Annotated in this window: 55 protein-coding genes (2 of these 55 only partly in view); 34 read left to right on the top strand and 21 right to left on the bottom strand. The window is 69.6% G+C overall.

The features are described from left to right. The 3 genes from ABN273_RS20305 to ABN273_RS20295 form a co-directional block, all read left to right on the top strand. Positions 1–132, top strand: partial view of an ABC transporter permease gene (locus tag ABN273_RS20305; RefSeq protein WP_349450495.1) — the 3' portion only. It extends 978 nt beyond the left edge of the window; 132 of the gene's 1,110 nt are visible here — the last part of the coding sequence; its start codon lies beyond the left edge, outside the window; it ends in the stop codon at positions 130–132. Then, a complete protein-coding gene (locus tag ABN273_RS20300) occupies positions 133–1,302 on the top strand; it encodes a sensor histidine kinase (RefSeq protein WP_349450494.1) in 1,170 nt (389 codons plus the stop codon). A gap of 79 nt (positions 1,303–1,381) precedes the next feature. Continuing rightward, positions 1,382–1,699 (top strand): STAS domain-containing protein, encoded by a 318-nt coding sequence (locus tag ABN273_RS20295; protein WP_344987077.1) that lies wholly within the window; start codon positions 1,382–1,384, stop codon positions 1,697–1,699. Positions 1,700–1,799: 100 nt separating this feature from the next. Here the strand turns inward: ABN273_RS20295 and ABN273_RS20290 are convergent, their stop codons facing one another. The 3 genes from ABN273_RS20290 to nucS all read right to left on the bottom strand — a co-directional run bounded on the left by ABN273_RS20290 (position 1,800) and on the right by nucS (position 4,684). Next, positions 1,800–2,342, bottom strand: coding sequence for a TetR/AcrR family transcriptional regulator (locus ABN273_RS20290; RefSeq protein WP_349450493.1), 543 nt, complete (start codon positions 2,340–2,342; stop codon positions 1,800–1,802). Between the two features lie 144 nt (positions 2,343–2,486). Beyond that, positions 2,487–3,959, bottom strand: a complete 1,473-nt coding sequence (locus ABN273_RS20285; protein ID WP_349450492.1) for an aldehyde dehydrogenase family protein — start codon at positions 3,957–3,959, stop codon at positions 2,487–2,489. Between the two features lie 62 nt (positions 3,960–4,021). After that, the gene (gene nucS, locus ABN273_RS20280; RefSeq protein ID WP_349450491.1) at positions 4,022–4,684 is read right to left on the bottom strand and encodes an endonuclease NucS; all 663 of its coding nucleotides are present in this window, start codon (positions 4,682–4,684) and stop codon (positions 4,022–4,024) included. Between the two features lie 36 nt (positions 4,685–4,720). Between nucS and ABN273_RS20275 the strand changes: the two genes are divergently transcribed. The 7 genes from ABN273_RS20275 to ABN273_RS20245 all read left to right on the top strand — a co-directional run bounded on the left by ABN273_RS20275 (position 4,721) and on the right by ABN273_RS20245 (position 18,793). After that, complete coding sequence (locus ABN273_RS20275) at positions 4,721–6,166, top strand: 3-hydroxyacyl-CoA dehydrogenase family protein (protein WP_349450490.1); 1,446 nt, start codon at positions 4,721–4,723, stop codon at positions 6,164–6,166. Then, a complete protein-coding gene (locus ABN273_RS20270; protein WP_344987072.1) occupies positions 6,163–6,453 on the top strand; it encodes an Rv1322 family protein in 291 nt (96 codons plus the stop codon). The genes ABN273_RS20275 and ABN273_RS20270 overlap by 4 nt, the downstream gene beginning before the upstream one ends. Before the next feature lie 11 nt (positions 6,454–6,464). Next, positions 6,465–7,169 (top strand): alpha/beta hydrolase, encoded by a 705-nt coding sequence (locus ABN273_RS20265; RefSeq protein ID WP_349450665.1) that lies wholly within the window; start codon positions 6,465–6,467, stop codon positions 7,167–7,169. Positions 7,170–7,401: 232 nt separating this feature from the next. Next, complete coding sequence (locus tag ABN273_RS20260; RefSeq protein WP_349450488.1) at positions 7,402–10,626, top strand: LamG-like jellyroll fold domain-containing protein; 3,225 nt, start codon at positions 7,402–7,404, stop codon at positions 10,624–10,626. 63 nt (positions 10,627–10,689) lie between these two features. Next, positions 10,690–16,959, top strand: a complete 6,270-nt coding sequence (locus ABN273_RS20255; protein WP_349450487.1) for an RHS repeat domain-containing protein — start codon at positions 10,690–10,692, stop codon at positions 16,957–16,959. Between the two features lie 132 nt (positions 16,960–17,091). Beyond that, the gene (locus ABN273_RS20250; protein ID WP_349450486.1) at positions 17,092–17,850 is read left to right on the top strand and encodes an SDR family NAD(P)-dependent oxidoreductase; all 759 of its coding nucleotides are present in this window, start codon (positions 17,092–17,094) and stop codon (positions 17,848–17,850) included. 157 nt (positions 17,851–18,007) lie between these two features. Beyond that, positions 18,008–18,793: an alpha/beta fold hydrolase gene (locus ABN273_RS20245; protein WP_349450485.1), complete on the top strand. Its 786-nt coding sequence runs from the start codon at positions 18,008–18,010 to the stop codon at positions 18,791–18,793. A 102-nt stretch (positions 18,794–18,895) separates the two neighbouring features. Here ABN273_RS20245 and ABN273_RS20240 read toward each other — a convergent pair whose 3' ends face one another. The 3 genes from ABN273_RS20240 to mce all read right to left on the bottom strand — a co-directional run bounded on the left by ABN273_RS20240 (position 18,896) and on the right by mce (position 22,090). Further along, on the bottom strand, positions 18,896–20,050 hold the full coding sequence (locus tag ABN273_RS20240; protein ID WP_349450484.1) for an AI-2E family transporter: 1,155 nt from the start codon (positions 20,048–20,050) through the stop codon (positions 18,896–18,898). 137 nt (positions 20,051–20,187) lie between these two features. Continuing rightward, positions 20,188–21,474, bottom strand: a complete 1,287-nt coding sequence (locus ABN273_RS20235) for a DivIVA domain-containing protein (RefSeq protein WP_349450483.1) — start codon at positions 21,472–21,474, stop codon at positions 20,188–20,190. Between the two features lie 193 nt (positions 21,475–21,667). Continuing rightward, a complete protein-coding gene (mce, locus tag ABN273_RS20230; RefSeq protein ID WP_349450482.1) occupies positions 21,668–22,090 on the bottom strand; it encodes a methylmalonyl-CoA epimerase in 423 nt (140 codons plus the stop codon). An 84-nt stretch (positions 22,091–22,174) separates the two neighbouring features. Between mce and ABN273_RS20225 the strand changes: the two genes are divergently transcribed. The 4 genes from ABN273_RS20225 to ABN273_RS20210 all read left to right on the top strand — a co-directional run bounded on the left by ABN273_RS20225 (position 22,175) and on the right by ABN273_RS20210 (position 25,085). Further along, positions 22,175–23,362 (top strand): acetyl-CoA C-acetyltransferase, encoded by a 1,188-nt coding sequence (locus ABN273_RS20225; RefSeq protein ID WP_349450481.1) that lies wholly within the window; start codon positions 22,175–22,177, stop codon positions 23,360–23,362. Positions 23,363–23,458: 96 nt separating this feature from the next. Continuing rightward, positions 23,459–23,887, top strand: a complete 429-nt coding sequence (locus tag ABN273_RS20220) for a hypothetical protein (RefSeq protein WP_349450480.1) — start codon at positions 23,459–23,461, stop codon at positions 23,885–23,887. Continuing rightward, the gene (locus tag ABN273_RS20215) at positions 23,881–24,108 is read left to right on the top strand and encodes a helix-turn-helix transcriptional regulator (protein WP_349450479.1); all 228 of its coding nucleotides are present in this window, start codon (positions 23,881–23,883) and stop codon (positions 24,106–24,108) included. Before ABN273_RS20220 ends, ABN273_RS20215 begins: the two co-directional genes overlap by 7 nt. Next, entirely contained in the window at positions 24,105–25,085 is a 981-nt protein-coding gene (locus ABN273_RS20210) for an NAD(P)-dependent alcohol dehydrogenase (RefSeq protein ID WP_349450478.1), read from the top strand. Before ABN273_RS20215 ends, ABN273_RS20210 begins: the two co-directional genes overlap by 4 nt. 182 nt (positions 25,086–25,267) lie before the next feature. Here ABN273_RS20210 and ABN273_RS20205 read toward each other — a convergent pair whose 3' ends face one another. From ABN273_RS20205 to ABN273_RS20195, 3 genes are all read right to left on the bottom strand, one after another. Beyond that, positions 25,268–25,420 (bottom strand): hypothetical protein, encoded by a 153-nt coding sequence (locus ABN273_RS20205; RefSeq protein WP_349450477.1) that lies wholly within the window; start codon positions 25,418–25,420, stop codon positions 25,268–25,270. 160 nt (positions 25,421–25,580) lie between these two features. Then, complete coding sequence (locus ABN273_RS20200; protein ID WP_349450476.1) at positions 25,581–26,249, bottom strand: DUF4230 domain-containing protein; 669 nt, start codon at positions 26,247–26,249, stop codon at positions 25,581–25,583. A gap of 66 nt (positions 26,250–26,315) precedes the next feature. Further along, positions 26,316–27,686, bottom strand: a complete 1,371-nt coding sequence (locus tag ABN273_RS20195; RefSeq protein WP_349450475.1) for a hypothetical protein — start codon at positions 27,684–27,686, stop codon at positions 26,316–26,318. A gap of 229 nt (positions 27,687–27,915) precedes the next feature. Between ABN273_RS20195 and ABN273_RS20190 the strand changes: the two genes are divergently transcribed. From ABN273_RS20190 to ABN273_RS20175, 4 genes are read left to right on the top strand one after another with little or no spacing between them, the layout of a single operon-like run. Then, on the top strand, positions 27,916–28,467 hold the full coding sequence (locus ABN273_RS20190) for a MarR family winged helix-turn-helix transcriptional regulator (RefSeq protein ID WP_349450474.1): 552 nt from the start codon (positions 27,916–27,918) through the stop codon (positions 28,465–28,467). Then, positions 28,451–29,386 (top strand): tetratricopeptide repeat protein, encoded by a 936-nt coding sequence (locus ABN273_RS20185; RefSeq protein WP_349450473.1) that lies wholly within the window; start codon positions 28,451–28,453, stop codon positions 29,384–29,386. The genes ABN273_RS20190 and ABN273_RS20185 overlap by 17 nt, the downstream gene beginning before the upstream one ends. Before the next feature lie 9 nt (positions 29,387–29,395). After that, positions 29,396–30,025 carry a cytidylate kinase-like family protein gene (locus tag ABN273_RS20180; protein WP_349450472.1) on the top strand — a complete coding sequence of 210 codons (630 nt, stop codon included), beginning with the start codon at positions 29,396–29,398 and terminating at the stop codon, positions 30,023–30,025. Between the two features lie 56 nt (positions 30,026–30,081). Further along, positions 30,082–31,491 (top strand): NAD-dependent malic enzyme, encoded by a 1,410-nt coding sequence (locus tag ABN273_RS20175; RefSeq protein ID WP_349450471.1) that lies wholly within the window; start codon positions 30,082–30,084, stop codon positions 31,489–31,491. 155 nt (positions 31,492–31,646) lie between these two features. On the opposite strand, the gene ABN273_RS20170 is transcribed toward ABN273_RS20175, so the two are convergent. The 4 genes from ABN273_RS20170 to ABN273_RS20155 are packed head-to-tail and all read right to left on the bottom strand — an operon-like array spanning position 31,647 to position 36,018. Next, entirely contained in the window at positions 31,647–32,126 is a 480-nt protein-coding gene (locus ABN273_RS20170) for a hypothetical protein (protein ID WP_349450470.1), read from the bottom strand. A 36-nt stretch (positions 32,127–32,162) separates the two neighbouring features. Then, on the bottom strand, positions 32,163–33,725 hold the full coding sequence (locus ABN273_RS20165) for a glycerol-3-phosphate dehydrogenase/oxidase (RefSeq protein WP_349450469.1): 1,563 nt from the start codon (positions 33,723–33,725) through the stop codon (positions 32,163–32,165). An 11-nt stretch (positions 33,726–33,736) separates the two neighbouring features. Next, positions 33,737–35,209 (bottom strand): glycerol kinase GlpK, encoded by a 1,473-nt coding sequence (glpK, locus tag ABN273_RS20160; RefSeq protein WP_349450468.1) that lies wholly within the window; start codon positions 35,207–35,209, stop codon positions 33,737–33,739. 56 nt (positions 35,210–35,265) lie between these two features. Continuing rightward, positions 35,266–36,018, bottom strand: a complete 753-nt coding sequence (locus tag ABN273_RS20155) for an IclR family transcriptional regulator (RefSeq protein ID WP_349450467.1) — start codon at positions 36,016–36,018, stop codon at positions 35,266–35,268. A 159-nt stretch (positions 36,019–36,177) separates the two neighbouring features. Between ABN273_RS20155 and ABN273_RS20150 the strand changes: the two genes are divergently transcribed. Then, on the top strand, positions 36,178–36,810 hold the full coding sequence (locus ABN273_RS20150; RefSeq protein WP_349450466.1) for a TetR/AcrR family transcriptional regulator: 633 nt from the start codon (positions 36,178–36,180) through the stop codon (positions 36,808–36,810). Here the strand turns inward: ABN273_RS20150 and ABN273_RS20145 are convergent. Next, positions 36,807–37,316, bottom strand: a complete 510-nt coding sequence (locus tag ABN273_RS20145; RefSeq protein WP_349450465.1) for a hypothetical protein — start codon at positions 37,314–37,316, stop codon at positions 36,807–36,809. The genes ABN273_RS20150 and ABN273_RS20145 overlap by 4 nt on opposite strands. 112 nt (positions 37,317–37,428) lie before the next feature. Here ABN273_RS20145 and ABN273_RS20140 point away from each other — a divergent pair, with 112 nt between their 5' ends. Continuing rightward, the gene (locus tag ABN273_RS20140; RefSeq protein WP_349450464.1) at positions 37,429–38,007 is read left to right on the top strand and encodes a YqgE/AlgH family protein; all 579 of its coding nucleotides are present in this window, start codon (positions 37,429–37,431) and stop codon (positions 38,005–38,007) included. Positions 38,008–38,009: 2 nt separating this feature from the next. On the opposite strand, the gene ABN273_RS20135 is transcribed toward ABN273_RS20140, so the two are convergent. After that, a complete protein-coding gene (locus tag ABN273_RS20135; RefSeq protein ID WP_349450463.1) occupies positions 38,010–38,618 on the bottom strand; it encodes a TetR family transcriptional regulator in 609 nt (202 codons plus the stop codon). A gap of 151 nt (positions 38,619–38,769) precedes the next feature. Between ABN273_RS20135 and ABN273_RS20130 the strand changes: the two genes are divergently transcribed. From ABN273_RS20130 to ABN273_RS20100, 7 genes are all read left to right on the top strand, one after another. Then, on the top strand, positions 38,770–40,365 hold the full coding sequence (locus ABN273_RS20130) for a DHA2 family efflux MFS transporter permease subunit (protein WP_349450462.1): 1,596 nt from the start codon (positions 38,770–38,772) through the stop codon (positions 40,363–40,365). 90 nt (positions 40,366–40,455) lie between these two features. Further along, entirely contained in the window at positions 40,456–40,719 is a 264-nt protein-coding gene (locus ABN273_RS20125) for a DUF3039 domain-containing protein (RefSeq protein WP_349450461.1), read from the top strand. Between the two features lie 77 nt (positions 40,720–40,796). Further along, positions 40,797–41,672, top strand: a complete 876-nt coding sequence (locus ABN273_RS20120; RefSeq protein ID WP_349450460.1) for a zinc metalloprotease — start codon at positions 40,797–40,799, stop codon at positions 41,670–41,672. 25 nt (positions 41,673–41,697) lie between these two features. Next, positions 41,698–43,083, top strand: coding sequence for an MFS transporter (locus tag ABN273_RS20115; protein ID WP_349450459.1), 1,386 nt, complete (start codon positions 41,698–41,700; stop codon positions 43,081–43,083). A gap of 83 nt (positions 43,084–43,166) precedes the next feature. Beyond that, a complete protein-coding gene (locus ABN273_RS20110) occupies positions 43,167–44,075 on the top strand; it encodes a hypothetical protein (protein ID WP_349450458.1) in 909 nt (302 codons plus the stop codon). 207 nt (positions 44,076–44,282) lie between these two features. Continuing rightward, a complete protein-coding gene (locus ABN273_RS20105) occupies positions 44,283–46,034 on the top strand; it encodes a DEAD/DEAH box helicase (protein ID WP_349450457.1) in 1,752 nt (583 codons plus the stop codon). 205 nt (positions 46,035–46,239) lie between these two features. After that, on the top strand, positions 46,240–46,617 hold the full coding sequence (locus tag ABN273_RS20100) for an STAS domain-containing protein (RefSeq protein WP_349450456.1): 378 nt from the start codon (positions 46,240–46,242) through the stop codon (positions 46,615–46,617). 2 nt (positions 46,618–46,619) lie between these two features. On the opposite strand, the gene ABN273_RS20095 is transcribed toward ABN273_RS20100, so the two are convergent. The 4 genes from ABN273_RS20095 to ABN273_RS20080 all read right to left on the bottom strand — a co-directional run bounded on the left by ABN273_RS20095 (position 46,620) and on the right by ABN273_RS20080 (position 49,837). After that, complete coding sequence (locus ABN273_RS20095) at positions 46,620–47,270, bottom strand: class I SAM-dependent DNA methyltransferase (RefSeq protein WP_349450455.1); 651 nt, start codon at positions 47,268–47,270, stop codon at positions 46,620–46,622. A gap of 48 nt (positions 47,271–47,318) precedes the next feature. Then, complete coding sequence (locus ABN273_RS20090) at positions 47,319–47,843, bottom strand: hypothetical protein (RefSeq protein WP_349450454.1); 525 nt, start codon at positions 47,841–47,843, stop codon at positions 47,319–47,321. 125 nt (positions 47,844–47,968) lie between these two features. Beyond that, positions 47,969–48,538, bottom strand: a complete 570-nt coding sequence (locus ABN273_RS20085) for a nicotinamidase (protein WP_349450453.1) — start codon at positions 48,536–48,538, stop codon at positions 47,969–47,971. A gap of 15 nt (positions 48,539–48,553) precedes the next feature. Then, the gene (locus ABN273_RS20080) at positions 48,554–49,837 is read right to left on the bottom strand and encodes a nicotinate phosphoribosyltransferase (RefSeq protein ID WP_349450664.1); all 1,284 of its coding nucleotides are present in this window, start codon (positions 49,835–49,837) and stop codon (positions 48,554–48,556) included. Positions 49,838–49,883: 46 nt separating this feature from the next. On the opposite strand from ABN273_RS20080, the gene clpS reads away from it, so the two are divergent. The 5 genes from clpS to ABN273_RS20055 all read left to right on the top strand — a co-directional run bounded on the left by clpS (position 49,884) and on the right by ABN273_RS20055 (position 52,491). Next, positions 49,884–50,177: an ATP-dependent Clp protease adapter ClpS gene (clpS, locus tag ABN273_RS20075; RefSeq protein WP_090935661.1), complete on the top strand. Its 294-nt coding sequence runs from the start codon at positions 49,884–49,886 to the stop codon at positions 50,175–50,177. Positions 50,178–50,187: 10 nt separating this feature from the next. Next, positions 50,188–50,712, top strand: a complete 525-nt coding sequence (locus ABN273_RS20070) for a DUF2017 domain-containing protein (protein ID WP_344987029.1) — start codon at positions 50,188–50,190, stop codon at positions 50,710–50,712. A 9-nt stretch (positions 50,713–50,721) separates the two neighbouring features. After that, complete coding sequence (locus ABN273_RS20065) at positions 50,722–51,123, top strand: M67 family metallopeptidase (protein ID WP_349450452.1); 402 nt, start codon at positions 50,722–50,724, stop codon at positions 51,121–51,123. Positions 51,124–51,269: 146 nt separating this feature from the next. Beyond that, complete coding sequence (locus tag ABN273_RS20060; RefSeq protein WP_349450451.1) at positions 51,270–51,542, top strand: MoaD/ThiS family protein; 273 nt, start codon at positions 51,270–51,272, stop codon at positions 51,540–51,542. Position 51,543: 1 nt separating this feature from the next. Continuing rightward, positions 51,544–52,491 (top strand): PLP-dependent cysteine synthase family protein, encoded by a 948-nt coding sequence (locus ABN273_RS20055; protein WP_349450450.1) that lies wholly within the window; start codon positions 51,544–51,546, stop codon positions 52,489–52,491. Between the two features lie 50 nt (positions 52,492–52,541). Here the strand turns inward: ABN273_RS20055 and ABN273_RS20050 are convergent, their stop codons facing one another. After that, on the bottom strand, positions 52,542–54,404 hold the full coding sequence (locus tag ABN273_RS20050) for a hypothetical protein (RefSeq protein ID WP_349450663.1): 1,863 nt from the start codon (positions 54,402–54,404) through the stop codon (positions 52,542–52,544). A gap of 85 nt (positions 54,405–54,489) precedes the next feature. Beyond that, positions 54,490–54,816 carry a hypothetical protein gene (locus tag ABN273_RS20045; RefSeq protein ID WP_349450449.1) on the bottom strand — a complete coding sequence of 109 codons (327 nt, stop codon included), beginning with the start codon at positions 54,814–54,816 and terminating at the stop codon, positions 54,490–54,492. Positions 54,817–54,923: 107 nt separating this feature from the next. Here ABN273_RS20045 and ABN273_RS20040 point away from each other — a divergent pair, with 107 nt between their 5' ends. Together ABN273_RS20040 and murI are read left to right on the top strand one after the other, a co-directional pair. After that, complete coding sequence (locus ABN273_RS20040) at positions 54,924–55,712, top strand: thioesterase family protein (RefSeq protein WP_349450448.1); 789 nt, start codon at positions 54,924–54,926, stop codon at positions 55,710–55,712. Between the two features lie 62 nt (positions 55,713–55,774). Further along, positions 55,775–56,551 carry the 5' portion of a glutamate racemase gene (gene murI / locus ABN273_RS20035; RefSeq protein ID WP_349450447.1) on the top strand. 63 nt of this gene lie beyond the right edge of the window, so only the first 777 of its 840 coding nucleotides appear in the window; the start codon lies at positions 55,775–55,777; the stop codon falls past the right edge of the window.

The following is a 56,551-nucleotide window of genomic DNA, read 5'->3' as shown; positions in this document are numbered from 1 at the left end:
GCGGGGGCGTCGATGGCGGCCATGGTGCTGGCCGTGTTCGTGGTGCTGGGCTTCGGCGCCAAGATCTATGAACGGGCCGTGCTGCGGACCGGTGCCAGGCTCAAGCTCGGCGACGTGCTGCGCACGCGGTAGATGGACGCGATCCAGCGGGCGCGCCGCATCACCTGGAAAGTCCTGATCTCGAACTTCGTCGTGATGTGGTTGCTCATCGCCATGGCGACCTCGCTCATGTTGGTCGAGGGAAGACTCCACTGGTGGCGTGCCGTGCCCGCGCTGATCGCCGCGATCTGCTTCACCTGGCTCTGCCCGCGCATCCTCAACGAGATCCTGGACCGCCGCCGCTATCCCACCAGGCAGGTGGTGGTGGCGGCGGTTCTCGCGGTGGTCGCGGCGGTCGTGGGCGGGGCCGACCCGCTCGGCTGGGGTTTCGTGCTCTTGTGCTGGCTGGGCGTCGCCACGCTCAAGGTCCCCAAGGGCACGAGCTGGTCGATGGCGGCGGGCACGTGGGTGGCCGGCGTCGCGCTCGGCGGCCTGGCCATGGTGACCGGCACGAGTCTCATGGGCCTCGACCTGTCCGTGGGGGCGGGCCTCCTCTTCTGCGCGCTGACCTACGGGCTCTTGTGCGCGATAGTGCCGCCGTCCAACAGGGTGTGGGTCTGGATCTGGACGCTCGCCGTACAGGCTCATGAGTGGCGGGAGGCGCACACGCGGCTGGCGCTGGCCGAGGAGCGGCTGCGCTTCGCCAGGGACCTGCACGACCTCGTGGGGCACCAGCTCTCCGCCATCGCGGTCAAGACGGAGCTGGCCGTACGGCTGTCGGACGTGGACGCGGGGGCGGCCAAGGCCGAGATGGCCGAGGTGAACGCGCTGACCAGGAAGGCGCTCAGAGAGCTGCGGCAGGCCGTGCGCGGCTACCGCGAGCTTGACTTGGCCGCCGAGCTGAATAGCGTGAAGGGAGTGCTCGAAGCGGCGGGCGTCCGCTGCGAGGTTCACCTGCCCCATGGCGAGCTGCCCGACGGGGTGGCGCCGGTGTTCGCCTACGCGGTTCGCGAGGCGGTGACCAACGTGCTCAAGCACAGCACCGCGACATTCTGCGACATCACGCTCCGCTTCACCGCGCAGGAGGCGGAGCTGAGCGTGCGCAACGACGGTGTGGCGCGGCGGCCGTCCGCGGATCTGGGCAGCGGGCTCACGGGCATGGGGGAGCGCATGGCCGCCGTGGGCGGCAAGATGAGCGCCCATCCGACGGACGACGGAGAGTTCCTGCTGAAAGCAGTCGTGTCAATTCCGATAGATGGGTAGGGGAGACCCACAGAGGTCGGCTCGATGAGCGCTCTGCGCACGGCAGTGACTACGCTGCGTATGTGAATGAGGAGGTGGCATGCGAGTCCGGGGCAATCCGAGCGCCCAGGTGGTACGGATCGGTGCCAGGCTCGACGCCGGCACGTCTGCCGGGGTGCGGGAGCGGCTGCACGAGGCTCTCGACTCCGGCGAGGGCGACCTGATCCTGGATCTCTCCAAGCTGGAGATGATCGACGCGACCGGTCTCGGGGTGCTGGTGGGCTCGCACCGGCGCGCGCTCAGCGTGCAACGCCGCCTCGTTCTTCGGGGGGTGCCACCGAGGATCATGCGGATTCTCGCGGTGACCCGGCTGAATCGGGTCCTGCATGTAGAGGTTCCCGCAGCCGCGGTGGCCTGATGGCATATCGGAGCGGGCGACGATCAGCCGTTGCCCGCTCTTTTTTGGGTTAGCCAAAATGCGGTTTTCGGGCTGACCACGGGAAATGGTCATCGAATAGTCAGTGTGTGCCGAGGCTCCGGGTGAAGATGTGCGCCGCGACGTCGACGAGTTCGTCGAGGGACGGTTGCTCGTTCGCGTGCAGCCATTCGATGAGCAACTCTTGTAGCGATCCAACTACACCGAGTGCCACCAGTCGCCGATTCAACCCTGTGGTCTGCACAAAATCCGCGGACGCGTCCTCGATGAGACGCGCGAACGCGTCCACCGCGCGCTGACGCGACTGTGTCAGGACATCCCCCGAGCGGCGCACCTCGACATGCATGATACGAGCCCGCCGCCAGTCAGCCGTTGTGAATTCGATATAGGCGTGAATCCCGGCCTTGACTCTGTCGTCAAGTGTCTTCGGCGCCTCCTGGACGGCTTGGGTCACGACCGCCAGGCTTTCCTCCACGCAGCGCTCGTGTAACGCCTGAAGCAGCTCCTCGCGCCCGCCGAAACATTCGTAGAAGGCGCGGTTGGAGATCCTCGCCTCCGAGCACAGCCTTTCGATGGTCGTCGCCGTGAACCCCGGCTTGGCGTATAGCGTGTACGCGGCCGTCATGAGCCGCTCGCGCCTGTCTGCCAGTCTTTGCTCAGCTGACATTCCCCGGTAAGACCGGTTCACATTCCACCCGTCCAACATGATCGTGGCCCCCAGAGCACACAATTATGGACGGATGATCCGTTTTGGGAAAGGGTAAGAAGATTACCTTTTACGTCGGCCGTGCAAGAACGTGACCAGCCTGATCAGCCGCTCAAGTTCTGCGGGCCCCCGGGTGAACGAGGTCAGGTTCATCCCGGGCATCGCGAAGCGCTCGCGGGAGATGGCCTTGGGCCTGGTGAACTCGCGTAGACCGTCGGCGCCGTGTATCCGCCCGAACCCCGAATCGCCCACCCCGCCGAACGGCAGCGCCGGCACTCCGGCGAACGAGATGACCGAGTTGATGGCGGTCATTCCGGTACGCATCATGCGGGCGAGCTCCATGGCCCGGCGCGTGTTCCGGGAGAAGACGGTCCCGCCCAGGCCGTACGCGGTGGCGTTGGCCAGCTCAAGGGCCTCCTGGGCGTCGCGGGTGCGGCGGACGGTGATGGTCGGGCCGAACGTCTCTTCGCGCACCGCGGGGGAGTCCTCCGGCACGTCCTCGACGATCACGGGGTCCACATACGGGGCGCGTACGGAGCCGGGGCCACCGGTCACGATTTTTCCGGATTTGGCGGCGTCGTCGATGTGCCGCTTGATGATGTCCACCTGACCCGGCATCGTGATCGGGCCGTAGTCCTCGCCCGCCTTCACCTTTGTCACCCGGTCGGACAGCTCGCGCATGAAACTTTCATAGACGGCGTCGACGACGTAGACACGTTCGACGCCCACGCAGGTCTGGCCCGCGTTGGACATCGCGCCCCACAGACAGGCGTCGGCGGCCTTGCCGAGATCGGCGTCGGCGTCCACGATGAACGCGTCCTTGCCGCCGCACTCGGCCACGATGGGCGTGAGGTTCTCCGCGCAGGCGGCCATGACGCGCTTGGCGGTGGCGGTGGAGCCGGTGAACGCCACCTTCCTGACCCTCGGATCGGCGGCCAGCGCCGCCCCGGTCTCGCCGAGCCCTGTCACGGTCTGGAACACGGGCTGCTCGGGCACCGCCTCGGCGAACAACTCGGCCAGCCGCACGCCGATGCCCGGGGTGAGCTCGCTGGGCTTGAATACCACGGCGTTGCCGGCCGCCAGCGCGTAGGAGATGGAGCCCATCGGGGTGAAGACCGGGTAGTTCCACGGGCCGATCACCCCGACCACGCCGAGGGGGAGGTATTCGAGCGTGGCGGCCAGATTGAGGCCGATCATGCCGGTGTTGACGCGGCGGCGGCGCAGGACCTTGTCCGCGTTGCGCGCGGCCCAGTCGAGGTGGGTGATGGCCAGCACGATCTCCAGCGTCGCGTCACCCACCGGTTTGCCGGTCTCCTCGTGGACCAGCCGGGCGAGGTCCTTGAGGTTCTGGGTGAGGACCGCCTTGTAGTCCAGCAGCCGCCTCTTGCGCTCGCCCGGCCCGATGGCCGCCCACCACGCGGCCGCCTCCTCCGCCCGGCCCACGACCTCATGGACGGCGTCGGGCGTCTGCTTGGGGTGACTGCCGACGATCTCGCCGGTAGCCGGGTTGAGTGAGTCGAACGTCAGCGTGCCCATGGCGCCACGATAATCCGGTAAGCCACCGCTTACCAGGTCAGGCGTGGCAGAGCCGTGACAGCTCAGAAAAGAGTGGGGTTCTCGGGTTCGATGCCGCGCAGGGCGTCGTAATCCAGGGTGACGCAGTCGATGCCGCGGTCCGTGGCAAGGACCCGCGCCTGGGGCTTGATCTCCTGGGCGGCGAAGACGCCGCGGACGGGGGCCAGCAGCGGGTCGCGATTGAGCAGCTCGAGGTAGCGGGTGAGCTGCTCGACCCCGTCGATCTCCCCACGCCGCTTGATCTCCACCGCCACGGTCGCCCCCAGCGCGTCCCGGCACAGGATGTCCACCGGCCCGATCGCCGTCATGTACTCCCGCCGGATCAGCGAATAGCCGTCCCCCAGCGTCGTGATGTGCTCGGCGAGCAGCTCCTGCAGGTGGGCCTCCACCCCGTCCTTGATCAGACCGGGGTCGACGCCGAGCTCGTGGCTGGAGTCGTGGAGGATCTCGGCCATCGTCAGGACCAGCTTCTCGCCGGTCTTGCCGTGGGTGACCGTCCAGGTCCCGCCGTCCTCCTTGAGCTTGCACGGCGGGTTCATCCAGTTGAGCGGCTTGAAGGCGCGGTCGTCGGCGTGAATGCTCACGCTCCCGTCCGCCTTGATCAGCACAAGCCGGGGCGCCATCGGCAGGTGAGCCGTGAGCCGTCCGATGTAATCCACGCTGCATCGCGCGATGACCAGCCGCATGACGCTCCACCTTAGCGGCTCTGGAAAACTGGTCGCATGGCGTTCGAACGGGTGGGAGTGGTCGGGCTCGGCACGATGGGGGCCGGGATCGCGGAGGTGTTCGCGCGGGCCGGGCTCCGCGTGCTCGGCGTCGAGGCCGACGCCGAGGCGCTGGCCAGGGGGCGCGGGCATCTCGAGCGCTCCACAGGGAAGGCCGTCGACAAGGGGAAGCTGGCGCCGGGGCAGCGGGCGGAGATCCTGGGCCGCATCACGCTGACCACCTCGCGCGAGGACCTGCGGGACGTCGACCTGGTGGTCGAGGCGATTCCCGAGATCCTCGACTACAAGATCTCGCTGTTCAAGGACCTCGACCGGATCTGCGAGCCCCAGACGGTGCTGGCCACCAACACCTCCTCGCTGTCCGTCACCGCCATCGCCGCCGCCACCGGGCGTCCCGACCGCGTGGTCGGCATGCACTTCTTCAACCCCGCGCCGGTGATGAGGCTGGTCGAGGTCGTGGGGACGGTGGTGACCGCGCCCGGTGTGGTGGCGGACATCACGGCGCTGGCAGGCAGGCTGGGCAAGACGGCCGTGGCGGTGGGCGACCGGGCCGGTTTCGTGGTCAACCGCCTGCTCCTGCCCTATCTGAACCATGCCGCCGTGCTCATGGAGCTGGGCGTGGCCGGGCGCGACGACATCGACGCCGCGATGCGGCTGGGCGTGGGGCTGCCCATGGGGCCGTTCGCGCTGCTCGACCTGATCGGGCTCGACACCGCGTACGAGGTGATGGGGGTGCTGTTCGACGAGACGCGCGACCGGCGGCACGCGCCCTCGCCGCTGCTGCGCGAGCTGGTCACGGCCGGGCTGCTGGGGCGCAAGTCGGGCCGTGGCTTCTACGGCGACTCGCCGCGCGCGGAGCCGGTGAAGTCCAGGCTCGGCACGTTCGAGGTCGCCGGGCCCGAGGGGGACGGGCTGGCGGAGCGGCTGCGGGCGGCCGGGTTCAAGTCCTCCGGCGACCCCGACGTCGTGCTGCACCTCGCCGACCGCCCCGTGATCGAGCACGCCGTACGCCTCCCCGACCCCGCCAGGATGGTCGGCGTGCACCTCGTCGGCGACCAGGTGGCCGAGCTGGTCTCGACGGCGCTCACCTCGGAGGAGGCCGCGACCGCCGCCAGGGACCTGATGAAGATCGTCGGGCTGACGCCGGTGCCGTGCAAGGACAGGGCCGGTTTCGTGGTGGACGCGCTGCTCTTCCCCTACCTGAACGACGCCGTGCGGATGTACGACTCGGGGTACGCCTCGATCGAGGACATCGACGCGGCCATGCGGCTGGGCTGCGGCTACCCCGCCGGGCCCTTCGAGATGCTGGAGTCCTTCGGCCTGGCCAGGGTCAGAGACGGGCTGAGAGCCCTCTACGCCGAATACCGCGAGCCCGCCTTCGCCCCCGCGCCCCTGCTCGACCAGCTCGTCACCGCCGACGTGAGCGAGTTCCCGCGTCGATGAGCCCCCGCCGCGCCCGCCGTAGGGAGTCCTCCCGACCCTTCGGTTTCCCCACCGGGCTGGACAAAGTGGAGGAATGGCCCGACGGCGAGTGGAAGGTACGCATGCTCACCGGCGCGTCCTCGACCAAGAACTACCGGTGCCCGGGCTGCGACCAGGAGATCCGCAGCGGCCAGCCGCACCTCGTCGCCTGGCCCAACTGGCCGGGAGGCGACGAGGAGCGCCGCCACTGGCACCCGGCATGCTGGCGCAAGAGACTCGACCGCGGCCCCGGCAGGAGCCGCTATTGAAAGGATCCATGGTGGAGATTCGTGCGGCGACCGTGCTCCCCGCCCGGCGCGAGCCGATCGAGCTGCACACGGGCGACGGCCTGACCCTGGTCGGCGAGCTGGCCCTGCCACTCGACCGTGCTCCCGTGGCGACGCTGGTGACCCTGCACCCGCTGCCCACCCACGGCGGGTTCATGGACAGCCACGTCTACAAGAAGGCCGCCAACCGGCTGCCCGCCCTCGCCGACCTGGCCGTGCTGCGCTTCAACACCCGGGGCACCTCCTCCGAGCGCGGCACCTCGGAGGGCACGTTCGACGGGGGCGAGGGCGAGCGGTTCGACGTCGCGGCGGCGCTCGAATACGCCGAATACCACGACCTGCCGCGCGTGTGGGTGGTCGGCTGGTCGTTCGGCACCGAGCTGACGCTGAAGTGGGCGCACGACCCGCTGGTGGAGGGGGCCGTCCTGCTCTCGCCGCCGCTGCACAGGGCCACGGACGACGACCTGGACGCCTGGGCGCGGTTCGGGCGGCCGCTGGTGGCGCTCGTGCCCGAGTTCGACGACTACCTGCGGCCCGACGAGGCCCGTGAGCGGTTCGCGCGGGTGCCGCAGGCCGAGGTCATCGGGGTGGACGGGGCCAAGCATCTGTGGGTGGGTGAGCCGTACGTCCGCATCGCACTGAACGAGATCGTCAAGCGGGTCAATCCAGCCGCGTGGCCGCTGCCGACGGAGGTCTGAGACACGCTCTGACGGAAATTTCCGGATGGTTCGCAGCTCTGAAGGAAATTTTGAGCAGAATGAGCAAAAGTCTGGACCTGTCCCTCGACCAGGGTGAAAATCCGATCGTCAACCGAAGATCGTGGAGACGCCGGGCGGCTGGTCCGTCCCGCGCGTATTCCCTGCTCACCTTGGGCGAGGACGTATGCGGGCTGTGCGTGGGTTGGTTGCGGCGGCGTTATCGTTAACGATCTTGGCGGTCCCGGATCCGGTGACTCGCGCGGAGGCACAGACCGTCCGGGACGCTGTCCCGCAGAAAGTCCAGCCGCCCGACGAATCCGCTCTCGCGCTCGCCCGCACGCGGGGCAAGCCGGTCGAGGTCGAGTCGCTGCGCAACGAGACCCGCCAGGTCTGGGCCAAGCCCGACGGCACGTTCACCCTGGAGCAGCACGTCCGCCCGGTACGCGTACGCAAGGCCGACGGCTGGGTGCCCGTGGACACCACGCTCCGCCTGCGCCCCGACGGCGCGGTGGAGCCGGTCGCCACGGCGGCCGGCCTGACGTTCTCCGGCGGCGGCACCGCCCCGCTCGCCCGCCTGTCACGCGGCGCCAAGTCCCTCGAGCTCGGCTGGCAGGGCGCCCTGCCCAAGCCCACCCTGAACGGCGACACCGCGACCTACCCCGAGGTCATGCCGGGCGTGGACCTCCAGGTCACCGCGGACGTGGACGGCTTCTCGCAGCTCCTGGTGGTCAAGTCGCGGGAGGCGGCGGCGAATCTCACCGAGCTGACGTTCCCGCTCACCACCAGCGGCCTGTCGCTGAAGGCGGACAAGGCGGGCAACCTCGAGGCCGTCGACGACGGCGACGGCACGATCTTCATCGCGCCCACGCCGAAGATGTGGGACTCGCAGGGCATCACGAGCCCGCAGGCGCTCAAGGAGGGCCGCTCGCCCGAGGCCCGCGAGGCCACCATGGGCGTGGAGCTGGCGGGTAAGCAGCTGCGGCTCAAGCCCGACAGGAAGATGCTGGCGGACCCGAAGACCAAGTTCCCCGTCTACCTGGACCCGTACTTCTCGGCCGCGCGCGGCTCGTGGACGGCGATCTGGAGCAACTGGCCCAACTCCAACTACCTGAACTCCAGCGACATCGCCCGCGTCGGCCACATCAGCTCCTCCCAGACGAACCGTTCGTTCTTCCAGATGGCCACCGGCTCCACCATCCACGGCAAGCAGATCATCAAGGCGACGCTGCGCACGTACGAGACCTGGTCGTACTCGTGCAGCGCCCGCAAGGTGGAGGCCTGGGGGACCAGCGCGATCAGCAAGAGCACCACCTGGAGCAACCCGCCGGCGAAGACCAGGTTGCTCTCCACGGTGAACGTGGCCAAGGGCTATGGCACGGGGTCCTGCGCGCCCGGCGGTGTGGAGTTCGACGTCACGTCGTGGGCCGCCGACGCCGCCGCCAAGAAATGGTCCACCATGACCATCGGTCTCTATGCCACCAGCGAGACCGACTACTGGGCCTGGAAGAAGTTCAAGAACAACCCGGTCGCCGTCATCGAGTACAACTCGATCCCGACCGCCCCGGTGGCCGCCGACGTGTGGTCGGACCCGGGCGGCCCCTGCGTCTCGGGCGAGGGGCGGCCGGTCATCAGCACGGCCACGCCGAAGCTGTGGGCCAAGCTGAAGGACGCCGACAACTCGGTCAAGGGCCGCTTCGAGTGGTACAACGCCGCCGGGACGAAGATCGGCGAGTACGTCACCGCGACGGGCTCGTCCGGCTCCGCCTACTACGCGACGATCTCGGCCAGCCTGTACGCCGACGGCGCGCTCATCCGCTGGCGCGTGCGCGGTGAGGACGGCCGGGCCACCAGCGCCTGGAGCCCCTGGTGCGAGGCCACCGTGGACGCCACGGCACCCGGCAGGGAACCGGTCGTGACCTCGCCCCAGTTCCCCGAGGACACCTGGAGCGACGGCGTCGGCCTGGCGGGCACGTTCACGTTCGACCCCAACGGCGTCACCGACGTGGCCACGTACGTGTACGGGCTCGACACCACCCCCACGACGGAGGTCGCTCCCGGTGCGGACGGCAAGGCCACGATCGCGCTCACCCCGCGCCACGACGGCCCGAACGTCCTGTCGGTCCGGAGCAGGGACCGCGCGGGCCAGCTCGGCCCGATCCGCACGTACGTCTTCAACGTCAACGCGGGCAAGGCGCCCAGCGGCCACTGGGCGCTGGACGAGGGGGAGGGCACCGTGGCCGCCGACGCCGCGAACGCCCACCCCGCGACACTGTACGGGGCCACGTGGACGACTGGCCGGACCGGCATGGGGCTGCGCCTGGCCAACGCGTACGCGCAGACCTCGGGCCCCGTGACCGACACCAGCCGCAACTTCACCGTCACCGCCTGGGCCCGTCTGACGGGCAACGGCGCCACCGCCACCGTCGTCACCCAGGAAGGCGCGAGGACCGGCGGCTTCGCGCTCCAATACGCCAAGCCCGACGACCGATGGGCGCTGACCCGGGCGGGCGCGGACGCCGACGGCGCCACGACCGTCCGCGCCCTCTCCGCGGCCGCCCCGAGGCTCAACGAGTGGACCCACCTGGCCGGCGTCTACGACTCCGCGGCGGGCCAGATCTCGCTCTACGTCAACGGCAAGCTGGAGTCCTCGGTGGCCTTCACCCAGCCGTGGAACGCCACCGGGCCGCTCACCGTCGGCAGGGGCAAGGTCAACGGCGCCGCGGCGGAGTCCTGGCCGGGCGACGTGGACGAGGTCCGCGTCTACGGCCGGGCCATGTTCGACGACGAGATCGCCGACCTGGTCAACAGCGCCGCCACGCTGGTCGGCCACTGGAGGCTGGATGAGGAGTCGGGCACGTCGGCCGCCGACTCCTCGGGCCGGTCCTCGGCCGCGACCCTGGCCGGGGGCGCGTCGTGGACCTCCGGCTGGCTGGACGGCGCGCTCGCGCTCGACGGCGTCAACGGCTACGCCCAGACCCCGGCCGCCGCCGTCAACACCAGGTCGAGCTTCACCGTCGCCGCCTGGACCCAGCTCGACTACCTGCCGACCGCCGACACCGCGGCCGTGGCCCAGCCGGGCAGCAGGACGGCCGGGTTCCAGCTCGGCTTCGACAAGGAACAGCAGCGGTGGAGCCTCGGCATGCGGGCCGCCGACACCGACACCGCCGCCCTCGTACGCACCCGCTCCGACGCCATCCCCAACGCGCTGGAGTGGACGCACATCGCCGGCGTCTACGACGCGCTGGCCGGCGAGCTGCGCATCTACGTCAACGGCCGGCTCTCCACTACCACCATCACCGACCACGTCAGCGCGTGGAACGCCACCGGCCCGCTGCAACTGGGCCGGACCAAGAGCGCGGGCGCCTTCACCGGCTACTGGCCAGGAGCCGTGGACGACGTCCGTACGTATGACGGCGCGCTGAGCGCCGAGCAGATCGCCCAGCTAGCCGCCCAGTGATTCCAGTTCAGCACCGCTAGTCACCGAGTAAGTCCCGATCAGCACCCCGACTGGGAGAGGTTCATGGACCTGCCGAGTGAGTTAGACCTGCCCGAATCCCGCTGGAACCGAGCTCAGCAACCCGACGAACCCGACATTCCTGACCCCTACTGGAACCGTTTCCTGGAGCCCAAGCCCGAGTCGCCCTGGCCCCGCAGGCTCGCGGCAGTGCTCTCCATCGTCCTCGTCATGCCGGTCGCGTACGCCATGCCCGCGCAGGCGGCGTCCCGGTCGGCCCCGTCCGTGCAGAAGGAGACGCCGGTCAAGGGCGGGAAGGTCCCGGTCCTGCCCCCGCTGGCCGATCCCGTCGAGAAACAGGCGTGGAAGGCGCCACCAGGCGTCACCTGGCCCAAACCCCAGGCGGCGGAGTTAGGCGGCAGCGGGACGAGCACCCTGGCGGCCGGTTTCCCGGTGAAGCTCGCCCCGCAGAAGGACGCCAAGGCTGCCGCCGCGGCCGACCCGGTCAAGGTCGAGCTCCTCGAAACGGACCGGCTCGGCCTCGCGCTGCGCGTCTCCCCTGGCCAGGGCGTAGCGGCGGCCAAGGCGTCCGGGAAGACCCGCCTGCAGGTCGACTACTCCGCTTTCCGCTACGCCTACGGCGGCGACTACGGTGCCCGCCTGCACCTGGTCAAGCTGGAGGAGTGCGCGCTCGACGCCAAGGCGGGCAATTGCGCCCTGCCCGAGCCCGTCAAGAGCGACAACGACGTCAAGGCGGGCACGCTGACCGCCGACTTCGAGACGAACGGCCTGTACGCCCTGACCGCCGCCGCCTCCGGGCCGGCCGGCGACCACTCCGCCACTTCGCTGGGCCCCTCGGCGGACTGGAGCGTCGGCACCCAGACCGGCGACTTCACCTGGGGCTACGACATGCGCACCCCGCCCGCGCTGGGCGGCGAGGAGCCGGAGATCTCGCTGGCCTACTCCTCCCAGAGCGTGGACGGGCGCACCGCCTCCACCAACAACCAGGCGTCCTGGGCGGGCGAGGGCTTCGAGCTCAACCCGGGCGGCTTCATCGAGCGCCGCTACAAGTCCTGCATGATCGACGGCAAGAAGACCGGCGACCTGTGCTGGGACCAGGACAACGCGACCCTCTCGCTCGGCAGCTCGGCCGTGGAGCTGGTCAAGGACGCCACGACCAAACAGTGGCGGCCCAAGCGTGACGACGGCACCCGCATCGAGTACCTCACCGGTGCCGTCAACGGCGACAACAACGGCGAATACTGGCGGGTCACCACCGCCGACGGCACCCAGTACACCTTCGGCCTGAACCGGCTTCCCGGCTGGGCGAGCGGCAAGCCGGAGACGAAGTCGGTCCAGACGGTGCCGGTGTTCGGCAACAACAGCGGCGAGCCCTGCTACTCCAGCACCCCGGCCAACGCCTGGTGCCAGCAGGCGTACCGATGGAACCTCGACTACGCCGTGGACACCCACGGGAACGCGACCACGTACTGGTACGAGCGCGAGACCAACTACTACGGCCGCAACTCCAAGCCGGAACTGGGCACCCAGTACGTACGCGGCGGCTACCTCACCCGCATCGACTACGGCTACCTGCAGAGCGAGCTGTTCACCAAGGCGCCGGCCGCCCGCGTGCTGTTCGACGTGGCCGAACGCTGCCTGCCCAGCGGCACGATCACCTGCGCCGCCGACCAGCTCAAGAAGGAGACCGCCAGCCACTGGCCGGACGTGCCGTTCGACCAGATCTGCGACGCGGGGGTGAAGTGCGTCGACCGCCTGTCCCCGACGTTCTTCAGCCGCAAGCGGCTGACCAAGGTCACCACGCAGATCCTGTCCGGGAGCGCGTACAGCAATGTCGACTCCTGGGCACTGACGCACCAGTTCCCCGCCACGGGTGACGGCCTCAGCCCGTCGCTCTGGCTGGCCTCTGTTCAGCAGACCGGTCACGTGGGCGGCACGATCACGGCGCCCAAGACCACGTTCGTCGGCGTCCAGCTCCCCAACCGGGTGGACGCGACCGAGGGCCGCGCCCCCATGGTCAAGTGGCGCGTCCAGTCGGTCAACAACGGGACCGGCGGCGAGTTGCGGATCAACTACGCCTCCGCCGAATGCAAGGCCGGCGAACTGCCGGCGGCCGACAAGAACACCAAGCTGTGCTTCCCGCAGCGCTGGGCGCCGCTGAACGAGTCCGAGGTCACCGACTGGTTCCACAAGTACGTGGTGTCGCAGATGATCGAGGTGGACCGCGTCGCGGGCTCGCCCAACGTGGTCACCAACTACGAATACCTGGGCGGCGCCGCCTGGCACTACGCCGACAACATCCTCGTCAAGCCCGAGCACCGCACGTGGTCGGACTTCCGCGGGTTCGGCCGGGTACGGGTGCGCGAGGGCGACGGCCAGGACACCAAGCGCACGCTCACGGAGTTCCGGTACTTCCGGGGCATGGACGGTGACAAGCAGGCCGACGGCTCCAAGCGCAGTGCGCAGGTCGAGGACTCCGAGGGCGTCAAGCTGGACGACCTCGACCAGTACTCCGGCTTCGAGCGCGAGGAGATCCTGTACGACGGGGACGGCGGGGCCATCCTGAGCGCCAGCGCCGAGCAGCCGTGGTCGGTGAAGACCGCGGAGTCCACGCAGGGCGGCGTCACCAAGGCCGCGCACGTGGTCGAGGCCAAGTCCGCGGTCACCCGTACCGCGCTGCCCGGCGGCACCTGGCGGCGGACCGGCGAGGAGCGCACATACGACACCAAGGGCCTGCTCACCCAGGTGGAGGAGAAGGGCGACCTGGCCACACCCGACGACGACCAGTGCACCCGCTACACCTACGCCCGCAACGACACGAGCTGGCTGCTCGACTACACCAGCCGCGTCCAGAAGGTCGCCGCGAGCTGCGGCACCGCCGTCGCCACGCTGGCCGCCGAGGAGGTGATCTCGGACCAGAAGGTCCAGTACGACGGCAAGGCGTACGGCCAGGCCCCGAGCAAGGGCGACGTGACCTCGGTCCAGCAGGTCGTCTCCGGTGACGGCACGACGATCACCGACAGAACCCACACGTATGACGTCTACGGCCGCGAGACCAGCGAGACCGACGCGGTCGGCACCAAGTCCGTGACCGCCTACACCCCGGCCACGGGCGCCCTCCCGACCGAGGTCACCGAGACCAACCAGCTCGGCCACACCGACCGTACGATCGTCGAGCCGGCCTGGGGCGAGGCCGTCGCCGACATCGACGCGAACAACCGCCGCGTCGAGATGGAGTACGACGCGCTCGGCCGCCTGACCAAGGTCTGGCAGGCCGATCGCAGCAAGACGGCGGGACAGTCGCCCAGCACCGAGTACTCCTACGTCATGCGGGACGACGGCCCCAGTTTCGTCACCACGAAGACGCTGCGCGCCGACGGCGGCTACACCGCCAGCCACGAGTTGTACGACGGCCTGATGCGCGAGCGCCAGACCCAGGAACCCGCGCCCAGGGACGACCAGACGCAGGACCCCGCGCTGCGTGACGGGCGCACGCTCACCGACACCTTCTACAACTCCCAGGGCGAGGAGTACAAGTCGAACGCCGGCTACTTCGCCACCGGCACACCCGCCACCGATCTGCTCGCGGTCGCCGACACCGACGTGCCCAACCAGGTCGTGTCGACCTTCGACGGCGCGGGTGAGGCCAACGGCCAGATCCTCAAGGCCAAGGGCGTGGAGAAGTACCGGGTCACGGTCAAGCAGGAGGGCGACCGGGTCCACATGACGCCGCCGCCGGGCGGCACGGCGACCACCCGCATCGGTGACGCCGAGGACCGCCTGATCGAGCTGCGCCAGTACAAGGGCGCGACCCCGACAGGCGAGTACGAGGCCACCAAGTACACCTACGACGCCGCCGGCCGGCTGTCCACGGTGGCCGACTCGGCCGGCAACGTGTGGCGCCACCACTACGACATGCGCGGCCGGGAGATCAAGACCGAGGACCCCGACAAGGGCGTCACGACGATGACGTACAACGACGCCGACGAGGTCGTCAGCACGACCGACTCCCGCGGCAAGACCCTGTGGTACGTCTACGACGAGCTGGGCCGCCAGAAGGAGCTGCGCGAGAACTCCGCGACCGGCCCGCTGCTGGCCGAGTGGAAGTACGACGCCCTGGCCAAGGGCCACACGAACGCCAGCATCCGGTACGTGGGCGGGCAGGCGTACAAGGCCGAGATCAACGCCATCGACGTCGACTACCGCCCGCTCCGGGAGACGGTCACCATCCCGGAACGGGAGGGCAAGCTCGCCGGCTCGTACCAGCTCAACACCCGCTACACAGCCGACGACAAGGTCCAGTCGGTCAGCTTCCCCGGCGTCGGCGGACTCGGCGAGGAGCAGGTCGTCTACACCTACGACGAGCTCGGCCAGACGACCAAGGTCACCGGCCTGTCGGCGTACGTGGGTGCGGCCCGCTACTCCAAGATGGGCGAGACCCTGCAGTACGAGCTGGGCGAGGCAGGCAAGAAGACCTGGCTCACCTACACCCACGACGAGGCCACCCGCAGGCTGACCAGCATGCGGCTGGACCGGGAGGGCGCGGCCAAGACCGACCTCGACATCAACTACACCTACGACGGGGTCGGCAACATCACCAAGATCGCCGACAAGGCGAGCGGCCAGGACACGCAGTGCTTCAAGTACGACCATCTGCGCCGCCTGACCTCGGCCTGGACGGCCACCGACGACTGCGCCAGTGGCAGCCCGCAGTCCGACAAGATCGGCGGTGTGGCCCCGTACGCGGTCAGCTACGCCTACGACTCCACCGGCAACCGGACCAAGGAGACCAAGCACGCCTGGGGCGGCGCAGGTGAGACCGTCCGCGACTACACCTACCCGCAGGCGGGCGGCAAGCAGCCGCACGCGCTGCAGAGCGTCGGGTCGGACCTGTTCGAGTACGACGCCGCGGGCAACACCACCAGGCGCAAGGTCGGCACCTCGGACCAGAGCCTGGTCTGGGACGCCGAAGGCAACCTGGAGTCGGTGACGGAGGCGGGCAAGACGACGTCGTTCGTGTACGACGCGGAGGGCGACCGGCTGATCCGCAAGACACCGACGGACGCCACGCTCTACATCGACGACATGGAGCTGCGCTTCGACTACGCCAAGGACGTCGTCGAGCAGACCCGCTACTACACCATCAACGACCAGCCCATCGCGGTACGCACGCCGGACAACCAGGTGTACTTCCTGGTCAACGACCACCAGGGCACCGCGCACGCCGCAGTGAACGCCGGAAACGGCGATCTGGCGGTACGGAGGACGACGCCGTTCGGCGAGGACCGGGGCTCGCCACCGCCATGGTGGCCGGGCCAGCGCGGGTTCGTCGGCGGCACCAAGGACGCGACGACCGGGCTCGTCCACCTCGGCGCCCGCGAGTACGACCCCAAGCTCGGCCGGTTCATGTCGGTGGACCCGGTCATCGACGATGTGGATCCGCAGCAGCTCAACGCCTACGCCTACGCCAACAACAGCCCCGTCACCATGGCGGACGCCGACGGGCAGTGGGTCTGGGTCGTGGTCGCCGTCGGCGTCCGGTTCGGCGCCCGCTACCTCGCCAAGAAGGCGGCCCAGCGCGCCGCCAGGCAGGCGGCGCTCCGCCGGGCCAGGGAGATCGCCAGGAAGAAGGCTCTGGAGGAGGCCAGGAGAAAGGCCAGGGAGGAGGCCAGGAAGCGGGCCTTGGAGGCCGCCAGGAAGCGGGCCAGGGAGGAGGCCAGAAGGCGGGCCGCGGAGACTGCCAGGAAGCGGGCCGCGGCGGCGGCCAGGAGGCGGGCCGCGGAGGCCGCCAGGCGGGCTCGGGAGGCCGCGGCGAGGCGACGAGCCGCGGCGGCGGCCCGCAGAGCGGCGAGGAAGGCGGCGCGCGAGGCGGCGGCCGCGAAGCGGAGAGTGCTGAACCGTCAGCGGTACAACCGGCGGAACGGCCACCTTCCCAGAGGGATCCAGCATGCTCGCTCGCGCCCGGCGCGGCGTCCGACCAGCCACAGGTCGACGCAGCGGCAGGCACCGCCCAGGGCGAACCGGCAGCCGGCACAGCCACGGCCGAGCCAGGTCTACCGGAACGACGGCACCGTCCAGCCGACCCAGTCCTACAGCGTCTACGGCAACGGCCGGATGTATCCGGAGGGGAGACCGCCGTCGAACCTCCCGCGCGGCGGCTCCGGCCAGGGTGAGAAGCAGATCTTCAAGCCGGAGAAGATCGAGATCGAGCCCAACACCAAGAGAGGGGCGACCACGCACCTGGGCTTCCGCGGCGGGAAACTCGGTGACGACATCGCCGACTTCTTCGACACTTGGCTCGGCGGCCTGGGTTGATCCCAGAGCGGTTCGCTGAGTGATCGCCGGCGCGGGGCCTTGGTGGCTCCGCGCCGGCTTCCGTCCGCCTCGCCCTCGCGCAGCCGTGGCACAATCCGTAGAATCTTATTCGGTTTCGAGCGAGGAGGCACTGTGGACGCGTTTGCTCTCACCGGTAGGAACGCCCTGGTCACGGGGGCGTCGAAGGGGATCGGGCGGGCCATCGCGCTCGCGTACGCCGAGGCGGGGGCCGACGTGGCGCTCGTGTCCCGGTCGGCCGAGACACTGGCCGAAGTGGGCAAGGAGGTCGAGGCCCTGGGCAGGCGCGCGGTCGTCATCCCCGCCGACCTCACCGACCGCGAGGCCGCCGCCGGTGCCGTGACGGCGGCGATCGACGGGCTCGGGCACCTCGACATCGTGGTCAACAACGCGGGCGGCTCGAACTTCCTGGTCGAGTTCAAGGACCTGCGGCTGTCGGGATGGGACAAGCTGATGCGGCTCAACCTCGATTCGGCCATGACCGTCTGCCACGCGGTCGCCCCCCACCTGCTGGAGCGGGGCGAGGGCACGGTCATCAACGTGGCCTCCGTGGCGGCGCTCGGCGCGCCCTTCCTGGCGCCCTACGCCGCCGCCAAGGCGGGGCTGGTGGCGTTGACGAAGACGCTGGCCGTGGAGTGGGCACAGTCGGGGGTGCGGGTCAACGCCCTGTGCCCTGGCTGGACCGCCACCGACCTCAACCGCAACCTCTGGGAGGACGAGACCTCCGGGGCCGCCACGGTCGCCAGTGTGCCCATGCGGCGCTGGGGGACGGTGGAGGAGATGGCTCAGCCGGCCGTGTTCCTGGCCAGCTCGGCTTCGGCGTACATCACGGGTCAGGTGCTGTTCGTGGACGGCGGCGCCACGGCCATCTAGAGCCAGGAATCATTCGCCGGGCAACGCCAGGTTTATGGCGGACATTGGCGGAATGGCGCCTTTATGGCTGCTTATTACGGAAGCGGTCAACGTTATTGGTGATATCGGCATACGACATTGAGTGCTTGGCGCCGTGAACCGGGTTACCGTGTGGTCCGTGCAGCTCTACACGAGATCGTCCGGGACCGGGCTCCCGGTTGTGCTGCTTCACGCGTTCCCGCTGTCGTCGGCCATGTGGCTCGCCCAGCGGGAGGGTCTGGCCAGGGCATGCCGGGTCATCACTCCCGACCTGCGCGGCTTCGGCGGGTCACGCCTGGGCGACGACGAGCCGTCCATCGACCTGATGGCCGACGACGTCGCCAGGCTGCTCGACGACGAGGGCATAGACCGGGCGGTGGTCGGCGGGCTGTCCATGGGCGGCTACGTGACCATGGCGTTCTGTCGCCGGCATCCCGACCGGGTGCTCGGTGCGATCCTGGCCGACACCAAGGCCGGTGCGGATCCGCCCGCGGCGAGGGACAACCGGGAACGCATCGCCCAGGCCGTGCTGTCCGACGGCAGCGAGGTGCTGGTCACCGAGGTGCTTCCGGGGCTCATCGGGCCGACGACCAAGGAGCGGCGGGCCATGGTGTTCGGGCGCGTCAAGGGGCTGGTGCAGTCCGCGCCGCCGGGCGCCGTCGCCTGGGCGCAACGGGCCATGGCCGCCCGGCCTGACTCGTTCGACACGCTGAGCACGCTGAAGGCGCCGCTGCTGGTCGTCGTGGGGGAGGAGGACGAGCTGTCGCCGCCCGCCGAGGCCGAGGCGATGGTACGCGCCGTGCCCGACGGGCGGCTGGAGATCATCCCGAAGGCCGGCCATCTGAGCGCGGTCGAGCAGCCGGAGGCGTTCAACGCGGCGGTGACCGAGTTTCTCAAGACCGACCTCGGAGGCTCCCGCGACTGACCGCGCGCGCTCCCTGAGTCCCCTGAGGAGACCTCAGCCGAAGCGTGGCGGGCCGCCGGGGTGTGCCGGGCGGCATTTCGACGCCCTTTACTCAAAGGAGCCTCAGGCGCGGTCCTGGCGCGGCACGACCACCTCGCGGATGATCAGCGCGATCGCCGCGGCCACCGGGATGGCCAGCAGGGCGCCGACGATGCCCAGCAGCGCGCCGCCGAACAGCGCGGCGATCACCGTCACGGCCGGCGCCACGTCCACCGAGCGCTTCATCACCCTCGGATAGATGAAGTAGTTCTCGACCTGCTGGTAGACCAGGAAGAAGATCACGCAGGCGATACCGGCGGGCACCGACTGCAGGAACGCGACGCCGCTCACGAGTATCGCGCCGATCGTGGCACCCACCAGCGGGATCAGGTCCGTCAGCGCCACGACCAGGGCGAGCGCGAGTGCGTACTGGACGCCGGCGAGTGACAGGAAGATCCAGGCCAGGACGCCCGCGATGACCGAGATCAGCACGTTGCCCGCGACGTACCCGCCGATGCCGGTGAGGATCTCCTCGCTGATCGCCCGCGTCCGGGCCCTCCGAGTGGCCGGCACGAGCTTGAGCAGGTAGTCCTTGATCGTGTGCAGCGAGCCGAGGAAGTAGAGCATGAGCACCAGCAGCGTCACCGTGGTGTACACGCCGTTCAGCACCACGAGCCCCGCGCCCATGATCCCGCTGGCCAGCGACGGCCCCAGCGTGCTCGTCACGAACGTCTTGAGCTGCGCCAGGATCTGGTAGTCGGCGTCGAGCTGGTGCAGCGTGGAATTCCGGCCGAGCTCGGTGACATAGCCGGGCACCGCCGCGACGAACTCCGACAGCTGCTGGCTCACCGGCGGCACCACGGCCAGGCCGAACAGCGCGAACGCCACGATGACCCCGGCGAACACGATCGAGATCGCGCCGCGCCTGGCCAGGCCGCGCCGCTGGAGGGCCTCGACGGCGGGGTTCAGGCCGACGGCCAGGAACATCGCCACCACGATCAGGATGATCGTGCTCAGCGAATTGACGACCATCTGGGCGATCGCGATCGCGGTCAGCACCCCGAGCCCGCCGACCAGCCCGAACAGGAAGGGGCCCCGGGCGAGAGGTTTCCCAGGCAGCCCGTACGGCTGCGCGGCGTCGTCGTCGTTCTCCTGAGCCCGGATCGCTTCCTTCTCCGCGGCCTTCTGAGGCTCTTCTGCGGTGGTGGTGGCGGCGGTGGGCTCGGCGTCCGCGGACAAGGTGACTCCCAGGGAAGGTCGGCGGCAAACCTCGTACAGGCTGATGGCAAAGAGAGAGCCTAGCGACCAGGTGATCGCCAGGCTCTCTCCGACCTGCTATTCAGCCCCCGTGTGCAGCCCCGTGGGAGGCCCGGCGGCTACTCCTGCCACCATTCGGCGTCGTCCTCGGACTTGGTCTCGACCTTGGGGGCGGGCGTCGGGGCCGGGGCCTCGACGACGGAGGGCGCGGCGAGCGCGGGCTTCGGCGGGGCGGCCGTGACCGCGGGCTCCGGATCCGCGCCCGGCAGGGGGGCGCCACCGAGCAGCTGGCGCAGCTGGGCCAGGTGGCTGGTGATGCTGTCGCGCTGGCGGGTGAGCTCGTCGACCTGGCGCTGCATCGCCGTGCGGGTGCGCTCGGCCTCGCTCTTGGCCTCGGTGACGATCGTCTCGGCGCTCGACTTGGCCTCGGTCACTATGGTCTCGGCGCTCTTGCGGGCGTTCGCGACGAGCTGCTTGGCGTGCAGGTCGGCCTCGCGGCGGGTCTGCTCGGCCTGCTGGGTGGCCTTGGTGGCCCGCGACTCGGCGGTGGCGGCCCGCTGCTCGGCCTCGGCGACCAGCTTCTGCGTGGCGGCCTGCGCCGTGGCGTGGCGCTCGGCCTCCTGGCGCTCGGCCTCCTCGCGGCGGGCGGCGAGCTGGATCTCGAACTCGGCCTCGTCCTGCGCCCGCTTGGCCTCGGACTCCTCCAGCACCCGCTGGGCCTGCGCGCGCATCTCGTCGGCCTGCCGCTTGGCGGTGGTGAGCACCTCGTCGCGCTCGCGCTTGGTGGAGGCCCGCAGCTGGGCGACCTCGCGCTCGGTGGTGGTGCGGAGCTTGGCGATCTCGCGCTCGGCGTCGGCCCGCTTCTCGGCCACCTCGTGGTCGGCGGTGGCCCGCAGCTTGGCGACCTCGCGCTCGGTGGTGTTGGTCAGCTCGTCGGCCTCGCGGCGGGCGGTGGAGCGGATCTCCTCGGCGTCCCGCTCGGCGGCGGTGCGCATCTCGTCGCTCTCCCGCGTGGCCTGGGCGCGCTTGTCGGCGGCCTCCGACTCGGCGGCGGCGCGCAGATCGGCGGCCTCGACCTTGGCGGCGGCCTTGATCTCGTTGGCCTCGGACCTGGCGGCCTGCACGAGCTCGGTGGCCTGCTCCTCAGCCAGACGGAGCAGCTGCTCGATGCGGGCGCCGAGGCCGGAGTAGGTCGGGCGCTCCTGCTCCTGCAGCTGGCGCTGGGAGTCGGACAGATCGCGCTGCAGGCTCGTGACCTGCTCGCGGGCCTGGCGTAGCTCCCCGTCGAGCTGCTTCAGATGGTCGTGGACCTGATGCCGGTCGTAACCACGGAGCACCACGTCGAACTCGCGTGCTGGGGCGTCCTCGAAGAAGTTGTTGAGCTGGGCGTCGATGTCGGACTGCATGGAGGCTCGATCCTGGGTTGTCGAGACGGCTACACGGGCCGGACGGGGGGTTCGGGGCATCCGATCCAGGAGCCTGTGCCTCGCGGCAGGCTCCATGTCCGGTGGAAGGTCAAGCGTACTCCGCTGGTGCCACCTGCGAAGCCCCGTCCAACTTTCTGCGTGACTAGTTACATATGCGTGTTTTGTGCCTTTTCTAGTGCTTGGCCGCCTGGACCAACTCCGTTAGCATTCCGCCCACGTCCTTGGGGTGCAGGAACGCTATCTGCGAGCCCATCGACCCGTGTCTGGGACGCTCGTCCAGCAGCCTCACACCCTTCTCGCCGATCTTAGCCATGGCGTCGGTGATGTCGGGCACGCCGAACGCCACGTGGTGGACGCCCTCGCCCCGCTTGGCCAGGAATTTCCCCACGGGCGAGTCGTCGGAGAGAGGCTCCAGGAGCTGAATGTAGGAGCCCCCGCCTTCGCCGTCGGCAATGTGCAGCATGGCTTCTTTCACGCCTTGCTCCTCGTTCACCTCCCGTGCGACGACGGTCAGCTCGAACGTCTCCGAGAACAACGCGATCTTCTCTTCGAGGTCCCTGCATGCGATCCCGATGTGGTCTATCCGCATGAACATGTGTGGTCCACCTCCATAGCGAGCGTGCGGCTACTCGTGGGTATGGTGTCAAAGAACCCGACGCGCGCGTAGGAGGCCCTTGTCATGTCCAGTTCCGTCATCGTGGCCGGAGCTCGCACTCCCATCGGCAAACTCCTGGGAGCCCTGTCCGGGCTGCCGGCCGTGGAGCTCGGGGGCATCGCCATCAAGGCGGCCCTGGAGCGCGCCGGTGTGGCGCCGGAAGCGGTCGAGTACGTCATCATGGGCCAGGTGCTCCAGGCCGGCGCGGGGCAGATCCCCTCCCGCCAGGCCGCCGTCAAGGCGGGCATCCCGATGACCGTCCCCTCCATCACCGTCAACAAGGTCTGCCTGTCGGGCCTCGACGCCATCGCGCTGGCCGACCAGCTCATCCGCGCTGGCGAGTTCGACATCGTGGTGGCCGGCGGCATGGAGTCCATGACCAACGCCCCCCACCTCCTGCCTGGACTGCGCAAGGGCGTTAAGTACGGCGGCTCCGAGGTCGTCGACTCGATGGCCCACGACGGCCTGTTCTGCGCGTTCGACCAGTGCGCCATGGGGGAGTCGACAGAGCGCTACAACGCCCGGCTCGGCATCGGCCGCGAGGAGCAGGACGCCCTGTCGGCCCGGTCCCACCAGCTGGCCGCCGCCGCCATCAAGAACGGCGTCTTCGAGGAGGAGATCGTCCCCGTGGAGATCCCGCAGCGCCGCGGCGAGCCGCTGGTCGTCCGTGAGGACGAGGGCGTGCGCGGTGACACGACCCCGGAGACCCTCGCCAAGCTCCGCCCGGCCTTCGCCGCGGACGGGACCATCACGGCGGGCTCGGCCTCGCAGATCTCCGACGGGGCGTGCGCCGTCGTGGTCATGTCGAAGGCCAAGGCGGAGGAGTTGGGCGTGGAGTGGCTGGCCGAGATCGGCAGGCACGGCAACGTGGCGGGCCCCGACGCGTCCCTGCAGTCCCAGCCGGCGAACGCCATCAAGCACGCGATGGCCAAGCAGGGCGTGACGGCCGGCGACCTGGACCTGGTGGAGATCAACGAGGCCTTCGCCAGCGTGGTCCTGCAGTCCGTCAAGGAGCTGGACATCCCTCTCGACAAGGTGAACGTCAACGGGGGCGGCATAGCCCTGGGCCACCCGATCGGGGCGTCGGGCGCGCGGATCGTGCTGACGCTGGTGTACGAGCTGAAGCGGCGGGGCGGCGGCCTGGGCGCCGCGGCCCTGTGCGGCGGTGGCGGCCAGGGCGACGCCCTGCTCATCAGCGTCCCCAAGCAGTAGGAGCCTCTCGGGCGGTCGGTCATCCGGCCGCCCTTTCTGCGGCCTGTGATGTAAAGAATTCTAGACATCGAGTCTGCCTTGTTTTACATTCGAGCCATGGCACCAGAAGAGAAACGTGCGTGGATCATGGCAGTGGTCTCGGCCTGCGGGTACGGCACCTACGTCGCGATCATCCTGGGCAGGGCCGGTACCGTCGCCATCACCGAGGTGCCGTACGCGGCCACGCTGCTGTGGATCATCGGGGGCGCGATCGTGGCGACGATCGTCCTGCACATCGCGGTCTCGATGGCCTCCCCCGGGGACATCGGCAAGAAGGACCAGCGCGACAGAGAGATCCATCGGTACGGCGAGTACGCCGGCCAGTGGTGCCTCGTGCTGGGTGGTCTGGCGGCGCTGGGGATGGCGATGGCCGAGGTGGACCACTTCTGGATCGCGAATGTGATCTACCTGGCCTTCGTCCTGTCGAGCGTCCTGGGATCCGTGCTGAAGATCGTCGCCTACCGCCGGGGCCTGCCGACATGGTGAAGCCCACCAAGGTCACCAACTCGATCCGGGTCCTGCGGTTCGCGCACGGCGAGATGACGCAGGCGGAGCTCGCGGAACGAGTGGGGGTGACGCGCCAGACCATCATCGCCATCGAGCAGAGCCGCTACTCGCCGTCGCTCGAGATGGCGTTCCAGATCGCGCGGGTGTTCGGGGTCCCGCTCGATGACGTGTTCCATTATCCGGACGGAGAAGCATCATGAAAGCGATCGTTCGCGACACGTATGGGTCCGCCGATGTCCTGAAATATGTGGACACTGCGCGTCCGGTGCCCGGCCAGCGCGACGTCCTGGTACGCATCCACGCGGCCGGCCTCGACATGGGCGTCTGGCATCTCATGGAGGGCGTGCCGTACGTGATGCGCCCTGCCATCGGGCTCCGCGTCCCCAGGACCAAGGGGCTCGGCATGGATGTCGCGGGCACGGTCGAGTCGGTCGGCGCGGACGTCGCCCGGTTACGGCCCGGCGACCGCGTCTTCGGCACGTGTGGCGGCGGAGCCTTGGCAGAGTACGCCTGCGCCCGCGAGGACAGGCTCATGCCGATCCCGGAGAACCTCACCTTCGAGCAGGCGGCGGCCATCCCGACCTCGGCGATGACCGCCCTCCAGGCGCTGCGCGACAAGGGGCGGGTGCGGGCTGGCCAGCAGGTGCTGGTCATCGGGGCCGGCGGGGGAGTGGGGACGTACGCGGTGCAGCTGGCCAAGGCGTTCGGCGCGGAGGTCACCGGGGTGTGCAGCGCCGCGAAGGCGGACCTCGTACGGTCGATCGGCGCGGCCGAGGTCGTCGACTACACCCGCGAGGACTTCACCGACGGGAGGCGTCGTTACGACGTCATCGTCGACACGGCGGGCAACCGCTCGCTGACCCGTCTCCGTCGCGCACTCACCCCTCGGGGAACGCTGGTCATCGTCGGCGGCGAAAACGGCGGACGGTGGTTGGCGGGTCTGGACCGTCCGCTCCGTACCGCCCTGCTGGCGCCGTTCGCCCGCCAGCGGCTCAGAGTAATTTTCGCGTTCCCCCGGGAGTCGGATTTGCGGGAGCTGGCGGAGCTCGCCGGTTCCGGCCAGTTCACGCCCGCCATCGACAGGACGTTCCCGCTGAGCGAGGCCCCTGACGCCATCCGTCTCCTGCTGCGCGGCCAGGTGCGCGGCAAAGCCGTCATCACCGTACCGGCCGGTTAGTCTCGCCACATGGCGAAGGTCTTGCGGGCACAGGACGCCCTTACCTAGCGCGACGCCCCGGTCCGACCAGGAATGGACCGGGGCATCGCGACATCAGCGTCATGAACCCGTGACGCCGCCCCCTTACGGGGGCTGTTCAGCCCGGCCGCGAGGGAGGATGCGGCCGGGCTGCTTGTGGGCGGTCATGAGGAGAGGAACTTGGCGAGGACCGAGCGGTGGCGGCGCTCGGACCGCAGGCCCTTCCTGGCCTCCCGCACGCGGCGCTCCTCGGCGGCCGCCCGCCGCAGTTCGGCGGCGTGGTACTGCATCACGGAGTATTCGAGTTCGGCGTTCATGGGGGTGCCCCTAGTGCTCGTGTTTCTTCTTCCCTGCACTCTTAAGGCTCCTCCTAAGGCCCTCCCCAACACATCGGACGGATGCCTTATCTCCGGACGTAAGGGCACATAGGGATGTACTTAGGAGGGTGCACAGAGTGACTAAGGCACCCGTGAGGCACTAGGGCTCGTCCGTGAACTTCACCGTGACCTTGGTGAATCCGAGCGACTTCAGCAGGCCCGACATCATCGCCTTGGTGTTGGCGTCCGCCCTGGCGCGCAGGTCGCTCGCGACCGCCGCCTCCGTGATCTTCTTCTCCGCCAGCAGATAGAGCTCCCGCTGATCGCCCGGCGACCCGGACAGGAAGTCCTGCACCCGGTCGAACAGGCCACGCTGCTGCGCGAACACGTAGGACCGGCTGTTGTCCAGGTTCGGCTTCTCCAGTTGCGCCCGGGGCAGGCGCACGGTCGCCTGGGTGCGGTCCTCCGAGACCGTCACCGCGTTCGTGGCCAGGCCGGAGAAGTCGACGTACGCGTCCACCCCGCCCGCCCCGACGAACAGCGTGCGGGTGCCCTTGATCGCGTCGGGCAGGAAGTTGGCGTCCTTCTCCAGGTCCACGACCACCTGGAAGTTCCCCGTCGCTGCCTCGAAGCGGCTCAGGTCCTTGATGGACTCGAGGAGCACGGGCTGGCTGCGGTCGATGGACCGCTCGCCGAGCGGGTTGAGCCAGGTCCAGGCCAGGCGGCCGCCCACGACGAGCAGGACCGCCAGGACGAGCAGCCCTGTCACATATCGCCACCTGCGGCGCCGCTCGGGGGTCACCCCGGGCGTCGTACGGGAAGTCGTCATGCGAGCATGACTACCCGCCCGGCGATCATCAGTGCCAGCCGTTTGGTGACATCTTTCAATCCGTCATCAGTCCGTCGCGGTTCCCAAGCCGGCCGTGGAGGTGCCGGGCGCCGAGTTCGGCGTGCCCTCGCTCTCCGGGTACACCGGGTACACGTGGCTCGACTCCGGCGTCGGGCGGACCGACGCCGGCGCCACCTGCGCCCGTGCCGGGCCTCCGCCGAAGTGGGTGCTCGACAGCCCGCAGTTCTGGAAGTCGCTGTAGAACATCCGCAACCACTCCCTCCGCTGGTGCTCGGTCAGCCACGAGAACCACGACGCCGCGTACTGGTGCTCGGGCAGCGGGCCCCCGGGCAGCGGCTCCCCGCGCAGCCACGCCATCACGATCTCCCGGTAACCGCCCGCCACCGTGCCCGGGCAGCGGGCGGCCAGGGACTCGATGTACTCGTACGCGGCCTCCTCGGCGAACCCCGCGGAGAGGTCGGGCACATGGATGGGAGCGAGCCCGTTCGACGGCTTCAGCTCCTCCTCCAGGGGCCGCTGCTCCACCCGCGTGAACGCCGCGGGTGTGCCCGCCAGTCGCGAGGCGATCTGCGTGAACGTCGCGCCCAGCTCGGTCAGCCCCGCCCGCATCCCCGGATGCACGCACACGGTGATCGGCCAGTCCTGGCAGCTGTAGGCGATGTCCACGGCCGCGGCCGGCTTCGGCTCGGCCAGCACCCGGGCCACGCCGGTCCCGGCGGCCAGCACGGACAGCAGCGCGCACGCCAGCACCAGGGCCTGCCTGGTCACCAGCGCCGCCCAGCCGAGCAGCAGCGCCGCCGTGATGCCGAGCAGCCAGATCGTCTGGTTGAAGAACGCCGCCCCGCTCAGCCCCTGGAACAGGTCGTACGGCTCCCCGGTGCCGGGCGCCAGTTTGTCGGCCCAGCCGCGGTCGTCGGCCAGCCACGAGAACAATCCGTAACAGGCGAGCCCGGCCAGCGGCGGTGTGAACGCCTTGGGCAGCACCCACCCGGCCACCCACCCGATCACCGAGTACAGGGCCAGCCCCGCCATGCCCATGCCGAGGCCGGACAGGCTCACCCGCCCGGCCTGGTCGGTGAGCACCGTCTTCACCGCCAGCACCAGCACCGTCGCCGCGAACGAGCCCATCACCACCACCACGATCGCCAGCGGCGCCTTCAGCGCCCGCCACGTCGTGAGCGACCGCCCGCGCAACGCCCTGCGTTTGCGCATCGCCACCCAGGCCGCGAAGGCCGCGGCGACGGGCCCGGTCAATCGCAGCGAGCCGATGACGGCGGCCACGATGTTCTCCCAAGCGTCCACGCCAGGTATCAGGACATTCCACGCCGCGACCAGGCCGAGAGCCATGAGCACGGCAACCGTGACAGCCGCGCTGTGCTTCAGCTCCTCTCGTGAAACGCCCGCGTGCTCACGCACCCTTTTCCCCGTTGACGTACATCAAGCACCCCCCGTGCCCCTCGGCAAGACGGAAAACGATCAGCCCGGCCCGTCCCCACAGGCCGATGGACTTGGCTTCCGCGTCACCATGCGTACGAGAACCATAACTGAGCGTGATGATTGGCGTCCGGATTCTTGGTCGACCGGGGATGCCTGTCGCTCCAGGTCACCGGACGAACCGGGATGACCGGCGCGCTAGCGTATGGCTGTGTCACAGCCCAAGCCGCTCAACCTGCCGTTCGACCCCATCGACCGCGCCGCGGAGAGCTGGCGTGCCCACTTCGGGCCCTCCGCCGCCATGGCCGCGGTGACATCGATCATGAGAGCGCACCAGATCCTGCTGTCGCAGCTCGACGCGCTACTGAAGCCGTACGACCTCACCTTCGCCCGGTACGAGGCCCTGGTCCTGCTCACCTTCAGCAAGACCGGAGCGCTCCCGCTGTCGAAGATCGGCGAGCGGCTCATGGTCCACCCCACAAGCGTCACGAACACGGTGGACAGGCTGGAGAAGTCCGGGTTCGTCACCCGGCTGCCCAACCCGCGCGACGGGCGCGGCGTGCTCGCCGAAATCACCAAGGCCGGCAGGGGCATCGTGGAGCGGGCCACCCGTGACCTGATGGACGCCGAGTTCGGCCTGACGATGTACGCCGAGGACGAACTCCACCAGATGTTCACCCAGCTGCGCACCCTCCGGGTGGCGGCGGGTGACTTCGTCACCTCGACGATGCGGCAAGATGAAGAGCATGGCGGACTTCTCTAGGCCCGGGTCGCTCTACGGAGCGATTGACCTGGGCGCGCGCAAGCAGGCCCTTGAGGCGCAGGCCCGGCGGGAGGCGGCAGGTCCCCAGGCGGCCGCGTCGGCCTCGGTCGTCGACGTGACCGAGGAGACGTTCACGACCGAGGTCATCGACCGGTCGATGACCGTGCCCGTGGTCCTCGACCTGTGGTCACCGAGAGCGCCGGGCAGCGCCCAGCTCAGCCCGGTGCTGGAGAAGGTGGTCGGCGACCTCGGCGGCACGGCCGTGCTGGCCAAGGTCAACGTGGACACCAGCCCGCAGATCGCCCAGGCGCTGCGCGTGCAGGCGGTGCCCACCGTGCTGGCGATCTTCCAGGGGCAGGCCGTCACCGGCTTCCAGCAGGTGCTGCCCGAGCAGGAGGTGCGCCGCTGGCTCGACGAGCTGATGGGCGCGGTCGAGCAGTTCTACCAGGCCAACCCCGACGCCCGGCCCCAGACGGCCGGCGAGCAGGAGGCGCCCGCAGGGCCGCCTGCCGACCCCGACATCGTGGCCGCCGAGCAGGCCATCGAGAACGGCGACCTCGACGCGGCGGCGGCGGCCTACCAGCGGCTGCTGGCCCGCTCGCCGGGCGACGAGGACGCCAAGATGGGCCTCGCGGGCGTCAATCTGATCAAGCGCACCGAGGCCGTCGACCCCGCCGACGTCCAGCGGCGCCTCCAGGATCCGGCCGACATCGACGCGCAGTTGCTCGCCGCCGACCTGGAGATGCTGTCCGGCTCGGTCGACGAGGCGTTCGGCCGCGTCATCGCCGTGGTCAAGCGCACCTCGGGTGACGAGCGCGACAAGGCCAGGCGTCACCTGCTCGGCTTGTTCGACACGTTGCCGGCCGAAGACCCATCTTTGGCGAAGGCCCGTAGAGCTTTGGCGAGCGCACTGTTCTAACCTGGGTGTATGCGGGTCGTCACCATATCCGCGACATACGGCACGGCCGGCAGTCAGATCGGCCCGGCCGTCGCGGAGCGCCTCGGGGTGCCCTTCGTCGACCGCGCCATCCCCAGCGCCGTGGCCCAGGAGCTGGGCTGCACGCTGGAGGAGGCGCTGGCCCACGACGACCGGGCCGAACACGGCCTCGGCAGGCTGCTCTCAGGGGCGATGCGGCTGCCCACGGTCACCTTCGGCGGCGTTGACATGTACGTGCCGGGCGCGATGCCGATCGCGCCCGAGGAGTTCGTCCGCCGTACCGAACGCATGCTCAAAGACATGGCCGGCGACCGGGGCGGCGTGTTCCTCGGCCGGGCGGGAGCCGTGGTGCTGGCCGACCATCCGGGCGCGCTGCACGTCAGGCTCGACGCGCCGGTCAGCCGCAGGATCCGGCAGACGGCCACGCTCGGGGGGATGAGCGAGCGCGACGCCCGCAAGATCATCGAGGACAACGACCGCGCCAGGACGGCCTACGTGCGCCACTTCTACCGGGTCGATCCGACGGACCCCTGTCAATATCACCTCGTCATCGACAGCACCACGATCCCCGTTCCGACATGCGTCGATCTGATCGTCAGGGCGGCCGAGTCACTGGATTGACCTGGGGAGCCCTATCATGGGGGAATTCTTTGGTCAGTCCCGAAGGAGCGATTGACGTGGCGACCGTCCCGAGTGTGTCGTACTCCATCACCGTGCGTCTCGAGGTTCCGGCCGGCGGCAAGGCCGTCAGCCACCTCACCCACGCCGTAGAGTCGGCAGGGGGTGTCGTCACCGCCCTCGACGTCAGCAACGCGGGCCATGAGAAGCTCCGCATCGACGTGACCTGCGCGGCCAGGGACACCGACCACGCCCAGAGCATCGTCGACCAGCTTGAGGCGGTCGAGGGCGTCGTCATCCACAAGGTGTCCGACCGCACGTTCCTCATGCATCTCGGCGGCAAGATCGAGATGATGTCGAAGGTGCCGCTGCGCAACCGTGACGAGCTGTCCATGGCCTACACCCCGGGTGTGGCGCGCGTGTCGATGGCCATCGCGCGCAACAAGGAGGACGCCAGGCGCCTGACCATCAAGCGCAACACGGTGGCCGTCGTCACCGACGGCTCGGCCGTGCTGGGGCTGGGCAACATCGGCCCCGAGGCTGCGCTGCCGGTGATGGAGGGCAAGGCGGCGCTGTTCAAACGGTTCGCGGGCATCGACGCCTGGCCGATCTGCCTCGACACCCAGGACGTCGACGAGATCGTCCGCACGGTGCAGGTGATCGCGCCCGGGTTCGGCGGGATCAACCTGGAGGACATCGGCGCGCCGCGCTGCTTCGAGATCGAGCGGCGGCTGCGCGATCTGCTCGACATCCCCGTCTTCCACGACGACCAGCACGGCACGGCGATCTGCGTGCTCGCCGCTCTCACCAACGCGCTGCGGGTGGTCGACAAGAGCATCGAGAACGTCAAGATCACCATGGCGGGCGCGGGCGCGGCCGGCAACGCGGTGCTGCGGCTGCTGCTGGCGGCCGGCGCGCGCAACGTGATCGTCTGCGACTACCTGGGGGCCGTGCACCGCGGGCGCGACGACCTCGACGAGTCGCTGCGCTGGATCGCCGACCACACCAACGCCGAGGGCTACTCGGGCGATCTGCGGGGGGCGGTCAAGGACGCCGACGTCTTCGTGGGGGTCTCCGCGCCGGGCATCCTGACCGGTGACGACATCGCCACGATGGCCAAGGACGCGGTGGTGTTCGCGCTGGCCAACCCGGAGCCCGAGGTGTCGCCCGACGACGCCCGCGAGCACGCGGCCGTGGTGGCCACGGGGCGCTCCGACTACCCCAACCAGATCAACAACGTGCTGGCCTTCCCCGGTGTCTTCCGCGGGCTGCTGGACGCGCAGGCGGGTGGGGTGACGCAGGAGATGCTGCTGGCCGCCGCCGGCGCCCTCGCCGCCGTCGTCACGCCCGAGGAGCTGGGTCCCAACTACATCATCCCCAGCGTGTTCCACCCCGACGTGGCGGCCGCGGTCGCCGCCGCCGTGCGCGAATCCGCCGGTGGTCGTGCGCGCGGCTTCACCGAGGCGTAAAGATTTTTATCCGGGTGCGGCGGGGCGGGCTCGGCGCCGCCCGCCGCACGCCCTTCCGCCGGACCGGCGACCACGCCATCGCACTTCGCACGTCTGCCCGATCGGCACAGCTCGCCCCCATCGAGCACCCTGAGGCGGTGTAAAGGGGGCTCGTTTTACCAGGCCTGGGCCGTGATGGCGGGCATGAGGCGGTAGCTCTCCTGGAAGACCAGGTTGTGGGCGTCGCCTGCGGCGATCACCCGCAACGTGTCGAGCTGCGCTTCCGCGTCCGCCGGGTCGAAGACGTTCATCGGCCAGTCGCCGACCGTGTTGCCCCGCAGATGCGGGTGGTGGAAGTCGCATCCGTAATGGGCCACGACGGCGATCGGCTGGACGTGGCACGCGCGCTGCTCCGGCCACGTCAGCGACCACATCGCGTTCAGACCGCCCTCGCGCGACCGGGTGACCCCGCTGGCCACCACTTCGCCGGTGCCGAGCAGCAGGTCGGCGTTGACCTCGTCGAGTGCCCTGCGCGCCACCGGGTCGAGCAGCTCGGTGGCCATGACGAACACGCGCTCCTTGTCCTCCCGCGTGACGGCCCCGCCGTGGTCACGATCACGCAGGTCGCGGAAGTGCCGGATCAGGGCTTCGTTCATCGGAGTGCACATGACTGTCCCCTGCCCAGATCCGGCTCAGGTGAGCAGGGCGGCGATGCGGCTCCGCACGTCAGGCGTGTCGAGGCCGCGGACCGTGAGCGTCGTGCGGCGGCGTACGACGTCGTCCACCGTGGCCGCCCACTCGCGGTCGCGCGCGTAGACCGCCTGGGCCCAGATGTCGGGACCGTCCGGATGGATGCGCTCGCCGAGCGCGGGGTCCTCGCGGATGAGCCGGACCAGGTCGAACGCGATCGAGCCGTAGTGCGTGGCCAGGTGCCTGGCCACCAGCGGGTCCATGCGCGCGCCCGGGTCGCGGTCGGTCCACAGCCGCATGGCCACCGCGTCGGGGCTGGCCAGGCCGGGGAGCGGCACGGCGGGCAGGATGTCGGCCAGGTCGTCGCCCAGCGGCTGCCCCGGCAGGTGGGCGAGCGTGTCCAGGACGTGCTTGCCGATGTGGCGGTAGGTGGTCCACTTGCCGCCCGCCACCGAGAGCATGCCGCCCGAGCCCCTGGTCAGGACGGTCTCCCGTTTGGCCGCCGCGACCTGGCCCGGCCCGCCGGGCAGCACCCGCAGCCCGGCGAAGGCGTAGGTGATGTCCTCGCGCCTGAGCTGGGAGTCGCGTACCGCGTGGCCGGCCTCGTCCAGGATCTGGGCGATGTCGGCCTCGGTGGCGCCCACCGCGCCGGGGTCGCCCTCGTACGCCTCGTCCGTGGTGCCGAGCAGCAGGTGGTCCTCCCACGGGATGGCGAACGAGACCCGGTACTTGTCGATCGGCGTGGTCAGCGCGGCCTTCCACGGCTCGTGGCGGCGCAGGACCAGGTGGGCGCCCTTGGACAGCCGGATGCTCGGCGCCGCGTCCGGGTCCTCCATGCGCCGCAGGTGGTCCACCCATGGCCCGGTGGCGTTCAGCACGAGCCGGGCGGAGACGCCGAACTCGGTCCCGTCGAGCCGGTCGCGCAGGTCGGCCCCGGTCACGGTGCCCGCGACATCGCCACGCGTCTTGCGCAGTCCGACGACTTCGGCGTGGTTGAGGACGACGGCGCCCGCGTCCACGGCGGCCCGTACGGTCATGACCGCGACGCGGCTGTCGTTCATCTGGTGGTCGCCGTAGACGGCGGCGGCGCGCAGCCCCTCGCTACGCAGGGCCGGGACGCGTGCCATGGCCTGGTGAGGCGTGATCACCTTGCCCATGCCGTCGCCGAACACCGACAGCGCCGAGTACAGGAACACCCCCGCGCCCAGCTTGGCGGCTCCGTGCGGCCCGCCCTTGTAGATCGGCACCAGGAACGTCAGCGGCTTGACCAGGTGCGGCGCGATGTCGGCGGCCAGGGCGCGGCGCTCACGGTGGTTCTCGGCGACCAGCCTGACGTTGCCGGTCTGCAGGTAACGCAGGCCGCCGTGGACGAGCTTGGACGAGGCGCTGGAGGTGGCGCCGGCGAAGTCGCCCGCGTCGACCATCGCCACCCGCAGCCCGGCCTGCGCGGCCATCCAGGTCACCGACGTGCCGAGGATGCCGCCGCCGATGACGAGCAGGTCGTAGGCGGTGCGGGCGAGCTCCTCGCGGGTCTCCGCCCGGTCCGCGCAGGTCGTGGTCCTCATGTCTGAACTCCCTACTGCTCGACCCAGTCGAGGGTCCGGGCCACGGCCTTCTTCCAGTTGCGGTATTCGTGCTCGCGCGCGGCCTCGTCGATGGCCGGGCGCCACTCGGCGGCCTTGTGCCAGTTGGCGCGCAGGCTGTCGACGTCGGGCCAGTAGCCGGTCGCCAGCCCGGCGGCGTAGGCGGCGCCGAGTGCGGTCGTCTCGGCCACCATGGGGCGGATCACCGGCACCGCGAGCACGTCGGCGAGCGTCTGCATGAGCAGGTTGTTCGCGGTCATGCCGCCGTCGGCGCGGAGCGTGGTCAGATCGAGACCGGAGTCGGCGTTCATCGCGTCGACCACCTCGCGGGTCTGCCACGCCGTGGCCTCCAGCACGGCCCGCGCGATGTGCCCCTTGTTGACGAACCCGGTCAGCCCCGCGATCACCCCGCGCGCGTCCGACCGCCAGTGCGGCGCGAACAACCCCGAGAAGGCCGGTACGAAGTAGCAGCCGCCGTTGTCGTCGACCGTCCTGGCCAGCGTCTCGATCTCGGCCGCGCTGGAGATCAGGCCGAGGTTGTCGCGCAGCCACTGCACCAGCGAGCCGGTGACCGCGATCGCGCCCTCCAGGGCATAGGTGGCGGGACCGTCGCCGATCTGGTAGCCGACGGTGGTCAGCAGGCCGTGCTTGGAGACGACGGGGTCCTGGCCGGTGTTCATGAGCAGGAAGCTGCCCGAGCCGTAGGTGCTCTTGGTCTCGCCGGGCGCGAAGCACGTCTGCCCGAACAGCGCCGCCTGCTGGTCGCCGAGCGCCGAGGCGACCGGCACGCCGGCCGCGGTGTGCCCGTAGACCTCGGCGGACGGGCGGATCTCCGGCAGCATCGCCCGGGGCACGCCCAGCGCCGCGAGCAGCTCGTCGTCCCAGGCCAGCGTGTGGATGTTCATCAGCATCGTCCGGCTGGCGTTGGTCACGTCGGTGACGTGGCGGCCCGTGAGGTTCCACAGCAGCCAGCTGTCCATCGTCCCGAACAGCACCTCGCCGCGCTCGGCCCGCTCCCGCAGCCCATAGGCGTCCAGCAGCCAGCGGATCTTCGGCCCGGAGAAGTACGTCGTCAGCGGCAGCCCGGCCTTCTCCTTGAACAGCCCCTCATGCTCGGCCAGCGCCCGGGTCAGCTGGTCCGTGCGGGTGTCCTGCCAGACGATCGCGGGGCAGACGGGCCGGCCCGTCGCCCGCTCCCACAGCACGGTGGTCTCGCGCTGGTTGGTGATGCCGAGCGCGGCGATCTGGCCGTCCTCGATGCCGGCGCCGCTGACCGCCTCGGCGAGCACGCGCTGCACGGCCTGCCAGATCTCGTCCGCGTCGTGCTCCACCCAGCCGGGCTTGGGGAAGATCTGGCGGTGCTCGCGCTGGGCGACGGAGATGATGTTGCCGGCCTGGTCGAAGACGATGCAGCGGCTGGACGTGGTGCCCTGGTCGATGGCTGCGACGTAGTGAGGTCGAGGCACGGGGTTCCTCGCTTGGTTCAGGTTCGGCAATGCCGAACGAATGCTATTTCCTGGCCTTAGGGATGTTCAAGTGAGCGGGTGATCGCGCGGGCGGCGTCCCGTACGTACGAGACGAACTCCATGTGCAGGGCGCCGTCGGCGGCCAGCCGCTCGACGGCGCCGCGGATGCCGATGGCGCCCACCACCAGGCCCCGCGGGTCCTTGATGGGCGCGGCGATGGCCACCTCGCCCTCGGTCAGCTCTTCCATCTCGGCCGCCCAGCCACGCGTCCTGACCAGGTCGAGCTCCTGCTCCAGCGCCGCGGGGTCGACGATCGTGTTCTTCGTGCACGGCTGGAGCGGCGGCGCGGGCGCCTCGCCGTACGGGTCGTGGGCGAGCAGCACCTTGCCGAGCGCGCTGGCGTGCGTCGGCAGGTACGTGCCCACCTGGAGGGTCTGCAGGCTGTCGTCCGGCCGGAACACGTGGTGGATCACCAGCACGTGGCCCTCGTGGAGGGTGCCGATCCACGCGCTCTCCCTGCTGCGCCCCGCCAGCGCGTCGGCCCAGTTGATGGCGCGGGTGCGCAGCTCGTTGACGTCGAGGTAGCTGCTGCCCAGATGGAGCAGCGTGGCGCCGAGGTGGTACTTCCCGCTGGTCTGGTCCTGCTCGACGAACCCGACGTGGACCAGCGTGCGCAGGATGCCGTGCAGCGTGCCCTTGGGCAGGCCCAGCGCCCTGGCCAGCTCGGCCACCCCGAGCTGCCGCGGCCCTGAGGCGAGCAGGCGCAGGATCGCGGCGGCCCGCTCGACCGACTGAATCGTCTCTCCCACGTACCGCACCATAGCGCAGTTGTGTTCGGTATTGCCGAACGAATCTTGAGGTGGAACCGATCACCGCACATCTGCGTCCAGGAGGTGGGGGAAACGCGATGTGGATCCTTAATGGAATGAAAGTTCCGTTAAAATGGAACGTTGCGACAAGGAGATTTGATGGACCAACCTTCCCGTTCGGCGGGAACCGTGCGGCCCGGTGGCCGTACGGCGCGGGTGCGCGCGGCCGTCATGGAGGCCACGCAGGATGAGCTGGTCGAGCACGGCTTCCACGGCCTGACCATGGACCAGGTGGCGGCCAGGGCGGGCGTCGGTAAGACCACGGTCTACCGGCGCTGGGGGAGCAGGGCGGGCCTGGTCGCCGACCTCATGACCGAGCTGGCCAACCAGTCCACACCCCATGCCGACACGGGTGGCGTCGAAGACGACCTGCGGGCCAACGCCCTGTCCGTCCTGGGGGCGATCACCGACGGGCGGCTCGGGGCCACGTTCCAGGCGGTGATCGCCGCCGCCACCAGCGACCAGCAGGCCGCCGCCGCGCTGCGCTCCTTCTATCTGCGCCGGATCGAGGAGTGGGCCAACGTCGTGGAGCTGGCCGTCAAGCGGGGCGAGCTGCCCGAGGGCACGGACGGCGGGGAGGTGATCCGGGCGATCTCGGCGCCGCTCTACTACCGCCTGGTGGTCACGAGGGAGCCGGTGACCCGGGAGCACGCCGAGCACTCGGTGTCGCGCACGCTGGCCGCGGCCAGGGCCGGGGCGTTCGTCGTACGGGAGACGCCGGAGGGGTCTTAGGGGGTCGAGCGCGGCCAGATGGACCCGTACCACCACAGGATGCCGCCCATCACGATCAGGCCGCCCGCCATGGCCAGCTTGGCCAGGAGGTCGGCGGGCGGGCCGGTGAAGGGCAGGTTGTCGCGGTGGTGACCCCAGGGGCAGTCGTTCGTGACGCGGGTGGAGTCGACGAGATCCTCCGACTGGTGGCCGGCGACCGAGTACGCCTCGATCTCGGCCGCGCTGCCCTTGCGCACCCGCACTTGCCTGGAGACCGTCTTGCGGGCCGCGATCGAGCCGGTCGCCACGCTCACCCCGTCGGCCTTGACGTCGAAGCGTACAGGCTGGGAGGTCAGGTTGCGCAGCGTGATCTCCGCGCGCCCCGAGCGGCAGGCCACGTCGTCCACGGTCAGCGCGAACGGGTCGTCGCCGCGGTCCGGCCACGGCCACGCCTCCGCGCGGTGGGGAAGGAACAGTGCACCGCACATCGTGAGAGCGGCCACGACGAGACCTGTGTTTGTGCCCATTGAGCTCCTCCCGCGTGTGATCTTTGCTACGTAAGGTGCCCAAGCGTGCACGAAAAGTAACATCGGCGGTCTGGGGGAGCGCGGACCGCCCTGAACCCTTCATGATGGAGGTATGGCGGAAGCGATCTACGTCGGCGGTTTGTTGGTGGCGACGCCGCTTCTCGACGACCCCAACTTCCGGCGTTGTGTCGTGCTGATCCTCGAACACGACCACGACGGCGGGACCCTGGGTGTGGTGCTCAACAGGCCGAGCGACATCTCGGTGACCCAGGTGCTGCCCGTGTGGGATCCGTTGGTGACCGGGCCGTCGGTGCTCTTCGAGGGCGGGCCCGTGCAGACGGACAGCGCGCTCGCGCTGGCGGCGGTCCCGAGCGGAGAGGAGCCGCTCGGCTGGCGCAGGCTGCACGCGGGCACTCCGGCCGTCTCGCGGCTGGGCACGGTGGACCTCGACGCGCCGCCCGAGATCCTGCAGGGGGAGATCGCGCAGATGCGCATCTTCGCGGGCTATGCGGGGTGGTCGTCCGGCCAGTTGGAGAGCGAGATCGCCGAAGGCGCCTGGTACGTCGTCGACTCAGAGGCCGGCGACACGTTTCACGCCGATCCCCGGGAGCTCTGGCGGCACGTCCTGCGACGCCAGCGCGGCGAGCTGGCCTTCGTGGCGACCTGCCCCGACGACCCGACGATGAACTGAACTCAGCGGTCCCAGCCGGGCAGCAGTGAGCGCTCGGCCAGCTCGATGGTCTCCGCCATCCGCCGCGTGATCTCCGGCACGGTGGCGTCGCGGCGCGGGCACTCGAAGCCGACGCGCATGGTGCACGAGGCGAACGCGACGATCAGGTGCGAGAGCTGGTCCTCTTCGGGGTCCACGCCCCGGCGGGCGGCGACCGCCTCGACCAGGCGCCGCTCCGTCTCCGCCCCTCTGGCCACCGACAGTCCCACCAGGCGCGGATGGGCCTCCATGAGCCGCCGCAGCTTCAGGAACCTCTCCGTCTCGTCGGGCGTTGAGCTTGCGATGTCGTTCAGCACCGCGCGCATCGCGTGCATGAGCGAAGTGAACGCCGGCTCGTCCGCGGGGCGGGACGCCAGGGTCTCGAGCATGATCTCCTGGCCGTGGTCGTGGAACCACAGCACCAGGTGATCTTTGCTGGTGAAGTAGCGGAAGAAGGTGCGAGGAGAGATCTCGACGGCCCCCGCGATCTGCTCCACCGTGGTCGACTCGTATCCTTGTTCGAGGAACAAGTCGAGCGCGGCGTCGAGGATCGCCAGGCGCGTCTTCTCCTTCTTGCGTTCCCGAAGACCCACAGTGGCCACTCCCTCGATACCTTCCTGTCACAGTGTGCCATAAGTCATACCGCGACGATTAAAAACCCATTGTGATAAGTCATCCTCTGACATAGATTACCTATCGTTTGCGAGATCTATGCCCCGGTGGGGGCTGACTTAGGGGGACTTCATGGCTCACGCGAAGGCGGTCGACGCGCCGTCGTCGCTCGGCCCCGCAAAAACGGGGACAGGCAGCAACCCGTGGCTGGTGCTGCTGGCGGTCAGCCTGGGCGTCATCATGGTCATGCTCGACGGCACGGTCGTGGGCATCGCCAACCCGTCCATCCAGGCCGACCTCAAGGCCTCGCTGTCCGATCTGCAGTGGGTGACCAGCGGTTATCTGCTGGCGCTGGCGGTGTTCCTGATCACCGCCGGCAAGCTGGGCGACCTGTTCGGGCACAAGCGCGTCTTCCTGATCGGTGTGGCCGGCTTCGCCCTCTCTTCGGTGGGCATCGGACTCAGCGCCGAGCTGGCCGACATCATTCCCGGCCTGTCGCCGGTCGGCGCGCTGATCGCCCTGCGCGTGCTGCAAGGCCTGTTCGGCGCGCTGCTCCAGCCGGCCGCCCTGGCGCTGCTGCGTGGAGCGTTCCCCGGTGAGAAGCTCAACCAGGCGATGGGGGCCTGGGGTGCGATCATCGGCCTGTCCAGCGCCGCCGGCCCGATCGTGGGCGGTCTGCTCGTCGAGAATGCGAGCTGGGAGACGGTCTTCTTCATCAACGCCCCCGTCGGCCTCGTCGCCCTCGTCCTGGGCACCATCCTGATCAAGGACAACCGCGCGCAGGTCATGGCGCGGATCGACTGGCTCGGTGTGCTGCTGCTGTCCGGCGCGATGTTCTCGCTCGTCTGGACGATCATCAAGGCTCCCGAGTGGGGCTGGGGCGACAGCACGACGCTGACCTTCGTGGCCGTGTTCGCGGTGCTGATCGGCTCGTTCATCTTCTGGCAGAGCAGGGCCGCCCAGCCGCTGGTGCCGCTGTCGCTGTTCAGGAACCTGTCGATCTCCATCGGCACCGTGCTGATGATGATGGTCGCGTTCGCCATGTTCGGCGCGATGTTCTTCCTGGGCTTCTTCTTCCAGGGCGTGCACGGCCTGTCCCCGCTGGAGGCCGGCCTGCGCATGCTGCCGATGAGCGCCGGCATGATCGTCGCCTCGCCGCTGGCGGGCATGGCGATCGGCAAGCTGGGGCCGAAGATCACGATGGCGGCGGGCCTGCTGATCACCGCGTTCTCGATGTTCCTCATGTCCCGGCTCAGCATCGACGCGTCGTTCATCGAGAGCGGCATCCCGTTCCTGCTGCTGGCCTTCGGCATGTCGCCGGTGTTCGTGGGCGCCACGGAGATCATTGTGGGCAACGCCCCGGTGCAGCTGACCGGTGTCGCGGGTGGCGTGCAGCAGTCGGCCATGCAGGTCGGCGGCGCGCTCGGCACCGCGATCCTGGGCGCCGTGATGGCCGGTGAGATCTCCGACAAGCTGCCCGGCTACCTCGGCCCGGCTGCCCAGGCGATCCCGGCCCCGCAGATGACGGCGCTGGAGAAGGCCGCCGCGTTCGGCGCCGTGCCGCCCGGTGTGCCGCAGCAGATCGGCGACGCCGTGCACAACGCCTTCATGGACGGCATGCACGTGGCCTTCCTGGTGAGCACCGGCATCGCGGTGCTGACCGCCGTGCTGACGCTGTTCGTCAAGGCCGGCAGGAAGACCGAGGGCGCGCCGGTCCACGCGGGCTGATCCCCGGCTTCCCGTACGGCCCTCGCCACGCGGCGGGGGCCGTACCGCTGTGTGGGGGACCAAGGCGCGGGCGGGCATAAACTCGGTGGGGTGAGCAGCACGAAGATCCTCCCAGAGCAGGAGACCACGCCGCGGACGTCGCACGGCGACGGCGATCACGAGCGGTTCGCCCACTACGCGGACAAGCACAAGATCACCGAGAGCATGGTGACGGGCACCCCCATCCGTGCCCTGTGCGGCAAGGTCTGGGTGCCCAGCCGCGATCCCAAGAAATATCCGGTCTGCCCGGAGTGCAAGGAGATCTACGCGGGCCTGCCCGCGGGTGGCGGCAATGGCGGCGACGACAAGCAGTGAGTGTTGCTGAGCGGTAATCCCTCGGCGTCGAGTTACGGTCGGTAGCCAGACCAGCTCACGTCGTAGTGGGGGATCGCATGGCCCGGCGCGTGACCGCCGTCTCGTTGGCATGCCTGCTCGCGGCCGGGTCCACACCGCCGCTCCGGCTCGAGGCCGCGCCGGCCGCGGACTGCGCCGTCCATGCCTTGCGGGTGCCGTGGCCACGTTCGCCCAAGCCGGAAGACGTGGCCAAGGTCATGGCCGAGGTGGTCGACAAGCTGGCCGGCCGCACGCCGCCCGCCCAGATCACCGTGCCCACCTGGGTCCACGTCATCACCGGCGGCGCACGCCCGGTCTCCGACACGGACGTCGAGGCCCAGATCGAGGCGCTCAACTCCGCGTACGGCGGTGTCCACGGCGGCGTGGACACCGGCGTGCGCTTCAAGCTCGAGGGCGTCACCTTCGACGAGAACGCGCTGTGGTTCACCGACCCCGTCGGCAACGAGCGGCCGATGAAGGAGGAGCTGCACCGCGGCGACGCCGGCACGCTCAACCTCTACATCGCCCAGCTCAGCACCCAGATGCTGGGCTTCTCGAGCTACCCCTTCTGGTATGCCGAGTCCCCCGGCCTCGACGGCGTCGTGATCGACTGGCGCAGCCTGCCCGGCGGCACGCTGGCCGACTACAACCGCGGCTTCACCGGGGTGCACGAGATCGGGCACTGGTTCGGCCTCTTCCACCCGTTCGAGAACGGGTGCGCCGCGCCCGGCGACGGCATCGACGACACCCCGATGGAGGCCAGGCCGACCGTGGGCTGCCCGCCGGAAAAGGACACCTGTACGAATCCGGGCACGGATCCCACGCACAACTTCATGGACTACGCCTACGACCGGTGCATGTCGGAGTTCACACGGGAGCAGGCGGAGCGGATGCACCAGATGTGGGCGGTGTACCGGCACACCTCGGTGGCGTAGGTGTCCGACAAATTACGATGTGTAGGTGACAGGACCGAAGGCACTCGACACTCCCCACACGCCCACGCGCATCCTCGCGCCCGAGTTCCGTACCGCGACGGTCGGCATCGTCCTGACGATCACGTTGGTCGCCTTCGAGGGCATGTCGGTCGCAGTCGTCATGCCGACGGTGGCGAAGGAGCTGAACGCGCTCTACCTCTACGGGATCAGCATCTCCGCCTTCCTCATCGCCAGCCTGTTCGCGAACGTGGTGGCGGGACTCTGGTCGGACCGCCGCGGCTACCAGCTGCCGTTCCTGACCGGGGTGGTGCTGTTCGTGGCGGGCATGGCGCTGGCCGGGGCGGCGCAGTCGGCGGGGCTGTTCCTCGCGGCGCGGGCCGTGCAGGGGCTGGGGGCGGGGGCCTCCATCGTGGCGCTGCTCGTGATGATCGCGCGGGTCTACCCGGCGGGGCTGCGGCCCAAGGTGTTCGCCGCCGTCTCCGCGGCCTGGGTGGTGCCCGCCATGGTGGGACCGGCCGTGGCCGGGTTCGTGGCCGTGCACTGGGGATGGCGCTACGTCTTCTTCGGGATCATCCCGCTGGTGGTGCCCGCGCTGGCGATGCTCGTGCCCGCGCTGCGCATGCCGTCCTCGTCCGAGGCCGAGCCGTCGCAGGGGCCGCGGTCGAAGCCGCTGGCGATGACACTGGCCGCCACCGCCACGGCGGGTGGGGCCACGGTGCTGCTGCACGGGGTCGACCGGCTGCACGTGGAGCCGGTGCCGGGGACCGCCGAGACGGTGGCGGGCCTCGCGTTCCTCGTCTACGGGCTGTACCGGCTGCTGCCGCCCAGAGCGTTGCGGTTCGGGCGCGGGCTGGCGACGACCATCCTGATGCGCGGGTTCTTCTCGGCCTCCTTCTTCGGGGTGAACAACTTCATCCCGCTGGCGCTCGAAGAGGTGAAGGGCTTTGATCCGAGCTATGCGGGGATCGCGCTGACGACCGGGGCGCTGGGGTGGTCCGCGGGGTCGTACCTGCAGAGCAGGCAGGACGGGGAGGCGTACAAGAGGATCCGGCTGGGGGCGGGGTGCGTCACCGTCTCGATCCTGATATGTCTGTTTTCCGTGCTGCCTGGGGTGACCGGGTGGATCTCGGTGCCCGCGTGGATCGTGGCCGGGTTCGGGATGGGGTTCGGCATGACCACCGTCAGCGTGACGGCGTTGAAGCAGTCGCCGGTGAACGAGCAGGGGGCGAACTCCGCCGCCCTCTCGGTCACGGACATGCTCGGATCCGCGCTGTCGGTCGGGGTCGGCGGCGCGCTGGTCAACCTGATCGGGCACTCCCCGGCCCAGATCGCCACCGGGTTCGTCGTGATCTCGCTCCTCATGGCCGCCATCGCGCTGAGCGCCACCGCGCTCGCCGGGCGCACCCGCTGAATTCCACCTCTCCTGTCACAGCGCTCACGGTTCTCCTGACCTCCGTTCCGAGGAGTGATAGGACAGCGGGACAGGGAGGTGCCATGGAGGATGATCGTCGCGTCTGGCCGCCGCAGCCCGGCCCGAGGCATCGCCGTACTCCTCCGCGCTACACGTGGGGCCCGCCTCATGAGGAGGAGCCGCGGCGCGGGCGCACGGGCCCCCTGGAGGCCGTACCGGACCTGGAGCCGGAGCCGGTACGGCGGGAGCCCTACCCGCTCGACCTCCAGCCGGTACGCGGCGAGCCCCACCCGCTGGATCTCGAACCGGACGAGCCATGGAACCCGCGGATCCGCAGGACCGCGGAGCGCGCCACAGAGCGCGATGAGGATCCCTGGGACTCGCTTCCGCCCTCCGCCCGGCTCCGCGGCACCCCGGTGGATCCGGGGCAGCGCAGGGGCGTGCCGGGACGGGCCTGGCGGCGGTGGGCAGGCGTGACGGCGGCGGTGCTGGCCGGAGCGGGGCTGGTCGCGGGGACGAGCGCGGTCGTGCTGCGGATCACCGCGCCGCCGGCGGAGACGGGCCGGCTGAGCGACTCGCTGGCCGGGGTGAAGGTGACGCTGCCGCAGGGGTGGCGCCAGGGGGCGGTGGCGCCGGTGACGGGGTTCACGTCGGTGATCAGGGACGGTGGCGGGGGGCTCGTCATGGCCAGGCCCGTCCCCGGGCCCGTGGAGAACGCCGAGAAGGCCACGGCGGAGGCCGCGGAGCTGTACTCCAGGCTGCTGCTCAAGGGCGACCGGGTGACCGTCGTCGAGAACAAGGAACTGCCCGGAGGCCGCACGCGGGCACTGCGGGCGGAATATCAGGACGTGGTCAACCGGCCGGCGTTCCTCCGAGTGACTCTGCTCACTCGGGGCGGCGACGGTGTGCTGCTCGTGGGGCTGCTCCAACCCGAGGAAACCGCTCGCAGACAGGCGCTGGACGCGGTGATGACGAGTATGCGATACGGATGAGAAACCTGCTAAACGGACTGCCGCTGCGGCCTTTACCCGGCACGGCGGTGGGGCGGCAGTCTGCGAGCAGGTTTCTTGTCCGCCAGCCCTAGCACGTGGAGATGACCTTGGCCAGAATCCTCGGCTCACGGCACGTCTTGTCGGTGGGCCCGATTACCCTTGGGTCACTGTGAGAAAGCGAAGCACACGAACCCCAGAGGTGATGCGGTGAGCACCTTCGCCGCGTCCCACCTTTCGCCTTCCTATCCAGACCGAGCCGCGTGGGGCACCGCGCCCAAACTGCGTGCCTGGCAGCAGGAGGCGTTCGACCTCTATTTCAGGCGCGAGCCGCGTGACTTCCTCACCGTGGCGACGCCGGGCGCGGGGAAGACGACCTACGCCCTGCGGATCGCCAGCGAGCTGCTCGCCAACGGGGTGATCAGAGCGGTCACCATCGTCACGCCCACCGAGCACCTCAAGCGTCAGTGGGCGGACGCCGCCGGGCGGGTCGGCATCGCCATCGACCCCGAGTTCAAGAACAGCCAGGGCGCCACCTCGCGCGACTACACGGGCGTCGCGGTGACGTACGCGCAGATCGCCATGCACCCCGCGCTGCACAGGGCACGCACGGAGGCGCGCAAGACGCTGGTGATCTTCGACGAGATCCACCACGCGGGCGACGCCAAGTCGTGGGGCGACGGCGTGCGCGAGGCGTTCGAGCCCGCCACCCGCCGCCTCCAGCTCACCGGCACCCCGTTCAGGTCCGACGACAACCCGATCCCCTTCGTCGCCTACGAGGAGGACGGCGAGGGCCTCAAGCGCAGCGTCGCCGACTACTCCTACGGCTATGGTCCCGCGCTCGACGACGGGGTCGTGCGCCCGGTCATCTTCCTGGCCTACTCCGGCGAGATGAAGTGGCGCACCCGGGCGGGCGACGAGATCGCCGCGACGCTCGGCACCCCGCTCACCAAGGACCAGCTCTCGCAGGCGTGGCGGGCCGCGCTCGACCCGAAGGGCGACTGGATCCGCCAGGTCATGCAGGCCGCCGACCGCCGTCTCACAGAGGTGCGCAGGGGCGTGCCCGACGCGGGCGGCCTGGTCATCGCCACCGACCACGAGACCGCCCGGGCCTACGCCCGCCACCTGCGCAACATCACCGGCGAGGGCGCCACGGTCGTGCTCTCCGACGACCCCGGGGCGTCGAAGAAGATCAAGCAGTTCGCGGCCTCGGAGGACCGCTGGCTGGTGGCCGTGCGCATGGTGTCGGAGGGCGTCGACATCCCCCGCCTGTGCGTGGGCGTCTACGCCACCTCCACCTCGACCCCGCTCTTCTTCGCCCAGGCCGTGGGCCGCTTCGTGCGCGCCCGCAAACGCGGTGAGATGGCCTCGGTCTTCCTCCCCTCGGTGCCCACCCTCATGGGGCTGGCCAACGAGATGGAGGTGGAGCGCGACCACGTCCTCAACAAGCGGCCGCCGGAGGACGGCCTCGACGACAGCCTTCTCGAGCAGGCCAACCGCCAGAAGGACAATCCCGACGTCCTGGGCGACGAGCTCCCGTTCGAGACGATGGAGACGTCGGCCACGTTCGACCGGGTGCTGTTCGACGGGGGCGAGTTCGGCACGGGCGCGGAGGTCGGCTCGGCCGAGGAGGAGGACTTCATCGGCCTGCCGGGGCTGCTCGAGCCCGACCAGGTGGCGACGCTGCTGCGCAAGCGGCAGTCCGACCAGCAGGCGGCCAAGCGCAAGCAGGCGGAGGAGCAGCCGCGGGAGACCCTGGCGCCGCACGAGCAGATCGCGGAGCTGAGGCGCGAGCTCAACGGCCTGGTGGGCGCGTGGAACCACCGCACGGGTCAGCCGCACGGCGTCATCCACTCGGAGCTGCGCCGCTCGTGCGGCGGCCCGCCGATCGCGCAGGCGACGGCGGAGCAGATCCAGGAGCGGATCGACATGATCCGCCGCTGGGCCACCCAGCGCCGCTAGCCCGCCGCTTCTTCCCGCGCTCGCCGTCCGGGTGGTGGACGACCTTCGTCGTGCCACCCCCGCGCAAATCCCGGCAAACCGGTCCTTGCTACGCTCCGTAACTCTGTGCATTTGGCCACAGAACCATGCCCTCTTGTTAGAAACTCGACCGAAACGGCAAGAACCACTCTTGGCTTGTCTCGGGATACGCAGAAGGACTTTGCCCATGTCGTCTGAGGCCACCAGAAAGCCGACGTTGAGCGTCACTTCCGGCCTCACCCGAAACGCAGTCATCGTCAGGCTCGAGGGCGAGCTCGACGTCTACGCGCTGCCGGTGCTGCGCGAGCACATGGAGCCCATCTGGGACCTGCCCCCGAGACCCTTCCTGATCCTGGATCTGGGGGAGCTGCGGTTCTGCGACTCGATGGGGATGAACGAGCTCGTCGGCGTCCTGCAGAAGTGCGAGGCCAGGGGGACCAGGCTGCTGCTCGGCGGGGTCCAGGGGGTCATGGCCAGGGTGTTGTCGATCACCGGGCTGCGGCACGCGTTCGAGGTCTTCGCCCGGCTCGACGACGCGTTGCGGCTGGCGGTGGCCAAGACCTGAGCTCAGGCGGGCGGCTTGCGGGCCAGGAGCAGGGCCTGTTGCGTCGGCTCGCTCGTCCCCTCCCCGGGCTCCCGTACGAGCGTGGCGTGCATGACGAGCCCGGCCTTGGTCATCAGCTCGGCGATCTGGTCGGGGCGGCGCCGGTGGAAGTCCAGCGAGATCTCATGTCCGAACGCCTCCGTCCTGTGCCCCGACTCGTCGCCGACCTGGAACACGACCAGCGCGTATGCCCCTGGAGCCAGCACCCGGCAGAACTCGGCGAACACGTCGGGCAGCAGCTCCAGGGGGATGTGGATGATCGAGTAGTTGGCGACGAGGCCGCCCAGCGCCCCGTCGGGCAGGTCGAGGTCGAGCATCGAGCCCTCCTCGAACCGCAGGCCGGGATGCGTCCGCCGGGCCAGCGCGACCATCTCGGGCGACAGGTCCACGCCGAACACGTCCAGCCGGAGGCCGTGCAGGTGCGCGGTGACCTGCCCCGGACCCGAGCCCACGTCCGCCACGGGACCCGAGCCCCGTACGAGCTCCGCGAACGCGGCGAACATCGCCCGGTCCAGCGGCTTGCCCGCCAACTCCGCGCGGAAGAGCCCGGCGTAGTCGGTGGCTATGGCGTCGTATGAGGCGCGGGTGGCGCGCAGGAAGTCCGGCTCGGTCACGACGGATGACCCTAGCCCAGCCGTCAGCCCCGGATGAACGCCAGCAGATCAGTGCTGCGGGATACATCGCCCCGTGTGCCCATCGGTCAGGACATAACCCGACTTCCCGTGTATTGGAACCTTGACGGTCGCCATACCGCTCTTGACGTTCACGGGCAGCGTGAACGCGCGCCGGCGACGCACCGCGAGCACGGAGACGCGCCGGCCGATGCTCGGCCCCTCGTACAGCCAGACCGCCATCTTCCGCCCCTTGGTGCGCACGACGGCCTCGGCCGCCCTGCACTCGTGCGGGACCGCCGCCCAGGTCAGCACGATCTCGCGCCCCGCCCTCGCGGACCGAGGCACCGGCACGCGCTCGTCGCAGGGCGGCTCGACGTGCGCCGCGACGGCACGGGCGGCGGGCGTGGCCGGATGGATGGCGGCCATGGCGATCGTGCCGCCCTCCAGCAGCGCCAGCGCCACGACCGCGGCCACCCGCTCGACGGCGCGACCCCTCACGAGCAGCCACAGGCACAGGGGGCCGAGCACGAGCCAGGCCACGCCCAGGGAGAGGGCCAGCATGAAAGACCTCACACGAAAAGGAGTATGTGACTCTCCGTATTACTACGGCTCCGGAGAGGGTTCGCCCTCATGGATATCACATGACCTCAGCGTTGCCTATCGCATACGCTTCGTGATCAGTAGTGCTGTTTAGCCGATCAACCCACGATGGGCGCCCCCAGGAGGGTGGCGCCCGCGTCCTTCAGCTCCGCCAGCGCCGCCTCCGTCGTCGGCTGGGCCACGCCTGCCGTCAGGTCCAGCAGCACCCGCACCGCCAGCCCGTTACGCGCCGCGTCGAGCGCCGTGGCGCGCACGCAGTGGTCCGTGGCGATCCCCACCACGTCGACCTCGTGCACCCCGCGTTGCCTGAGCCACTCGGCCAGTGACACGCCGTCGCCGGACGTGCCCTCGAAACCGCTGTACGCCGCCGCGTAGGAGCCCTTGCTGAAGACCTCCTCCACGCCCGACACGTCGAACGACGGGTGGAAGTCCGCTCCCGGGGTGCTGGCCACGCAGTGTGGGGGCCACGTCGCGACATAGTCGGGCGAGCCGGAGAAGTGGGCGCCGGGGGAGATGTGATAGTCGCGGGTGGCCACCACGTGGTCATAGCCGTGCTCGGACACGTGACGGGTGATCGCCGCCGCCACCTCCGAGCCCCCCGCCACGGGCAGGCTGCCGCCCTCGCAGAAGTCGTTCTGCACATCGACGATGATCAACGCGGTCCCCATACCCAGCACCATACGTCAGGCGAATTCCGTGGGGATCGCCGCGTACCCCCTGCCGAGGTGGAGGGCCTCCAGGGGGAGGCTGGAGACGGCCTGCGCGTGGCGCTCGCGGGTCGCGGACAGGGGCTCCCTGCCCACGACCTCGCCGTCGCGCACCAGCTCGTGCAGCAGGGGGATGCCGCTCTCGGGGACCAGGCCGCCGGTGGTGATCAGCTCGGTCTCCACGTGGCCCGCCTCGTCCAGCAGCCGGTACGCCTGCTTGCGGCCCCCACGCGACGGCTTGCCCACCGAGCGCTTGGCGACGGCCTCCAGCCTGCCCGTGGCCGTCTCCCGCGCCACCAGCTTGTACACCAGGGCCGCCGTGGGGACGCCTGACCCGGTCACGAGAGAGGTGCCGACGCCGTAGCCGTCCACGGGGGCGGCGGCGAGCGCGGCGATGGCGTACTCGTCCAGGTCGGAGGTGACCAGGATGCGGGTGTTGAAGGCGCCGAGCGCGTCGAGCTGCTCACGCACCTCCTGCGCGGCGGCGGCCAGGTCGCCCGAGTCGATGCGGACCGCGCCCAGGTCGGGCCCGGCCAGCTCGACGGCCGTGCGCACCGCCTCGGCCACGTCGTACGTGTCCACCAGCAGCGTCGTCCCACGGCCGAGCGAGGCGATCTGGGCCTCGAACGCGTCCTTCTCCGAATCGTGCAGCAAGGTGAACGCGTGCGCCGCCGTGCCGGCCGTGGGGACGCCGTACACGTGCCCGGCCATCAGGTTGGAGGTGGAGGCGAACCCGGAGATGTACGCGGCCCGGGCGGCGGCCACGGCGGCGCCCTCGTGCGTGCGGCGCGAGCCCATCTCGATGATCGGCCGCTTGCCCGCGGCGTTGGTCATGCGGGAGGCGGCGGAGGCGATGGCGCAGTCGTGGTTGAGAATCGACAGGGTGAGGGTCTCCAGCAGCACGGCCTCCGCGAAGGTGCCCTCCACGATCATGATGGGAGAGGCGGGGAAGTAGAGGTCTCCCTCGCGGTAGCCGTAGATGTTCCCGGAAAACCGGTAATCGGCCAGAAACGCCAGAGTGGTGTCGTCGACGACGTGGTTCTTGCGCAGATAGGTAAGTTCTTCCTCACTGAAACGGAAGTGTTCCAGCTCGTCCAGGACACGTCCCGTACCAGCGACAACCCCGTAGCGCCGGCCACCTGGTAGATGTCTGGCGAAAACCTCGAAAACGGCGCGTCTGTGTGCGGCCCCACTGCGCAGGGCCGCCTGGAGCATCGTCAGCTCATAGTGATCTGTGAGCAACGCAGTGCTCATGGTCATTGTCACGACTCGAAGACTACGGCCCAGATAGGGCAGACTCGGGGATGTGGGTAGCACCGCTCCAATCGCCGTTGAGCGTCCGTCATCGGACGTCCGACCCGATCTGCCATGGGTGACCATCGTCTGGAACGACCCCGTCAACCTCATGTCCTACGTGACCTATGTCTTCCAAACGGTCTTCGGCTACACGAAGGAGAAGGCCGAGAAACTCATGCTGGACGTTCATCACAAGGGCAAGGCCGTCGTGTCCAGTGGCACGCGGGAAGAGATGGAACGCGATGTGCAGATTCTCCACTCCTACGGCCTGTGGGCGACGCTCCAGCCGGACTCGGTCAAGTAAGGCGGCACGGGTGACATCGGGTTTCTCACCGGGCAAGGGTGGCGGCGTCATCGCGGAGTTCGAGGCCGCCGAGGTCTCGCTCCTGCGCTCGCTCGTCTCGATGATGCTGGGCATCGTGGAGCCGGGGCAGACCAGCGACGACCCGTTGGAGCGGGCGCTGGGCATCGGAGGGGGCGAGGCGCCGTCCGACCCGGTGCTGGCCAGGCTGTTCCCGTCGGCGTACGAGGACGAGCAGGAGTCGGCGGAGTTCCGCCGCTACACCGAGGCCACGCTGCGCGACGGCAAGCGGGCCGACGCCCAGACCGTCTTCGACACCGCCAAGTCGGGCCGCGCCGAGCTCACGCCCGAGCAGGCCCAGGCGTGGCTGCGCTCGCTCAACGACGTGCGCCTCACGCTCGGCACCAAGCTCGACGTGACCGAGGAGGTCCACGACGAGATCGCCATGATGTCCGAGGACGATCCGCGTTATCCGGCCTACGTCACCTACGACTGGCTGACCTACCTCCAGGACAGCCTGGTCCGCGCGCTCTGGTAATTTCCGGGCATGCTGTCGATCTCGCAGGAACTGGTTGACAAGATCGTCGCCCATGCCCGCGCCGACCACCCCGATGAGGCGTGCGGCGTCATCGCGGGCAAGAACGGCGTTCCCGAGCGGTTCATCCCGATGGAGAACGCCGAGCGCTCGCCCACCTTCTACCGCTTCGACTCCATGGAGCAGCTGCGCGTCTGGCGCGAGATGGACGACCGCGACGAGGAGCCCGTCGTGATCTACCACTCCCACACCGCCACCGAGGCGTACCCGTCGCGCACCGACGTGTCCTACGCCTCCGAACCGGACGCCCACTACGTCCTGGTCTCCACGCGGGACGAGGACAAGGTCGAGTTCCGCTCGTACCGGATCCTCGACGGTGTGATTACGGAGGAAGAGGTAAGGTTTCTCCCATGATGGTCAGGCCGGTGCAGAGCTTCCTCTTCGCGCACACTCCGGCTGTCGTCGTGTACGACTGTCGTCCGCGCTGAATCCCCGGAATCCCCACCAAGCCGTCGGTGTTGCTGCCGATGGGACGACCTGACCTGAGGAGACTGAGCGCGATGGCCATCGAAGTTCGCATTCCGACCATCCTGCGTAATTACACCGGCGGCGCCAAGGCCGTCGATGCCGAGGGCGCCACCCTCGAAGAGCTGATCAGCAATCTTGAGTCGCGCCACCCCGGCATCAAGGACCGCCTGGTCGACGAGGGCAGCCTGCGCCGCTTCGTCAACGTCTACCTGAACGACGAGGACGTGCGCTTCCTGGGCGGCCTCGGCACGCCGCTGTCCGACGGCGACACGGTGACCGTGCTGCCTGCCGTCGCCGGCGGGTGACATGCGCTTCGATTCGCTGATCGACTCGGTCGGCCGCACGCCGCTCGTCGGTCTGCCGCGGTTGTCGCCCTCCGCCGACGTGCGGATCTGGGCCAAGCTCGAAGACCGCAACCCGACCGGGTCGATCAAGGACAGGCCCGCCCTCTGGATGATCCAGGAGGCCGAGAAGGACGGCAGGCTCACGCCGGGCTGCACGATCCTCGAGCCCACCAGCGGCAACACCGGCATCTCGCTCGCGATGTCGGCCAAGCTCAAGGGCTACAAGCTGATCTGCGTGATGCCGGAGAACACCTCGGAGGAGCGCCGCCAGCTGCTGCGCATGTGGGGCGCGGAGATCATCTCCTCGCCGGCCGCGGGCGGTTCCAACGAGGCCGTACGCGTGGCCAAGGAGCTGTCGGCCCAGAATCCCTCCTGGGTGATGCTCTACCAGTACGGAAACCCGGCCAACTGGCGCTCACACTACGAGACCACCGGCCCGGAGATCCTAGAGGACCTGCCCACCGTCACCCACTTCGTGGCCGGTCTCGGCACCACGGGGACGCTGATGGGAGTCGGGCGGTTCCTGCGCGAGCGGGTGCCGGGCGTGCAGATCGTCGCGGCCGAGCCGCGTTACGGCGAGCTCGTGTACGGGCTGCGCAACGTGGACGAGGGCTTCATCCCCGAGCTCTACGACGAGTCCGTGTTGACCACCCGCTTCTCCGTGGGCTCGGCCGACGCGCTGCGGCGCACGCGGGAGCTGCTCGCCGCAGAGGGCATCTTCGCCGGGGTCTCGACCGGCGCGGCGCTGCACGCGGCGCTGGGGGTGGCCAAGAAGGCGGTCAAGGCGGACGAGCGCGCCGACATCGTGTTCGTCGTGGCCGACGGCGGCTGGAAATACCTGTCCACGGGTGCCTACGAGGGCACCTTGGATGAGGCGGAAGAGCGCCTCGAAGGCCAGCTCTGGGCCTGAAGCAACGAAGAAGGCGGCCGGTCCGATGACCGGCCGCCTTCTCTTCGCCGTCAGTTGACCAGGACCCGCAGCGAGAACGTCGACTCGGTGTCGGTCACGCTGCCGCTCATCCCGATGGCCCGCAGCACCTGCGCGTTGGCCTTGGCGTCGCCCTGCATGGACTTGAGGTAGAGGTTCTCGATCTTGTCCAGGTCCACGAAGACCGCGTAGTTGGCGTCATCGGCGTTGGCGACCGCCGTCTGGAACGTCTCCGAGTCGCCGAGCGTGCCCTCACCCGCCAGCTGCTTGGCGTACTCGTCCGTCGTCGCGACCGTGAAGACGCCGTCGCCCTTGACCTTGGCGATCTGCGGCCCGCCCTGGCCCCGGGACATCGCCTGCTGGACCTTGTCGACGATGGCCTGCGCCTTGGCCGGGTCGGTGACGACGCGCACGCCGCCCTTGATCTGGTTGCTGCTCAGGCCCTGGCTGTCCACCGCGATCGTGAAGTTCTTGCCCAGGACCGTGGCGAGATCGCCGGGCAGCTGCAGGCCGAGCTGGCTCTGAGCCTGCTGGATGAACTGCTGGACCTGCGCGCCGCCGGTCGCCGCGGCCTGCTTCTGGATCTCAGCCCACTGCTTGGTGACGATCTGGTCGAGACCGGAGACCGACAGGGCGCCCGCCGTGCTGGCGGGCAGCGTGCCCAGCTCGGCCTTGGGCAGGTCACCCTCGGGCGCCGTGCCCTTCATGCCCCGCACGAGACCGGCGAGCTCGACGTACGCGCTGTCGAAGCGCAGCGCGCCGGCCCATCTGGCGTTCTTTATCTGCTCGACGGCGGCGGCCTGCTCGGCCGGGATCTCCTTCTTGGCCAGCTCCATGAGCCCGCCCATGCTGGCCCAGAACGACAGCACGCCCTGCTCGCCGATCGCGCCCATGTCGTCGTTGAACTCGGTGTTGTCAGCCAGGCTGGTGTCGGCCTGCGCGAACTTGTCGGCCAGCTGCTGGGTGGAGCTGATCAGCGCGTAGTCCTCGCGGAAGGCGATGCCGTACTTGTCGCCCTTCATCATCTTGGCGATGCCGGCCTTGGCCTGCGCCTCGTCCTCGACCTGGATGGCCAGCGCGAAGTCGGGCTCCTCCTTGCCTGACGGCACGGCCGCGAAGCCGAGCCTGCTGCCCAGCCAGGGATCGACGTCCTTGGCGAAGTCGAGCTTGGCCTCGTTGCCCTTGTTGAACATGTCGAACACCGCCTTGCGCGGGTCCTCGCCGGTGAAGGAGTCCTTGGTGACCGTGAACTTCCTGGCCAGCTCGAACAGCGCCACCTTCTGGTTCGCGGCCGGGTCCATGTCGAGCCGAACGTAGGCGATCGAGTTGGCGGGCAGGACCTCGTTCGGCTGCGTGCCGCCCCCGCCGATGGCTCCCACGGCCCACACCGCGCCGCCGCCGAGCAGGATCACCGCGAGCGCCCCGGCCGCGGCGATGATCCACGTCTTACGGCCCTTCTTGGCCGGCTCCGCGGGGCCGAAGCCCTCGGGCCCCTGCTGCTGCCAGCCGCCCTGGCCGTGCTGGTCCTGCTGCCAACCCTGCTGTTCCTGCTGCCAGCCCTGGCCCTGCTGCCAACCTTGCTGCTCTTGCTGCCAGCCACCCTGCGCCTGCTGCTGGCCCTGCTGCCAATTCTGCTGGCCCTGCTGGCCGCCCTGGCCGTAAGGGGCGCCGTAGGAAGGCTGCTGCCCGTAGGCCGACTGGGGGCTGTACGGCTGCTGCTGCTGGCCGGAGGACGCCTGCTGCCCGTACGTCTCCTGCTGGCCGTAGGGCTGCTGCTGCGGCGGGTACGGCTGGCCGGAGCTCAGCGGGGGGTTCTCCGGCTGCTGCCCCTGGTTCCAGTTGTACGCCGTGGTCCGGTTAGGATCCTGGCCGTAGGGGGGATTATTCGCAGACATCACTCAACTCACAATGTGGACATTGGACCCCAAAGAAGTTAGCTGATGTTGCTAGACGGGCGCTTGCAATGTGCTGAAGTGATATTCAGACCCGGGTGAGCTCCTTTCTCAGCGTGCTGATGTGGACCTCGCCGCCGCCGTACTCCGCGATGGCCGACCATGGCACGAACGTGCAGCCCGCATAGGCCAGGCGGGACAAAATCCGGGAGAGCCATTCCGGGCGGTCCGCGCGCTCGCGGGTGAGGCCGAGCAGCAGCGGTGCGCGCAGGCTTGAGACGACGAGTCCGTAGACGGTGTGGCTCTGCTGCAGCTCCCCTTTGTGCTTGACCACGCGGATGTCCACCACGTGGCCGACCCACATCCCATTGGAGTCCCAAACGGACTGACCGATGAGTTCGGTGACACTCGACATGATCGAACTTTCTCAGCCGAATCACGTTTTCGCAGGTAGGCGCGCTGATAAGGGGATGCACTAGAGTATGCCACCAGAATAGTGTTCTGGACTTGAGGCAGGCGTGGATGACCAAGTTCGACGAGGCGACGCAGGCGATCAAGGTCGACGAGGGCACGTACGACGTGTGTCTCGATCCCAGGTACGCGATCGGCGGACCGCTCAACGGCGGCTACCTGATGGCCGTGATGCTCCGCGCGGCGGTGGACGCCTCTCCGTTCGAGCACCCGGTGAGCACGACCGCGCAGTTCCTGAAAGCGCCGATCGCAGGCCCCGCGCAGGTCAGGATCGAGCCGCTCAAGGCAGGCAGGACGGCCGCGTTCGCCAGGGCCACACTCGTCCAGGACGGCATGGCGCACATCGAGGGCCTGATCACGACGGCCACGCTGAACGAGGCCGAGCCGGTCTACGAGCAACCGGCGGACGACATGCCCAGCCGTGACGAGTGCGTCAAGCTCCCCGACCCCAAGCCCGAGTCGGGCATGACCCTGAACGCCCAGATGGAGCTGCTCTTCGACCCGCCCACCATCGGCTGGCTGAAGGGCAGGCCGACCGGCAGGCCGGAGTCGCGGGCGTACTTCAGGATGACCGAACCCCAGGACCCGGACCCGTACGTGCTGGCGCTTGCCGTCGACGCGCTGCCGCCCGTGGTGTTCTCCGCGGGCGCGCGGGGCTGGGCGCCGACGGTGGAGCTCACCTGGCACCTGCGCGCGCTGCCCGCGCCCGGCTGGCTCACGCTGCTCGGCAGCGGCCGGCTGATCTCGGACGGCTGGTTCGACGAGGAGGTCGAGGTACGCGACTCCGCCGGCCGTCTCGTGGCCCAGTCGCGCCAGCTGGCCAGGGTCGGGAGAGGCTGACAGCCACGAATGTGAGGATTCTTACGCAGAGTTGATCGCCCAGGTCGCCTACCCTCTAGAGCGTGCCGGACACGAGTATTGGGATCTTCGACAGCGGGGTCGGCGGCCTGACGGTCGCTCGCGCGATCATCGACCAGCTGCCCTACGAGTCGATTACGTATGTGGCCGACACGGCCCGCCAGCCGTACGGGCCGAAACGCATCGCGGAGCTCCGCGCCTACGCCCTGGAGGTGATGGACCACCTCGTCGAGGACGGCGTCAAGATGCTGGTGATCGCGTGCAACAGCGCCAGCTCGGCCGTGCTGCGCGACGCGCGCGAACGCTACGACGTGCCGGTCGTCGAGGTGATCCAGCCCGCCACCAGGCGCGCGGTGCGAGCCACCCGCACCGGCAGGGTCGGCGTGATCGCCACCAGGGCCACCATCGACTCCATGGCCTACCACGACGCCTTCACCGCGGCGCCCGACGTGCTCCTCACCGCCGTGGCCGCCCCACGCCTGGTGGAGTACGTCGAACGAGGGGAGACGATGAGCGACGAGCTCATCGAGGTCGTGCGCGAGTACCTGGAGCCCATCAGGGCCGCGGGCTGCGACACCCTCATCCTCGGCTGCACCCACTACCCGCTGCTCACCGGCGCGATCTCCTACGTCGTGGGTGACGGGGTCACGCTGGTCTCCAGCGCCGAGGAGACGGCCAAGGACGTCTACCGGATCCTGCACGACCGCGATCTGGCGGCGGGAGGCGAGGCCACCCCCCGGCACCGCTTCCTGGCCACCGGCGACTCCCTGCTCTTCGCCCGGCTCGGGCGGCGCTTCCTGGGCCCGGAGATCGACGTGGTC

The organism is Nonomuraea sp. B19D2 (assembly GCF_040137845.1).
Classification (GTDB): domain Bacteria; phylum Actinomycetota; class Actinomycetes; order Streptosporangiales; family Streptosporangiaceae; genus Nonomuraea.
This window is presented reverse-complemented; position numbering and strand designations above follow the sequence as displayed.

What these genes read in the sequence shown, in the direction of transcription:
- ABN273_RS20300 (WP_349450494.1), top strand. Translation starts at nt 133, where the DNA reads ATGGACGCGATCCAGCGGGCGCGCCGCATCACCTGGAAAGTCCTGATC.
- ABN273_RS20295 (WP_344987077.1), top strand. Translation starts at nt 1,382, where the DNA reads ATGCGAGTCCGGGGCAATCCGAGCGCCCAGGTGGTACGGATCGGTGCC.
- ABN273_RS20290 (WP_349450493.1), bottom strand. Translation starts at nt 2,342, where the DNA reads ATGACGGCCGCGTACACGCTATACGCCAAGCCGGGGTTCACGGCGACG.
- ABN273_RS20285 (WP_349450492.1), bottom strand. Translation starts at nt 3,959, where the DNA reads ATGGGCACGCTGACGTTCGACTCACTCAACCCGGCTACCGGCGAGATC.
- nucS (WP_349450491.1), bottom strand. Translation starts at nt 4,684, where the DNA reads ATGCGGCTGGTCATCGCGCGATGCAGCGTGGATTACATCGGACGGCTC.
- ABN273_RS20275 (WP_349450490.1), top strand. Translation starts at nt 4,721, where the DNA reads ATGGCGTTCGAACGGGTGGGAGTGGTCGGGCTCGGCACGATGGGGGCC.
- ABN273_RS20270 (WP_344987072.1), top strand. Translation starts at nt 6,163, where the DNA reads ATGAGCCCCCGCCGCGCCCGCCGTAGGGAGTCCTCCCGACCCTTCGGT.
- ABN273_RS20255 (WP_349450487.1), top strand. Translation starts at nt 10,690, where the DNA reads ATGGACCTGCCGAGTGAGTTAGACCTGCCCGAATCCCGCTGGAACCGA.
- ABN273_RS20235 (WP_349450483.1), bottom strand. Translation starts at nt 21,474, where the DNA reads ATGCAGTCCGACATCGACGCCCAGCTCAACAACTTCTTCGAGGACGCC.
- mce (WP_349450482.1), bottom strand. Translation starts at nt 22,090, where the DNA reads ATGTTCATGCGGATAGACCACATCGGGATCGCATGCAGGGACCTCGAA.
- ABN273_RS20225 (WP_349450481.1), top strand. Translation starts at nt 22,175, where the DNA reads ATGTCCAGTTCCGTCATCGTGGCCGGAGCTCGCACTCCCATCGGCAAA.
- ABN273_RS20220 (WP_349450480.1), top strand. Translation starts at nt 23,459, where the DNA reads ATGGCACCAGAAGAGAAACGTGCGTGGATCATGGCAGTGGTCTCGGCC.
- ABN273_RS20215 (WP_349450479.1), top strand. Translation starts at nt 23,881, where the DNA reads ATGGTGAAGCCCACCAAGGTCACCAACTCGATCCGGGTCCTGCGGTTC.
- ABN273_RS20210 (WP_349450478.1), top strand. Translation starts at nt 24,105, where the DNA reads ATGAAAGCGATCGTTCGCGACACGTATGGGTCCGCCGATGTCCTGAAA.
- ABN273_RS20205 (WP_349450477.1), bottom strand. Translation starts at nt 25,420, where the DNA reads ATGAACGCCGAACTCGAATACTCCGTGATGCAGTACCACGCCGCCGAA.
- ABN273_RS20200 (WP_349450476.1), bottom strand. Translation starts at nt 26,249, where the DNA reads ATGACGACTTCCCGTACGACGCCCGGGGTGACCCCCGAGCGGCGCCGC.
- ABN273_RS20185 (WP_349450473.1), top strand. Translation starts at nt 28,451, where the DNA reads ATGGCGGACTTCTCTAGGCCCGGGTCGCTCTACGGAGCGATTGACCTG.
- ABN273_RS20180 (WP_349450472.1), top strand. Translation starts at nt 29,396, where the DNA reads ATGCGGGTCGTCACCATATCCGCGACATACGGCACGGCCGGCAGTCAG.
- ABN273_RS20170 (WP_349450470.1), bottom strand. Translation starts at nt 32,126, where the DNA reads ATGAACGAAGCCCTGATCCGGCACTTCCGCGACCTGCGTGATCGTGAC.
- ABN273_RS20165 (WP_349450469.1), bottom strand. Translation starts at nt 33,725, where the DNA reads ATGAGGACCACGACCTGCGCGGACCGGGCGGAGACCCGCGAGGAGCTC.
- ABN273_RS20150 (WP_349450466.1), top strand. Translation starts at nt 36,178, where the DNA reads ATGGACCAACCTTCCCGTTCGGCGGGAACCGTGCGGCCCGGTGGCCGT.
- ABN273_RS20145 (WP_349450465.1), bottom strand. Translation starts at nt 37,316, where the DNA reads ATGGGCACAAACACAGGTCTCGTCGTGGCCGCTCTCACGATGTGCGGT.
- ABN273_RS20140 (WP_349450464.1), top strand. Translation starts at nt 37,429, where the DNA reads ATGGCGGAAGCGATCTACGTCGGCGGTTTGTTGGTGGCGACGCCGCTT.
- ABN273_RS20130 (WP_349450462.1), top strand. Translation starts at nt 38,770, where the DNA reads ATGGCTCACGCGAAGGCGGTCGACGCGCCGTCGTCGCTCGGCCCCGCA.
- ABN273_RS20120 (WP_349450460.1), top strand. Translation starts at nt 40,797, where the DNA reads ATGGCCCGGCGCGTGACCGCCGTCTCGTTGGCATGCCTGCTCGCGGCC.
- ABN273_RS20110 (WP_349450458.1), top strand. Translation starts at nt 43,167, where the DNA reads ATGGAGGATGATCGTCGCGTCTGGCCGCCGCAGCCCGGCCCGAGGCAT.
- ABN273_RS20100 (WP_349450456.1), top strand. Translation starts at nt 46,240, where the DNA reads ATGTCGTCTGAGGCCACCAGAAAGCCGACGTTGAGCGTCACTTCCGGC.
- ABN273_RS20085 (WP_349450453.1), bottom strand. Translation starts at nt 48,538, where the DNA reads ATGGGGACCGCGTTGATCATCGTCGATGTGCAGAACGACTTCTGCGAG.
- ABN273_RS20080 (WP_349450664.1), bottom strand. Translation starts at nt 49,837, where the DNA reads ATGACCATGAGCACTGCGTTGCTCACAGATCACTATGAGCTGACGATG.
- ABN273_RS20065 (WP_349450452.1), top strand. Translation starts at nt 50,722, where the DNA reads ATGCTGTCGATCTCGCAGGAACTGGTTGACAAGATCGTCGCCCATGCC.
- ABN273_RS20060 (WP_349450451.1), top strand. Translation starts at nt 51,270, where the DNA reads ATGGCCATCGAAGTTCGCATTCCGACCATCCTGCGTAATTACACCGGC.
- ABN273_RS20055 (WP_349450450.1), top strand. Translation starts at nt 51,544, where the DNA reads ATGCGCTTCGATTCGCTGATCGACTCGGTCGGCCGCACGCCGCTCGTC.
- ABN273_RS20050 (WP_349450663.1), bottom strand. Translation starts at nt 54,404, where the DNA reads ATGTCTGCGAATAATCCCCCCTACGGCCAGGATCCTAACCGGACCACG.
- ABN273_RS20045 (WP_349450449.1), bottom strand. Translation starts at nt 54,816, where the DNA reads ATGTCGAGTGTCACCGAACTCATCGGTCAGTCCGTTTGGGACTCCAAT.
- ABN273_RS20040 (WP_349450448.1), top strand. Translation starts at nt 54,924, where the DNA reads ATGACCAAGTTCGACGAGGCGACGCAGGCGATCAAGGTCGACGAGGGC.